Raw genomic sequence first — 57112 nt, forward strand, 5'->3', positions numbered from 1 at the left:
CCCGACTTCGGCGACGAGTTTAATCTCGAATTGCTTCAGATAACGCAATCCACCATGGACAAGTTTCGTCGATCGGCTCGATGTCCCTTCGGCGAAGTCCTGCATTTCGATCAAGCCTGTCCGCATGCCGCGACTTTGTGCGTCAAGCAGAATACCAGCTCCCGTGATACCGCCCCCGATGACGAGGACGTCTAGAAGTTCTTGTCCCATTTCTTCTAACCATGCTGTCCGTTCCGTACTTGAAAACATCTTGTCTTCCCCCTGTTCGTCTGAAATGGATAGTTAGTCTACTTCTATCCATGTACCCACTTTTGCACTCTTTTGAGCACGATCAATGATTTTCATGACGAGTTCAGCCTGTTTCGCAGAGACAGGTGGTGTGGTTCGCTTACGGATGGCTGGAGCGAGATCCGTATAATAATCCCCAAAATGACCGGAAACAAAAGGGAAGTCTTGCAGAGGTCCATTTGCTTCAGCCAATTGATAGGTCGTCCGTTTTGTATCGACTTCATCAACGAAGTAACTCGCCTGTGTTCCGTGCACCATCAGGGAGGGACCAACAGCTGGAACGATGGAACCGATATGCAAAATAGCGCGTCGCGTGCCAAAGGCTAAAATTAGATGTGTATAGTCATCAACGATCCCATCTTGTCGTTGAATCGTTTGATCACAAAAGACACGGTCTGGAATTTCATCGAAGGCGACGAGTGCTTGATCGATCAAGTGTGAACCAAGGTCGTACAATAGTCCGGCACCAGGAACGTCCTGTTCGCGCCAACGCTCCTGCACATCGGGACGGTAACGGTCATAATGCGCTTCGAACGTCTGGAGCGTACCGAGTCGTCCAGATTTCAATAAGGTCATCAGCGTCCGAAAGTCCTTCGTGTACCGCCGATTATGATAAACTGTCAGTAACCGACCGTATGTCCGTGCTAGTTCTGTCAACGTTTCGGCTTCTTCGAGCGTGACGGTGAACGGTTTCTCGACAAGTACATCACAGCCCGAGAGCAAGGCGAGACGCGCGAGTGGATAATGCAGATCATTTGCCGTCGCGATGACGACTAAATCGATTTGTTCCGCTTCAAGTAATGCTTCAAGTGTCGGATAGACAGGGAGCGTCGCGTCGTACGCAGCGACCGCTTCCGGGCGACTCGACTGAACAGCGACCAACTGATAATCAGGTGCGTGTAAATAAGGCGCATGCAAATGTTCACCGGCAAGACCAAAACCAACTAATGCGGTACGAATCATAGAAAACACATCCTTTTCAAGTTCATACCCTCAATCTACCATAAGGAGGAATACAAGATGATTACCGAGCAACACATCATCGAAAAGATGCGCCAAGCGATGCAACGTATTGACCAAACAACAGGAGCTGCGCAGAAAGAACAGATTGCAGCGATGAAGGTTTACTGTGAACTACTGCTCGAATCCGATTCGACGTCGAGTTCGACAATATCGCTTCCTACGTCAACGCCTCAGGCAACCCCAGCGGTCGATCCGATGTTAGCGCGTTTCATGGGTGTTTCGCAGGAAAAAGAAGAAAAAGGCACTTCATTGCTCGATTTTTGAATGAAATGACGCAATTCAGGGAATAACCATCACAGTTAAAATGAGAAAGGGAGATACGTCATGAAAACAGTCATCGTCATTGGAGCAGGACCAGGAAACGGATATGAAATCAGTAAACGATTCGGGCAAGAAGGGTTTCAAGTCGTTTGTGCGGCGCGGACACAAGAAACGCTTGCAGCCGTCATCACGGAACTAAAAGAAGAAGGTGTAGAGGCGGTGGGGGTAGAATGTGATGCTTCTCGAAAAGCCGATATCGCATCACTCATCGAATGGACAGAGGAGCAGTATGGACAAATCGATGTCTTAGTCTATAATGCTTCGATTTTACATCAAGCATCTGTCCTTGAAGTCTCGGCAGAACAGATTACGAAAGAGTTCGAGATCGATGTTCTCGGTGCACTGCATGCCGCACAACTCGTTGCTCCTTCGATGCAGGAACGAAAAGACGGCGCCATCCTGATTACAGGAGGTGGCGCTGCGATGCAAGCAATCAAATCGTTACCAGGGCTTTCGATTGGCAAGGCAGGCGTTCGTCAAGTGACGCACATGCTCCATGATACGTTGAAGGAAGACGGTGTCTACGTCGGAACCGTCACGATTGCCGGAGAAGTGAAGCGTGGAACGGCACTTGATCCGAAAAACGTAGCGGAAGCGTTCTATACACTCTATACAAACCGTAACGAAGTAGAGACAGTTCTATCAGCAGACTAACTTATGAACAAGGTGACGTATGCGGGTTCGGACATTGACCGAATCCGTATTTTCATGGAAAGGAGAGAAATAGAAATGAGACGATCTGTATTCATAAGTCTACTTTTTTTATTCGTCCTCATCGGTTGTGCACCAGAAGAAACCGATCTGCTTGGCATCAAGCAACCAGACGATGAAAAGATTACGAAAGCGACGGTGCAACGCGTCATCGATGGGGATACATTAAAAGTGAGGCTAGCAGACGGGAAAACGGAGGATGTTCGTTTGTTGCTCGTCGATACACCGGAAACTGTTAAACCGGATACGCCGGTTCAACCTTATGGAACGGAAGCTTCAGCGTTTACAAAAGAGACATTACCGAGCGGGACAGCTATTCGGTTAGAGCGTGATCATTCCCGGGCTGACCGATACGGACGACTGCTCGCATATGTCTGGTACGGCGATAAAATGTTGAATCAAGAGTTACTCCGAAAAGGTCTTGCGCGTGTGGCGTTCGTCTATGAACCAGACACACGTTATGTCGATGTGTTTGAACAGATCGAACAGGAAGCCAAGCAGGCAAAGAAGAAAATCTGGAAGCACGATGGCTACGTCACGAATCGCGGATTCAATGTTCAAGCGATTACAGAAACGAAATCCTGCGATATCAAAGGTAATATCAATCGGTCAGGTAAAAAAATTTACCATGTCCCGGGTGGTCAGTCTTACAATGAAGTGAAGCCGGAGCAACGGTTCTGTACGGAGAAAGAAGCACAAGAAGCCGGATTCGTCCGAGCAACACGCTGATAAACGCAAAAAAAGCCATCGCTAGCGATGGCTTTTATCTATCATACAGGTGGTGGCGGTGGTTGATACTGCTGTACGTTATCATCTTCATCAAAGGAGATCGTGACATCGGTGATTCCTTTAAGGATGCGAATTTGCAATTCGAGTCGATCTTTAATGTCGTCCGCTTGCGCAATTGTCAAGTTGGGATCAACTTCAATCTCCGTTTCGACATGGAAGTGATCTCCTTCCTTGATGACTTCAAGTTTTTCGATGTCCCGAACCGCTTCATCACGTAACAAGATTTCACCGATTTTGGCTGTCAGTACTTCATCAACCTCACCGAGCGCACCGGCAGCATTTTGAATAAAGACGTTGTAGACGACATAAAACATCATGAGTCCAATCAAGATGGATGCAATGCCTTCTGCTTGATAAAACGATGTATAATGCGAAATCAGGACAGCGATAATGGCGATGACGCCACCAAGAGTTGCGACAAGATCTTCCATGAAGACAAGACGTGTCGCCGGTTTGGCTTGTCCAAGATGGGCGAAGCTTTGACCAACAAGTGTCAGTCCGCTCGATTTGAGTCCCGTCTCATGCGCGATTTCTTTCATCGCTTTATAGAACACCCCGACTTCCAGTACAACACCAATGCTAAGTGCCGTCAGGATGATCCACAAACCACTTGTCTTTTCTCCAGGACCGTGCGTGATATGCAAGATGCCTTCCCGAATCGTCTCGTAAGCAAGGAGAGCGACGACAATGATTGCAGCAAGTAAGACGAGATTAACGAGCCGACCAAAACCGTTCGGAAACCGTTTCGTTGGTGCTTTTTTACTGAGAGCAGAACCGATGTAGACGAAGAACTGGTTCGCTGCGTCACCGATCGTATGCATCATTTCAGCGAACATCGCTACATTCCCAGTTAAGATATAGGCGACGAACTTGATCGCGGCAATGATCGTATTGACGATGGCGGCAGCAAGGGCTGACTTATTTCCGCGACGGATCAATGAGAAAAAAGTGGTCATGAGCGGTCCTCTCCTTGTCTACTCAAAATAGGTTAACCGCGTCCTGCTTGGAAAGAAGGATAAAGTGTCATGCCGCCGTCCGCAAAGAGCGTGATCCCTGTAACATAACTTGCTTCATCCGACGCAAGCCATGCAGCAACGGCAGAAATCTCTTCTGGTTTCCCGATGTTGCCCATTGGAATCATACTCTCGACTTCTTTGCGTTGTTCTGGATCTTCGAATTTTTCAGCGTTGATCGGCGTATTGATTGCACCAGGTCCAATTGCATTAACCCGGATTCCTTTCGGTGCATACTCCATCGCAAGGGTTTGTGTCATCAATTTGACGCCACCTTTACTCGCGGCGTAGTGGACGAATGTCGGCCATGGAATGATTTCATGCACACTCGACAGATTGATGATACTACCTTTGACATCATGTTCGACGAAGTACTTCAGTGCTTCTCGTGCCCCGAGGAAAGCTCCTGTCAAGTTGACATCAATGACTTTTTGCCAGTCTTCGAGCGACATCTCATGGGAGGCTGACGGCATCTCGATTCCCGCATTATTGACGAAAACGTCTAATTGACCAAAGCGATCGACAGTCTCTTTCACAAGGTTGATCATGTCGTCTTCCTTCGAGACATCTCCTTGGATCGTAATAGCTTCGCCACCCTTATCTTGAATCGATTCGGCAATTTTTTTTGCTTCTTCCGGGTGACTGCGATAGTTAATGACGACACGCATGCCTTCTTCTGCATAACGGCGAATGATTGCTTCACCGATTCCCATTGATCCACCTGTTACGATGGCAACTTTTCCTTTTAAACTTTCATACATGATGCTTCACTCCTTCATTTATTGTTTCGTAAATCCAATCATGATTCCACCAGCAACGACTAAAATACAACCGATGATGACGAAGGTCATCTCTTTCTTCGTTTTCGTTTCTTTCAGTAAGAGGACGCCACCGATGGTTGAGATGACGACACCTGTTTGAGAAAGGGAGAAGCTTGTTGCGACCCCGACTTTTGCCGTAGCAAACAGTAAAGCGACGTTCCCGACAGCCCACATGAGTCCGCCGATGGTATTGCCAGCTGTTTTCTTTGTGAAGAGGTCTCCTTCTCGTAAAGAAAGAAGAATTGCGCTAACGACCATCCCGATCGCTTGCGGTAATACGGCTTCCCAGCCATTAATATCGAACCAGCGGGCGATGACGACATATCCGACATATCCGACAGTCGAGATGAGGAGGAGCGTCAATCCTTTGCCGATATTCTCATCTTCTTTACTCTTATCTTCCTTATAAGACGTGAAAGCTGCTCCGGCAATGATCAATACAAGCGCACTGATTCCGAGAATCAAGGCAGTTGTCGTTGACCACTCGCCAAAAGCAAGAACACCGAACAACGATGTTCCGACGAGTTGCATCCCTGTTGAAATTGGCATCGTTTTTGAGACACCCATTTGACGAAATGCGGCAAATTGATTTTTTTGACCAAGTGCCCAAAAGGCACCAGAAAAGAATCCGGCAACCCAAGCGGTCGTCGACATCTCTGGGCTGACAAAAAAGAAGGTGACGATCGCGAAAAGTAACGCACCCAGAGTCGTACCGATGATTTGTTGCGCCGTTGAACCTCCGATTTTCGAAACGACAAGCGGCAACGATCCCCACATCAATGCGGGAACGATGGCAATTAGAATATCAATCAAGTGTTTCACCTCTCCTTACTATTATCTCTCTACTTGAAGCTGTACCCCGCAAGGCGATAGGAAAAACCTTATGGTGCGAAGATGAATTATTCTGAAATAAAAAACGTCCACCGAGGTGGACGTCTGCTCATGTGTTATTTAACGGAATGGTTCATCGGCGATCCGGACGATTTGTCGTCCGATCCGACGACCGTTCCATAAAGCGATGACAGCGATCGTCAAGGAAATGCCCATGACGTCGTACTGCGTAAAATAATAGCCGAGATAACTAAAAGGCAGGCTGATGATCCCGACGAGCGAACTCGTCCACTGTCGGATTTTGAGTGACTCGATGTTCGCAACACGAGAGAACTTTTGTTGCTCCATGATCCGCCAACGTGTCGGTTCGCTTAAGGCATCGTTAACAAGACGCGGGAAGGCGAGCAATCGCGCGCCGTAAGAACCAGCAATCTGTAGGTAACGGTTTTGATTTTTCCCTTCGTCATCGAGCCAGCGTCGAACCATTGGTTTAGCGAGTTCCAGCAGGTTGATTTGCGGTGAAAGAATCTGAAGGATTCCAAGAATCGTTGATGCGGCACGTCCAAAGAAAGCAAACTCAGCAGGAAGCTGGATCGGTTCATTTCGGACGAGCAATTCGATATCGGATAAGACCTTCTCGATCAGTTTTGTATCCACGTTTTCCATATCACTTTCGAGATAGAACGTGACTGCTTTTTCAATCGCTTGTCGGATATTTTGCTTATTCGCATTCGGCAACAAGAATCGTAGATCTTCTAGACCATCGACGATCGCATCATAATCCAATGTGACGAAGGACTGAAGAATCCGCTGGATCGCTCGCATATCATCGGGCGTCGTCGCTCCGATCATCCCAAAATCAAGCAAGACGATTTTGCCATCGGACTGGACGAGGACATTGCCTGGGTGCGGATCGGCGTGGAATTTCCCGCCGAACAATAATTGTTCTCCAGCGTTCAAAAATAAATTACGTGCTAGTTCTTCACGGTCAATCTGATGTTCGGCTAGATAATCCAGATCCGTGATGCGTGTTCCTTCAATCCATTCCATAACAAGCACCCGATTTGTACAATGTTCTTCATAATAGCTCGGGATATAAATGACAGGGTTCGTCTCATACATCTTTTTAAAGTAGAGACCGTTTTTTAATTCGGTCCGGTAATTCAATTCATCACCGATTACGAAGACCATTTGGCGATATAAGCTTTGCAAATCAGTCGATTTGTTTAACGACGTTCGGCGCAACATGGCAATGACGATACGCATGGCACGGAAATCGGTTTTGATGATTTGTTCGATATTTGGTCGCTGTACTTTGATCGCGACTTTTTTACAGTTTGATTTTAAGGTTCCGCTGTACACCTCACCAATCGAGGCAGAAGCGACAGGACGTGAACTGATATCCGAGATGATTTCTTCGATCGGCATACCCCAATCCTCTTCGATGATCTTTCGTGACTCTCCAAGTTTACTTGAAGGAACTTTATCGACCAGTTCGGTCAGTTCCATCAAGACGGACGGAGGAAACAGATCGGCTCGAATCGATAAGAACTGACCGAGCTTGATCAATAATCCTTCTAACCGTAATGCTTTTTTCTTATAGTCACGCGCAATTCGGATCATGATGCGCTCAAACTCTTCATTGTTCGTACCTGGCCGGTTTTTCCGGGTGAATCGATAGATCGTAAAGATGTAACGTGCGAACATCGTCACGATGACGACGATGCGATAAAGCGCCCAACGTTTCATACGGTCACCTAGCTTCCTGTACAGTTTGTTTCAGTATAGGTTACTTTACCTAAAAACGTCACTCGCAAACGGTCGAAACGGTGACAGAAAATTAATGCTTTACGGAAACTAAAAAGAGAGTATAGTAAGTATTGGAATTTCTTTGTAGAAAGGTGAAATGTGCGCATGTCCTGGGACTTATTGAATATCATCGGCACGGTCGCTTTTGCGATGAGTGGTGCGATCGTCGCGATGGAAGAAAAATATGATTTATTCGGCGTTTGGTTACTTGCTTTGATCACAGCATTTGGTGGTGGTGCCATTCGTAATCTATTGATTGGTGTACCAGTATCTGCTCTCTGGTCGCAAGGTGGTCTCTTTTTAGTCGCGATTCTCGTTGCGTTGTTGATTTTCATGTTACCCCAGTTATTCTTGCCGCACTGGACACGTTGGGGTGTCCTCGCGGATGCGCTCGGATTGTCTGCGTTTGCGATTCAAGGTGCCCTGATGGCGACAGCAAAAGGACTGCCGTTGTCAGCGACGATTTCAGCGGCTGTACTGACCGGTGTTGGTGGCGGAGTGATTCGCGATTTACTCGCTGGTCGGAAACCACTCGTCTTGCATAAAGAGATCTATGCGATGTGGGCTGTCATGGCAGCACTCGTGATTGATCGCTTCCAATTGACGAATCCTCTACATTTGTTCACATTGCTCGGACTCATCACCGTTTTACGTATGCTATCGTATTATTATGAATGGAATTTACCAGCACGACGGTTAGGGGGAGAATAACTATGAAAGTATTCATTATGATTGGCGCGATCTCGATGATGCTATCGGTCGCACTAGGTGCATTCGGTGCACACGCCTTAAAAGATATGTTGACGGAGCGGATGCTCGCGAACTGGCAGACAGGCGTACTTTACCAGATGGTACACTCGCTCGGCATCCTAGCACTCGGAGGACTCTTATTAAAGGCATCGATCCCACAATGGTCATTGGCTGCATGGCTGATGCTCGCCGGAATCGTCTTCTTCTCAGGTAGTCTGTACGTCATGGCATTGACGAATGTAACGAAACTGGGTGCCATCACACCGATCGGTGGCGTCTTGTTCATCGCGGCGTGGATCTTTGTCGCAATTGGTGCCTATAAAGGATTATGAGAACGGACCGTGTTTCTTCAGTCATGGAGAAAGACGGTCTTTTTCATATGAAAAACGCCTACTCATGATAGAGTAGGCGTAGGTATCAAAACGGATTCACCGCTTTGTGGTTTGTGTTTTGTTTAGCTTCGATAATGCTTGCTCATAGCGATCCAGTACACGATCTGCAACCGGTTTCAGCTCTTTTGAAAGCACAGCGAATTGCAATTCACGCGATCGTGTCGATCGGTTCATAGCATTCCCCATGGTAATTCCTCCTTACGTCATTCAACTTACTGTTTTATAGCCGCAAGGAGTATATTCCCATGAGATATTTCAATCAAACGTCATTCAACACATTAAAGTGCAAAATGAGTATTTAATTGTTCACTTTCGAGACGGTTACCGATGAAGAATTCACCGAACTCGCCATATTTCGCGCTGACTTCATCAAAACGCATTTCGTAGACGATTTTCTTGAACTGAAGAATGTCATCTGAGAAGAGCGTAACGCCCCATTCCCAATCGTCAAATCCAGTTGATCCACCGATGATTTGCTGAATCTTCCCAGCGTAACTCCGACCGATCATACCGTGACGATACATGAGCTCTTTTCGTTTCTCCATTGAGAGTGTATACCAGTTATCGCCATCGCGACGTGACTTGCTCATTGGATAGAAGCAGATGTGCTTCGCTTGTGGCAGGATCGGATAGAGGCGGTCACGCACATATGGATTCTCGTATGGGTTTCCTTCGCCTGAACCACGGTACGTACCAAGTTCGACGACAGAGACATAAGAATATGTTGGAACCAAATAATCATATAGATCGAGTTTCTGCATCTTGACTTCGACGTCTTGGATTTGTTCCATCGTAGGACGAAGAACCATCAAGACGAGATCTGCTTTTTGACCAATGATCGTATAAAGTGCGTGGCTTCCGTCTTTAGCTTCTTCCACACCAGAAAGCTCTGCGAGGAAGGCTTGGAACTCTTCAATCATGCGCGCGCGCTCTGTCGCGTCGACTTGTTTTAAGCGTGACCAATCGATCCGGCGAAAATCATGTAATGTATACCAGCCGTCGAGTGTTTCAGCGGCTTGTTGCGTAGCAGTCGGTTCAGATGTTTGGTGTTGCATGAGATGACCTCCTGAGTCTGAAATAAATTGTCTTTTTCCATATCCTATCTTATCACATTCTATTAAAAGGCTTCGTCTTAAAAGGTTTTGTCCATGAGATCGTAACACATGAAAAAAGCAGAGAGTGGGTAAAAGGGATAGGGGGTCCTGTTTTTCTCGAAAACGGCTTCTGTACTATTTTATAAAAAAGCTGTAGTAGTCGATGAATATGGCTTCAGTGCTTTTGTTAGATAACTTTTTTGCAAATTGTTTTAACAACGATTGAGAACTGTGTATAATAAACGGTGGAAAAGAAAATGGATCAAATCGACGTCGTCGTGTTTACCTAAAAAGGAGAGAAACTCATGCAATTATTCGATATGTTAGAACAAAAGATTAAAGCGCACCAACCGAAAATCGTCTTCCCAGAAGGAATTGACGCGCGTGTTCTCGGCGCAGCTGTCCGTTTGAAGAAAGACGGTCTTGTCACACCGGTCGTCATCGGACCGCGTGCACAAATTGAAGAAACAGCAACAGCGAACGGCATCGATGTAACTGGACTTGATACAATTGATCCTGCTTCTTACGCTGGCATTGATGAGCTCGTCGCATCGTTCGTTGAGCGTCGTAAAGGGAAAGCAACAGAAGAACAAGCACGTGCTGTCATCTTAAAAGATGTGAACACGTTCGGTACAATGCTTGTTCACACTGGACAAGCAGAAGGTCTCGTATCGGGTGCGATGCACGCGACAGGTGATACAGTTCGCCCGGCACTTCAAATCATCAAAATGCAAGAAGGCTATAAAAAAACATCTGGCGTCTTCATCATGGTTCGTGACGATGAGCAATACGTCTTCGCAGACTGCGCGATCAACATCGCACCGGATGCGAACGACCTAGCAGAAAACGCGATCGCATCTGCGAAAACAGCGAAAACATTCGGGATCGATCCGAAAGTCGCATTGCTCAGCTTCTCAACAAAAGGTTCAGCAAAATCACCAGAGACAGAGCGTGTCGTTGAAGCAACGCGTATCGCAAAAGAACGCGCACCAGAACTTGCGATCGATGGCGAACTTCAATTTGATGCTGCTTTCGTTCCAAGTGTCGCAAAATCAAAAGCACCAGAATCAGATGTCGCGGGTCAAGCGAACGTCTTCATCTTTCCAAGTCTTGAAGCTGGAAACATTGGCTACAAAATCGCACAACGTCTTGGTGGCTTCGAAGCAATCGGTCCGATCCTTCAAGGTTTGAACAAACCGGTCAACGATCTTTCACGCGGTTGTAACGAAGAAGATGTCTACAAACTCGCGATCATCACGGCGGCACAAGCGGTCGAAGAACGCCAAGCCTAAGCACAGTGTGAAAAAGTCTTTACTTTTTCGCTAAACCCCGTACAATGGTACACATCACGAAAATCACGAAACGTAAACGTATAGCAACGCTCGTATAATAGTGGGAATTGGCCCACGAGTCTCTACCGGATCGCCGTAACGATCCGACTACGGGTGGTGAGTTACTGCTCTCTTTTTTGGCGTACAGTGGCTGCCCCCGGGTAGCGGCTGTACGTTTTTTCGTTTTTTAAAGAGGAGAATGCATGTATGAAACGTCTACACGACATGATTAATCAAGAGGGAATCGTCTTATCGGATCAAGTATTGAAAGTGGATGCTTTTTTAAATCATCAGGTTGATCCGACGTTGATGTGGGAAATCGCCTATGAGTTCATGGAACGCTTTCAAGATGCTGGCATCACGCGGATTTTGACAATCGAAGCGGGAGGTATTGCCCCGGCAATGATGACAGCACTTCGTCTTGGCGTACCAATGGTCTATGCTCGTAAGACGAAATCGGTCACATTGAACGAAGGAACGATTTCAGCTGAAGTTTTCTCATTTACGAAACAACAGACGAATACAATCACGGTCGCAGAGAAATACCTGCAACCGGGTGAACGTGTTCTGATCATTGATGACTTCCTCGCAAACGGAGAAGCAGCATTTGGTCTCGCTCGTCTCGTTGAACAGGCAGGGGCAGAAGTCGCTGGATTTGGAATCGTCATTGAAAAGTCGTTCCAACCGGGACGTCAAAAACTGATCGAAGCTGGATTCCGTGTCGAGTCACTCGCGCGTGTCGAGTCATTGAAGGACGGAAAAGCGACATTCGTCGACTCGGTGACCGTATGAGACTATCAAACTTCAAAGCAGCCAGTCTCGGACTTCAGCATGTGCTTGCGATGTACACGGGAGCAGCTGTTGTTCCACTGATCGTCGGGAGTGCGATCGGATTGTCAGGAGAAGAACTTGCTTATTTAGTGGCGATTGATCTCTTCATGTGTGGCGTTGCGACCTTATTACAAGTACTCGTCACGAAATACACAGGTGTTGGTCTTCCCGTCGTACTTGGTTGTACCTTTACAGCAGTCGGTCCAATGATTGCGATTGGAAGTCTTCAAGGCATTACAGCGATTTACGGTGCTTTGATTGCCAGTGGGCTGATCATTCTTGTCATTTCAGGCTGGTTTAGTAAGATCGCGGTCCTGTTCCCACCGGTTGTCCTTGGTTCCGTCGTGACGATCATCGGGATTTCCTTAATTCCGGCTGCGATCAACGATATCGGAGGCGGACAGGGAGCGAAAGACTTTGGTGACTTACGTTACCTCGGACTCGCCGGATTAACGATCGTCTTGATTTTAATCTTGAATCGCTACGGCACGGTCTTCTCAAAAGCGGCAGCTGTCTTAATTGCTGTGATGATCAGTACACTCGTTGCATTTGGCATGGGAATGATCGACTTCAGTCCGGTGGCAGAAGCATCATGGTTCCAAATGGTGACACCATTTTACTTCGGTGTACCGACATTCAATGCAACTGCCATCTTGACAATGACGCTCGTTGGTCTCGTCTCGATGGTTGAATCGACAGGTGTGTTCTTGACACTTGGTGAAATTACGGACCGTCGTTTGACGGATAAGGATCTAGCGCGTGGTTACCGAGCAGAGGGTGTCGCGACGATCGTTGGTGGTATCTTCAATAGTTTCCCTTACACGACCTATAGCCAAAACGTCGGTCTAGTTCAGTTGACTGGCGTAAAGACACGCAAAGTCATTTTATTTGCGGGTGGATTTTTGATCTTGCTCGGTTTCTTACCAAAAGTGGCGACGTTTACGACATTGATTCCAAAACCTGTTCTTGGTGGAGCGATGTTGATCATGTTTGGAACGGTCGCAGCAAGCGGGATCCGTATCCTATCACGGGTCGATTTTTCGAAGAACGAGCACGTCATCACGGTGGCACTCGCGCTCGGGATTGGTCTAGGGATTAGCATGAATCCTGAAATCGTAGCAGGTCTCCCGTCACAAATTCGCGTTTTGACGGATAGCCCGATCGTCGCTGGTTCACTAACAGCATTGCTATTGAACGGGATCTTCCGATTGACCGGGAAGTCCGAAACAGCAGATGTGCCACTTGCTAAAGTTGAATAACAATTGTAACTTTCCGAAAGGAGCTATCCTGTATACTACATAGTAGCAGGTAGTTCCTTTTTTATACTGCTAACGTAATCAGAATATTCCGAGTATGTGGATTTAGTGAAAAATATACATTGAAAACGTTTACAAAATCGACACATCTTCTTTATACTGACAACGTAGCGGTACGGGGAACTGCTAAGAAACAAACAGAGACTGGAAGGACGTCGTAAAAATGAAACAACAGACAGAGTTGAATCGGGGACTGGAAGAACGTCACATTACACTCATGTCGCTGGGGGCGGCAATCGGTGTTGGACTCTTCCTCGGATCAGCGAAAGCGATCCAATTGGCAGGTCCAGGGATCTTACTTGGTTATCTTATCGGTGGTGTCATCATTTTCATTATCATGCGAGCACTTGGGGAGCTTGCAGTGCGGGAGCCGATCGCTGGTAGTTTTGCGGAATATGCCCGAAAGTATGTCAGTCCATTAGCTGGTTTTTTAACGGGTTGGAATTATTGGTTACTCTGGATTTTTACGTGTATGGCGGAAATCACAGCAGTCGGTATTTACATGAAAGTATGGTTCCCGGATTCCCAGGGGTGGGTATGGGCGCTAGCAGCACTTGTTTTGATGACGAGCATCAACTTCATTGCTGTTAAATTTTATGGTGAATTCGAATTTTGGTTTGCGTTGATTAAAATCGTCGCGATCGTCGCAATGATCATCTTAGGGACCTTGACGATCGTCATTGGTCTTGGAAACGGCGGCACACCGGTTGGGATTTCGAACCTGTGGTCACATGGAGGATTCTTGCCAAACGGTTTCACTGGTGTACTTCTTGCCATGCAGATGGTCATGTTTGCCTTCTTAGGGATTGAAGTGATTGGGGTCACAGCAGGGGAAGCGAAGAACCCGAAGAAAACGATTCGAAAAGCCGTCAATAACGTCTTCCTACGAATCTTAGTATTTTATATCGGAGCACTCTTCGTCATTTTATCGATTTATCCGTGGGATCAAGTCGGTGCGAACAACAGCAGTCCATTTGTTCTATTGTTTGAATCACTTGGTATTCCATCAGCAGCTGGTATTATCAACTTCGTTGTCTTAACGGCAGCACTATCATCATGTAATTCCGGTATCTTCTCGACAGCCCGGATGATGATGAACTTATCCGAGAACAGTGAAGCGCCACGTCGTTTCTCAAAAATCTCAAAAAACGGTGTTCCAGCACTTGCAACGATCTTGTCAGGTGTTGCCTTACTCGTTGGTGTCGCTTTGAACTACTTCTTACCGGAAGATGTTTTTGCGATTGTGACGAGTATCGCGACGTTCGGAGCCGTTTGGACATGGGCAATGATTTTGATCGCTCAGATGCGGGCGCGGAAAGTACACGGTTCAGCAGAATTTGGTGTTCCGTTCTTCCCGATTGCGAACTATATCGCCCTCGCGGCGCTTGCCGGTGTCATCGTCTTGATGGCATTTGACGCAAGTACACGGATCGCTCTGGTCGTTGGACCACTCTGGTACGTGATTCTGATTGCCGTCTATTATGCACGGGGAATGCATAAGGAGACACGTCAGTCGACGCGTCAGGCATCAGGAGAATAAGGGAACGAGCGGATCCGGAAACGGATCCGCTTTTTTGACGCTTCGTATCAAACCGTTTCGTTTTGTTTTAATGATAGATTTGCTACACTTACGACAGAACCATACAGGAGGTCATACGAGATGAAAACGATTCATGTAGATGAATTACAAGAGCGATTAGAGGCAGGTGAGGCGTTGCATGTCGTCGACGTCCGTGAGCAGGATGAATACGATGCAGGACATATTCCGAACGTCCGCCTCCTTCCGATGTCTGAGATCGGCGAACGCTATACGGAATTGCAAGAAGGCGAAACCTACTACTTGATCTGTAAAGCGGGTGCGCGGAGCGAAAACGTCGGTCGTTTCCTCGAGCAATATGGATACGACATCGTCAACGTCGAAGGCGGTATGATGAACTGGAAGGGCGATCAAGAAGCATAAGGGTAAGCGTTACCAAGGAAGACGACTCGAACTGAGTCGTCTTTTTTCATGTGAACTAGTACACGTTTATCGATTTTTCTATGAACATTTTTCGTTATTCTTCCGATAGAGAAGGTAGAATAGCGAGTCCTTGCACTCGAGAATGGAGTGACACATGGAACAAAAGATCAAACGAACAATGAGCATCAAACAAAAATTAATCGTGACATCGATTCTACTTTTGATGATTCCTGCATTAGTAATCGGCTTTGTCGCATATGACCTCGCGAAACAAAAGATGACGGAACAGATTCTTCAATCTGCTCATAGTGGAGTCGACCGGATGAATGATGAGATCCAAAACATCATTGATCCGATGCGGCGCGATGTCGCCTTTTTTGCGGACCGAATTGACGGAACGCTCTATCAAAAAGGAAAACAAAATGCTGCGTTAAAGGAAAAAATGACTGAATATCTCGATATGCATCCGCAAGCTGCGAACATCTATTTCGCGACGACGGACGGGGATATGAATATTTTCCCGGAACAGGTCATGCCAGATGATTATGATCCACGGGAACGCTCGTGGTATCAGTCGGCAGAAGCAGCAGGTGGCAAGGTCGTCATCACGGATCCGTATGTCGATGCCGCCTCGAACAAGATGATGGTCACGCTCTCGCAGACGACAGGTAACGGAAGAGGTGTCGTGGCGATTGATGTCGATGTCGACCGGATCGCGGAAATCGCGAAAAAGATCAAAATCGGAAAAGAAGGATACGTAATGATTCTTGATTCTACGAAAAAAATCGTTACGCATCCGACATTAAAACCAGGTGAGAAAGCGACAGGCAAATGGGTGTCATCACTTTACGCTAATCCAGCAGGGCAGTTTGGCTATGAGTTTGAAAACAAAGGCAAACAGATGGACTTCATGACGAACGACCTGACGAAGTGGAAGGTTGCCGGAACACTGTACGATCATGAAATCACGGATGCGACATCGAGTATTCTTTGGACGACGCTTGTTGTCATCGGCGGGATGTTGCTCGTCGCAGCCATCTTCATCTACTTCATTCTTCGCTCGATTCTTCGCCCACTCGGTCATTTAACACGTGGAGCAGAACGGATTCAATCTGGTGATTTGACGGAGCCCGTCATCGTTGAATCAAATGATGAGGTCGGTCAAGTCGCCCAAAGCTTTAACGTCATGGTTGACTCACTCCGTTCGATCATCATTAATCTCGATCAGTCGATTACACAAGTAGCTGGCTCTTCTCAGGAATTGATGGCGAACTCTGCCCAAACGACTTCCGCTTCTGAGCAAATCGCGGGATCGATTCAACAGGTCGCAGCAGGGGCGGATCAATCGAAACGTCAACTCGATGCGAATGCTGTTTCGCTCCAATCGATTACAGCAGGCATCATGCGAATCGCTGAGAGCTCAACCGATGTCTCGGAATTGTCACGTTCAACGGCAACAGAAGCCGAGAATGGAACAGTTGCTGTGCTGAAGAACGTTGAGCAGATGAAAGAAATCGATGCCTCCGTTCAAAACTTCGGTGGTGTCATCAGCTCACTCGCCCATCGTTCGAATGAAATCGGAAAAATCGTCGATGTCATCAACGGTATCGCTGAGCAAACCAATTTGTTAGCACTGAACGCAGCAATCGAAGCAGCACGCGCAGGCGAAAATGGAAAAGGATTCGCTGTCGTTGCGAGTGAAGTGCGTAAACTAGCAGAGCAATCACAGGATTCAACGAAACAGATTGCACAGCTGATTCAAAACATTAAACAGGAGACGGATCAGTCGGTCACGATGATGAAGGAAGTCTCAGGACAGACGAAAGCCGGTTTGTCGACGACAGAAGCATCAGCAGAGCGTTTCCAAAAGATTCTCGAACGAACGCAGGAAATGACGCCACGGATCGAAGACGTGACGGCGACGGTCGAAGAAATTGCAGCGAACGTCCAAGAAGTATCTGCGTCAGCGACGGAAATCGCACATATCGCGCAAGAGAATTCGTCCGCTTCGAAACAAGTCGCAGCGACGACGGAAGAACAGTTGAGTGCGATGGAAGAGATTTCGCAATCCGCCAAAGTATTATCCGATATGGCGGAAGAACTACAGGTACTCGTTGCCCGTTTCCGTGTTTAAATGATCAAATCAAAAAAAGGCAAGGAAGCCCGTCTTCCTTGCCTTTTTTTGTCTGTCAACATTCGGTGACAAACGGAACAAATAGCTTATAATCCCTGTGAATCTGGGCTTGAGACAGTGTTAAATCGGGAATTTAATTAGTATCTAACACTTCGAAGGAGGTGGGTACGGTGAAGCAGTTTCGTAAAATAAGAGAGTGGCAAGATGCAGGTCTTTTGGATGAAGCAACTGTTGAACGAATTCTGAACTATGAAAATCAACGTTCAACAAAACAACGTCTGCCTTTGTTATTAATCATTGGAGGTACCTTCGTCGTATTGGCTGTATTCAGCTTTTTGGCTGCTAATTGGCAAGCGATGCCAGTCGGCTGGAAAATCGGACTCGTCGTAGTACTCATGTGGAGCTGTTACATCGTGGCAGATCTTTCGGAACGTCGTCATATTCTTCATCCGATTGTCTTTCGAATCGGTGGAATCCTAGCATTTGGTGCCTCAATTCTCGTCGTGGTTCAAAGTTTTCATTTGCCGATGGAAGGATCATTACTCGGTTGGTGTGTGTTTGTCGCCGCGTTAGTACATTATGTACTTTGGCGTCATGAGGCATACGGTGTCGTCGCCTTTCTTTCCGGATGGACGATCTTCACGAGTCTTGGGGGATTTGGTCAGGAGCAGGCGAGTTATCTTGACTGGACGTCATTCGATCTAATGGTCTTGTTATCGTTCGGCTGGTTTTACTTCAGCCAACGTCTTCCGTCACTTCTGTTTAGTTGGTTGTTCCTTTTCTTTAGTGGTCTATCCTTATTTCTACTTGTGTCGTATAACGGATTCCTGTGGCCAGTCTGGACGCTGTTTTTGCTCGTTCCGGTGATCTGGCTTGTTCGTGAGGAATCCAATCGCCGTATCGTCGAGATGGTCTATCTGGTCGTCGCTGCTATCAGTTCGATCATCTATTTATCCGTTCGTGCGGAATCAAACATCGTATTACCCTCCGTGACAGAAGCGGTACTGTTAGCTATCGTCTCCACCGGTCTAGGAATCTTTCTCTATCAAAAACGTCGTGGATTGTTGTTCATCGTACCGCTTGGATTCGTCGGAGTACTCTGGATTGATGAACAGGCAATTCTACTTGCCATTCTCTTTGAATTATCCGCGCTACTGTATCTGTTATATCAAGAACGCCGTCATGCAGTCGTCTGGGCAGCCTTTCTCTATTTCATTCTCGTTCAAATTGCGATATATGTCATATATGCATGGGATCGTTTAAACATGTCCTTATTTTTCCTCATTGGTGCGCTACTCATCTTCTTATTGTCTGGTGTCTTATGGTGGTTACGCCGTAAAGGAGGTGTGGCGTCATGAAGCGTTATCTGATACCAATATTGCAGACATGCGCCGTCGGTCTGTTGATCGTCAGCTTTTTTGCGACCTCCTGGTTCGGGACATCGTACCGTTTTCGGGCAGAACCATTTGATCCGTTTGATCCCGTTTACGGCGAATACGTGATGCTTCAGTACCCAGATTTAAAACCTGGTCCGAGGATTCAAAACGGACGTGTCTATGTCAGCTTCAAGACGGATGCTTCCGGTTATGCTCAAATCGATCGGATTTCGAATGAACGATTCTTCGGAAGTATCGCCGGCGATTATTACGAGCAATATGTATCGATTCCGCAGTTGACGCAGTATTATGTCGAACAGGGAAGCGGAAAACAATACGAAAAAGCAAAAGCACTGGAAGTCCGAGCGGATGTGTCACCATGGGGAACGATCCGGACGACGAATTTAAAGATTTCTGAGTAAAAAACCTTGCGCCAGGAATAAAACGGTTGTACTATTAATTTAAATTTTCAGACAACTGAATCTGCATGTGTAGATGGGAAGAGTAAAGTGATTGGAAATCGATAGAGAGTCTCTGTTGCTGGAAATGAGACGATTTCGATACTTGAAGATGGTCCCGGAGCAGTCGGAAGAACGTGAACCGTGTTCATCAGTAGAACCGACCGGTAGGAAGGATACCGTTAGCATTCCATGGAGTCTCGTACTCCTAGAGGTGGCTGAGCGTGAGTTGAGTCATGAACGAAGGTGGTACCACGTGATCAGACATCACGTCCTGAGAAATAAGGGCGTGGTGTCTTTTTTTGTGGAGACGTTCCCGCAGGAGGAGGATGACGAGATGGCAGAAGCATTGGTATTGCAATCAGACTTTGGCGTGAGTGATGGGGCAGTGAGTGCGATGTATGGGGTGGCCCATAGCATCAATCCGGAGATTCGGATTTTTGATTTAACGCATGATATTCCACCGTTCCACATTTGGGAAGCTTCCTATCGGTTACTGCAGACGGTGCCGTACTGGACGGAGCAAACGGTGTTCGTTTCTGTCGTCGATCCGGGTGTCGGGTCGAGGCGAAAGAGTGTCGTCGCGCGAACACGGACCAATCAATACATCATTACACCGGATAATGGGACGTTGACGCATCTTTGGCAAGCCGGATACATTGCGGAAGTGAGACAACTCGATGATCGACGGCATCGTCTGCCTCGGATGGGTGAATCGTATACGTTTCACGGACGAGATATCTTTGCCTTCACGGGTGCGCGATTATCGAGTCACGTCATCACGTTCGAAGAGGTGGGACCGCTTTTACCTACTGAAGAACTCGTCTTACTCGACCGGACACCTGCCTCGTCGTCGGATATCGGTGTCACGGGTATCGTCGAGATTCTCGATGTCCGCTTCGGAAACGTCTGGACGAACATTCCCGTCGCACTCGTCCGTCAGACAGGTCTCGATATCGGGAGCCACGTCAAGGTAAGGGTTTCGTACCGAGACCGGATCGTCTACGAACAAACACTGCTCTTCGGTCATTCGTTCGCAGATGTGCCGGTCGGTTCAGGAGTTGTCTACATCAATTCGCTGGATCAGATTGCTCTTGCCTTGAATCAAGGTTCGTTTGCACATGCATTTGAAGTTGGAATCGGAAATGATTGGAGTGTTAGCGTACAACACATTAAAGGAGGAGATCGAACATGAAAGGATTTACGACAAAACAGATCGTCGCAACCGGGATCGGAGCAGCTGTATTCATCATTTTAAGTCGATTCGCTGCGATTCCGACGGGCGTACCGAACACGTCAATCGAGACAGCCTATGCGTTTCTCGCATTTATGGCGGTCTTGTTCGGACCGGTTACAGCCGGCTTGATCGGTCTGATCGGTCATGGCTTAAAAGATGCGATTTTATACGGTTCCCCGTGGTGGAGTTGGGTCATCGTCTCCGGGTTCGTCGGGTTTGGTATCGGATTGATTGCTAACCGAATTCGTTTAGAAGAAGGCGGATTGACGACACGTAAAATCGTCTTATTCAACGCCACACAAGCCATCGTGCAAGCGATTGGTTGGATCATCATCGCACCTGTACTCGATATTTTAATTTACACGGAGCCGGCGAATAAAGTCTTCGTTCAAGGTGCTGTCGCTGCGACATCAAACATCTTGACAGTCGGTGTCATCGGAACGTTATTGCTCGTCACGTATGCCAAAACAAGAAGTAAAGCAGGCAGCTTGAAACGCGAAGTTTGACCGAATGAGCTATGATCCTGTGCGAAGAAACGGCAGGGACATAGCTCATTTAGCTTGGGGGGAGAAAGACATGACAAACGTGATTGAATTTCAGGATTTTTCATTTACATATCGGAGTCAGTCGGAACCGACACTCCGGCAGATTCAGTTAACGATTCAAGCAGGCGAACGCATCTTAATTGTTGGACCGTCGGGTTCAGGAAAAAGTACGCTTGCTCAGTGCATCAATGGGTTGATTCCATTCTCGTACCCGGGAACGTGGGAAGGACAGGTTCTGATCAAAGGGCAGGATGCCCGGACGTTATCGTTATTTGATCGTTCGCTGCATATTGGTACGGTGTTACAGGATCCAGATGCGCAGTTCGTTGGTTTATCGGTTGGCGAAGACATTGCCTTTGCGCTCGAGAACAAACAGACAGGGCGACCGGAAATGCACGAGATCGTCGAACGCGTCGCACGGATGACGGACGTCGAGACGCTTTTGCAAGCGCGATTAAATGATTTATCAGGAGGTCAGCGACAACGGGCGGCATTGGCTGGAGTTCTCGTCGAAGATGCGGATATCTTATTGTTTGATGAACCACTCGCAAATCTCGATCCGGTAGCGGGTCAAGAAGCGATGATGTTAATGGATCGACTGCAACGCGATACGAACCGAACACTGATCGTCGTTGAACACCGAATCGAGGATGTACTGGTCATTCCATTTGATCGCATCATCGTCATGGTCGACGGAGAAATTATCGCCGATCATCATCCTGACGTCATCTTAAGTAACGGAAAACTGCAACAAGCAATATTGCGTGAACCCCTCTATGTCAGTGCCGCACGCTGGGCTGGCATGACCGTGGAGTCTGTGGATCAGCCGAGCCGCATCGATCCTTTTTTAGAGCAGTTCAACCAGAAAGACGTGTTAGAACGTTTAGAAGAAGCTCCTCAAAAAGAGGCTGCAATCTCTGATTCATTGCTTGAACTTGAGCAGTTGGCGTTTCATTATCATCAAGGAACGCCAGTGCTTGAAGATGTGACGGCGACTTTTCAAAAAGGAACACTGACAACGATCGTCGGTCAGAATGGTGCAGGGAAATCAACGCTTGCGAAAGTGTTGAGTGGTTATCAACGGTCAACGAGTGGCCGAATCCTACTTAACGGGACCGACATTACGCACCAACCGATCGCCGAGCGGGCAGGGTCAATCGGATTCGTCCTGCAAAATCCGAATCATATGATTTCGAAGCACCTCGTGCAGGAGGAAATTCGCTACGGGATGCAGACACTCGGATTGAGTGAAGCGGAAGAAAACGAGCGTCTCGAGCAGACGTTACGTCGCTGCGGATTATATCCGTTTCGCAATTGGCCGATCCAAGCACTAAGTTTTGGTCAGAAGAAACGGGTGACGATTGCTTCGATTCTCGTTCGACGACCGGATATCTTGATTCTCGATGAACCGACAGCTGGTCAAGATTACCGGCATTATTCGGATATGATGGGCTTTTTAGAAGGATTGAAACAAGAGGGGATGACGTTACTCATCATCACGCATGATATGCATCTCGTCTTAGAGTACAGCGATCAAGTCTGCCTGGTGCAAGCTGGACGCATCCGTTACGCCGGAACGTCATTTGGACTGCTAAATCAAGAACAGTTGCTGCATCATGCCCATTTAAAGCAAACATCGCTCTTTACGATAGCGAAACATCTCGACATCGATGCGGAACGATTCGTCGAGTCCGTGATTACGGCGGAGCGAAAGGAGCGGGAACAATGGCTGTAGAAATGCTTGGCTATATTGAAAAAGCGTCACCGATTCATCGATTGACGGGAACGACGAAACTGATCGGATTCTTGTTATTTACGACAGCAACGATGTTTACCTATGATACGCGTGTCTTACTTGTTCTTGGTTTAGTCAGCATCGTGTTATTCCGATTGTCACGTATTCAGTTTCGGGAAGTCCGATTCGTTTTGATCTTTACAGCAATATTTGTCCTGATTAATGCACTCGCCGTTTATCTATTCGAACCAGAGCAGGGCGTTGAAATCTACGGTTCGCGTCACGTTTTATTTGAAGGCGTTGGTCGCTTTACGATAACATCAGAACAATTGTTTTATCTGTTTAATCTCATCTTAAAATACAGTGTGATCGTTCCGATTGCTGTGTTGTTTCTCGTCACGACCCATCCGACAGAATTCGCGTCCTCGTTGAACCGGATTGGTGTACCGTATAAAATCGCCTTCGCTGTCTCATTAGCGCTCCGTTACATTCCAGACGTACAAGCGGACTTTCGGACGATTGCGAACGCTCAGGAAGCGCGGGGAATTGCCGTCTCGCATGGTTCGCTTTGGCAACGGGCGCGTAATAGCATCCAGATTTTACTTCCGTTGCTGTTTACGAGTCTCGAACGAATTGAAACCGTCAGCAATGCGATGGATCTCCGTGGATTTGGTGCGGGACGAAAGCGGACGTGGTACAACCAACAGACGATGACACGCATCGATTATGTCGCCATCAGTTGTGTAGTACTTTTGACAATTTTCTCGTTTGTCGTCACTTTCCATGACGGCAATCGATTTTATAATCCGTTCTAAGCATGAGATACGAAAAAGGCAGTGGATGCGTCCACTGCCTTTTATCATATAACTAATCCGCTCACGCAGAACGTTTTTGATTTTCCCAACGTGGTGAGTTCAATAGTTCAATCCATTTCTTGACGGCTGAGATCGTAATGACGATCGCGAGCAGTCCCATCGTTACGGATAAGACGGTATTCAAGACGCTAAATCCTGGAGAATCTGGATTTGCATAAACGTTTGCGACCATCCAGATATCAGCAAATGTTACTGTGATCAGGAGGTAGACGAGCGGGATGAACGTCGTCAGGGCATAGACTTTTTTATCGGCGATTTTCAAGATGATCGTCGTTCCGATGATCAAGCCGATTGAAGCCATCAGCTGATTTGATACCCCGAATAATGCCCAAATCGAACCGATGTCACCTGAGAACAGGAGATAGCCCCAGAAGAACGTACCGAGTGCTGAAGCAAAGATTGCACCTGGAATCCAGTCGACGCGTTTGAGTGGTTTATAGAATTCACCGAAGAAATCTTGAATCAAGTAACGGGCGACACGTGTTCCTGCGTCGATTGCAGTTAAAATGAAGACCGCTTCGAACAGAATGACGAATTGGAAGAAGAAACCGGCAATTTCTTTGAACCATGGGATGGCGCGGAAGATGAACGTCATACCGACGGCGAGTGAAACGGCACCACCCGTTCGACCTGCAAGGTCGAGTCCGATTTCACGAGATAAATCATCCAAGTAGACCGTGCTCATACCTAGAGTTGCGAATACTTCTGGTGTTGAGTTGATGGCAAAGTAATCACCGACTTCAAGAGATGTCGCAGCAATCAATGCCATGACGGCAACAAGACATTCAACAAGCATGGCACCAAAAGCAACCGGTTTGATGTCACTCCACCGATTGATCATCTTCGGTGTCGTACCAGAACCAACGAAAGCGTGGAAACCAGAGATTGCACCACAGGCAATCGTGATCGAGATGAATGGCCAGACTGGACCAGCGATGATTGGACCACCGCCATCAACGAACTTCGTGAATGCTGGGAATCGAATGTCCGGGTTGATGATGAAGACACCAACGATTAAGGCAAGGAAAACACCGATCTTCATGAAACTTGATAGATAGTCGCGTGGTGCGAGCAAGAGCCATACAGGCAGTGCCGCAGCGAAGAATGCATAAATCGGTAGAGCGATTGCGAGCTGACGAGAGGACAGGTCGAACCAGTCACCGATGAATGTTTCCGTCAACTGAGGACCAAAACCAATCGCAGCTAAGATGAGTAGAAAACCGACTGTTGAAGCAAGGGCTAGGTTACCACCTTTACGTAAGTAAATCCCAACGAGCATCGCGATCGGAATCGTCGAGAAGACAGCGAATGTGCCCCATGGATTATGTTCAAGCGCATGCAAGACGACCATCGATAGTCCCGCCATCGTAATCGTGATGATGAAGAGCATCGCAAGACCGGCACAAAAACCAGCGACGGGACCTAATTCTTTTTTAGCGACTTCGGACAACGATTGACCATCTTGACGCATCGAGGCAAACAGGACGACCATATCATGGACCGCTCCCCCGATGACGGCACCGATCAAGAGCCACAGTAAGCCGGGTAGGTAGCCGAACTGAGCAGCAAGGACAGGTCCTACGAGTGGACCAGCAGCAGCGATTGCCGCAAAATGGTGTCCGAATGAGACCCATTTGTTCGTTGGAACGTAATCTTTTCCGTCCGCTAGTTTATGAGCAGGCGTTTCGCGATCATCTTTGATTTTTAAGACTTTCGCAGCCATGAATGTACCGTAGAGACGATACGCGATTAATAAGATACAGATGACAGCAATGACGATGGGAGTAGCGCTCATCTAAAATTCCTCCTCTTGAATGAACTATGATGGATTTAGTATACAAGTTGTGGAAGCGCTTTCTTTAATTTTTAGATGAGTTGTCGATTTTGTACGACGAAAGGTTGAAAAAGGACCTTGAATCACAAAAAAGAAGCGCTCAAATACCGAGCGCTTCTTTCAATAGTTTGACATACGTCCGACTGACCGGCACATCGATTTGGTGAATCTTTAAGTTGTAAGCCCCGTTAAACCAAGGTTCGATCGCGTCAATCGCTGATAAGTTCACGAGATACGAGCGATGAACCCGTAAAAACCGATGATCTTGAAGCTTTCGTTCAAGTTCGAGTAAGGTCTCGTTTGAAGGATACGCTTCATGTTCCGTTACGATTTTCGTTTTCCCGTTTTCAGCGACGATGTAATCAATATCTTGCGGAGATAAGAGTTTGAGTCGATCTCCCGTTTCGACAGCTAAACGTTCAAGTCGAGGTGCTTTTTTCGGAAGCGGTCGTGCGACTTTTTCGATGGCGCGCACGATCCGTGCCGGATCATACGGTTTCAAGATGTAGTCATAGGCATTGAGTTCAAAGGCTTCAAGTGCATGAGCATCATATGCCGTTACAAACAAAAGAGCCGGAGGACGTGGCATCGACTTCAATCGTTTGGCGACTTCAAGACCGCTTCCGTCCGTCAGCTCGATATCAAGAAAGACTAAGTCGGGTTGAAGGGAGCGGACGAGTCGTTCCGCTTCTTCGACACTACCGGTTTCTCCGACGACTTCAAGACCGGCTGCGGTCACGTGATAACGGAGCTCGTCACGTGCGAGCGGTTCATCTTCAATCAACAAGGTGCGCATGCTGGTTCTCCTTTCTAACTTCAATGGGAAGGCGAATTGTAATCGTCGTTCCGTTTTGACCGTCACTCGTGATCGTAAACTGTCCTTTTTCACCGTACAGGCTTCGAATCCGTTCTGCCGTATTGAATAACGCGGTACCGGTACCAGAAGATGGAACGACTTCTCGACCGAGACGAGCAAGGCGAGAGGCTTCAATCCCGCGTCCGTTATCGACGACTTCGAGGTAAAGTTGATCTGCCTCACACCATGCCGTCACCCCGACATATCCCGTCTGCTCATTCAAAAAAGCATGAAGGAACGCATTCTCGATCAACGGTTGTAAGATAAACGGTGGAACGAGTAAAGACGTCGTCTCTTCCGCTAAATCGATATCGAGGAACGGTCGATTTGGAAAACGAGCAGCTTCAAGAGACGTATACGCCTCGATATGCTCGAGTTCCTTTTGGAGCGGAATTTTCGTCGAGCGTGCTCCTTGGAGGTTACTACGAAAAAACGTTGATAATTCGAGCAACAATGTCCGTGCCTGTTCGACATCCGTTCGGCACAGTGCATAAATCGTATTGATGGCATTGAACAGGAAGTGTGGATGAATTTGTGCTTCGAGTGCCCGGATCTCGGCATCCTTCAGTAAATCAGCTTGGCGCTGTGCGTTCCCGAGTGCCAGTTGTGTAGAAAACAGTTTTGCTAATCCTTCAATGAGTTCGACTTCCACGGCGTCGAGCAGTTCGGCATGCGGATAGTAGACTTTTAACGTCCCAATCGTCGTTTCCCCGACGATGAGCGGAGCGATGATGCCCGCTTGAAGTGGGCAATCCGTTACGGGACAGCCGATATCGAGTCGTTCCGTCACAAGACGAACTTGTCCATCCTGTAAAACATGTTCGGTTGGTTTTGTCGTCCAGTGACTACCTGCTTGATGGTGATCACTTCCGATACCGAGGTGAGCAAGGATAACGGATTGATCCGTCAAGGAGACGGCTTCGGCTCGTGTTTGCTGCAACAGAATTTCCGCGACAGCTTCTGCCGTATGGATATGTAGACCACGCGTCAGGTGCGGAAGCGTCAAATCGGCGATATGCAACGACCGTTCTGCTTCTCGTGCACGGACGGTTTCTTCTTCTCGCGCAGCAAGACGGATGATCGATAAAAATAACCAGACGCCAAGGACGTTGATGAGTGTCATCGGCAAGAAGATAAACTGGACGAGTTCAACAGCCGCGTCAAAGGGGCGGGCGAACAGTAAAATCAATGACATTTCAAATAGCATCAAAAAAGCGGTCAGACAAACAGGTAACAATGCTTGGCTGCCGAGTCGGTCACGCCAGTAAGGGCGAAGTAATCCACTGACACCACCGGCAATGACGGTCGAAAGCGTACAAGCAAATGCTGTGAACCCGCCGAGGGAATACCGATGAATCCCGACGATCAGTCCAGTCATCAATCCACCAAGCGGACCAGCGAGTAACCCACTGATGACAACGATCATCGTTCGTGTATTCGCGATTGCCGATGTTCCGTCGACCTCTTCGAGCCAAGCATGGGGCAAGAATTCTGCTAAGTCGACTTTGACCCCTGTATAGTTACTTAAGATCCCATACGTCGCAAAAAACAGGACGAGGACACGGAATTGCCAACCTGCTTCCGGTTGACGCAACAAGCGTCGCGTTGGTCCCCACTGGGCGAGGATGAACGCTAAGATGATCATGATACCAAGTCGCTCGAGTAAAAAAGGAATCAGTTCCAACATATGTATTCCTCCATTCGAGTTAAGTGTAAACGCTCGCAAAACGAAGGGCAATGCTGATAAACAAAAAAGCCGTACTCCCTCTAGTGGAGAGGAAGTACGGCGAGCTTGCTTATTGTGCGTCTTTATCGAACGTGATGCGTGCGATTGCATCATGTTGATGAATCGTTTCTTCGTTGCGACATTCGACGTAGAACGAAGCAATTGGATCCATTTCGTATAGGTCAGCAGCAATCAAGCGCACCATGTCTTCTACGAAACGTGGATTTTCGTATGCCATCTCTGTCACGCGTTTTTCATCCGGACGTTTGAGTACCGGGTGAAGTGGGGCAGAAGCATTTGATTCAGCCGCATCAAGCAATGATTGTTTCCAGTCAAAGTCTTCTGCTTCATCACGTAACGAAGCTTCCATCGTGACGTAGCCACGTTGGTTGTGGGCACTGTACTCGCTGATTTCTTTCGAACATGGGCAAAGTGTCGTGACGTTGATCGTCAAGCCGACAGATAATGTCGCTTCATTCGTTTCCGTGTTGACGCTGACCGTTTGCCATACTTCGGCATTCATCAACCCACTAAGTCCCGTTGCAGGTGCTTTACGTGTAAAGAACCATGGGTAACGGATCGTCAATTGACCTTCTGTTTGTTCCATACGGTCCGCTAAATCACGCGCGAATTGAATAAGTGATTCATTCGTGACTGTCCAACCTTCGTTGTGATATTGATCAAGTTGTTCCGTTAAGCGACTCATGTTGATCCCTTTACGGTCTTGTACGAGTGACGTCGACAACTCGAACGTTGCGACTGTCGCTTGTGTTTTGTCCCCGTCTTGGATGACGACAGGATGTTTAACGTTTGAGATTCCAACAGCGTCAAGTGCGAACAGGAAGTTCTTCGGTGTATTTTGCAAGTCGACCATTTTATCTTTTTCAGTCGGTTTTGTTCCTTTGATTGGTGGTACCGAACCGAACAGCTTATGGCGCTCTTCTTTCGTTGGTAACGTAATCGGGTAGGTAGACATATTTATGGGCCCCTTTGTCCTTTTGTAGTGTTTCAATAGTAATAACATGACAGGAATGCTAGAGACGAGCAAGTCTGATGATTCCGCAAATGTGTTTCATCGTTTCATTACTAGAAGTGTTGTCTTGAATTTTATCACGAACGTTCGATAAACGAAACTCGCACGACTTAAAATCGACACATTCCATAGCCGGAGGAATAACATGCTTGCAATCGGGTATATTATCCTATAGTATATGTTCAGGTGAACGTGTAATTATTGTTTTTGTCATAGTCATACAATGTATTTTTGATTTTACAGATAGTCAGAGAAAGGGATGACAGAGATGGATTGGCAGTTATTACTTCAATATGCTTGGGTCGTACTCGTCTTGATCGCGCTTGAAGGATTACTTTCGGCAGATAATGCACTCGTACTCGCGGTCATGGTTAAGCACTTACCAGGAGAACAACAAAAGAAAGCACTTTTTTATGGATTAGCTGGAGCATTCGTTTTACGGTTCGCGGCACTGTTCGCGATTTCATTCCTCGTCGATATTTGGCAAATCCAAGCACTTGGAGCAGCGTACTTGCTCATCATGGGATTACGGCATATTTATAAGACCGCTAAGGCAAGGAAACTTGGTGAGAATCATGGCGCCGAAAATGAACTCGATGCAGAGCCGAAGTCGGAAGAGCCAGTTTCTAAAGGTGAATTCTGGCGGACAGTCGCGAAGATTGAATTCGCTGACTTAGCATTTGCTGTCGATTCGATTCTTGCTGCAGTTGCTTTAGCAGTCGCACTTCCGAACTGGGGATCGGGCGAAATCGGTGGTTTGAACACCGGTCACTTCATCGTCATCTTAACGGGTGGTTTAATGGGTGTCGTTCTCATGCGTTTCGCGGCCCGTGTCTTCGTGAAATTACTTGCAGAACGTCCAGGTCTTGAAACAGCAGCCTTTGCAATCGTTGCCTGGGTCGGTGTGAAGCTAGCTGTTCTTGCGCTCGAACATCCGAAATACCATGCATCAATCGAAGGAACAGTCTTCGAAGCCTTAAAACTTCCGGAAGGATTTGCTCACAGTACACCGTGGCAGGCATTCTTCTGGACGGTCATGGTCGGTCTTGCCCTTTGGGGTTGGTTCTCTTCACCAAAAACGAAAGCAAATCCAGATGCGGAAAAGAAAGTTGATCAAAACTTATAAGAAGTGGAACGATCCGTCGATGACGGGTCGTTTTTTGGTGTTAGGTTTTCTTAAACAATGGGAATAAAACACAAGGTTAAGTACTTCAGTCGAGCTTTCATCTTTTTCTTTCCGATCGACCGGCATATAATGAATAGACTGAACAAAAAAGGGGATTCGTTAGTATGGATATTGGATTAATTACACAGTATGCGACCGTCGGGCTCGTACTGATTATTTTGCAAGGGTTATTATCTGCCGACAATGCGATGGTCATGGCTGTCCTAGTCCGACCGTTACCAGACGATCAGCGCAAAAAAGCACTTTTCTATGGTCTCGTCGGGGCACTCGTCTTACGTTTCGTCGCAATCTTCTTTGCCTCGTACCTAGCGACGATTTGGGAGCTTCAGGCACTCGGAGCGATATACCTCTTTTACGTGGCGTTTAAAGGAATCGTTGAGGCACGATCGAATAAACACCAAGTACCGGACTCGATTGCTTCACAAAAAGCCTCACCGAATTTTTGGTGGACGGTTGTTAAAGTCGAATTCTCTGATTTAGCGTTCGCTGTCGACTCGACACTTGCCGCTGTCGCCATGGCAACGACACTGCCGATGATCGGAGGAACGATTGGTGGTCTGAATACAGGTCAATTCTGGGTCGTCTTCTTCAGTGGGATCATTGGTCTCGTCATTATGCGTTACTTTGCGAGTTGGTTCGTTGTCTTGCTCCAAAAGCGACCAGGTATCGAAGAAGCAGCGTTTTGGCTTGTCGCTTGGGTTGGCGTAAAACTCGTCGTCATGACACTTGCGCATCCGTCAATCGACGTCTTGCCGCATGAGTTTCCAGAGAGTACACTATGGCAAACGATCTTCTGGGTCGTACTTGCCCTGATTTTAATCATTGGTTGGTTCCGTAGCGGAAGTAGTTCAACCAAATCAGCAAAATAATACAATGGCGGGCAGGGTACTCTCTGTCCGTCTTTCGTTAGGAGAGATTTTATGCAAAACGGTAATTTCATTCGGATGCTGACGCGGATGCAAAACGTTCCACGGTGGGATGAATATGCACCACGTTTTCCGGATAACGCAGCCAGTCATAGCTTTCGTGTTGCCTTATTCAGTTTGATGGCAAGCTATTTAGAAGAAGCAGACGGACAAACACCAGTCGACCGCCTGACATTGCTCGGAAAAGCCCTATTCCATGACATGAACGAGGTCATCACCGGACCAATCAAACACCGGACGAAAAAAGAGCCAACGCTACATGCACACATTCAGGCAATGGAACAACAGGCGAGTGAACAGCTCGTCGCCTTACTCTCGAAGTCGCTTCAACCAGCCTTTACGACGTATCTTGTTCATGCAGAAGATGATTCACCGGAAGGACGAATCGTTGAAGCCATCGATACGTTTGATGCGATGTTATATGCACGCCGGGAAGCACGGATGACAGAGTCCGTCTTTTTCGAACAAAAAGCAGCGGAATTACAGGCTGTTCTGGAACGACACCCACTCGTTTCAATCCGTCGCTTGACACAATCCGTCATGGAAGAGGACGAGATGTCTCATTTTATCGAAAACGTCTTGATGATGGATACGATTCGGCGCTGGAAAGGACGTTTTAATACGATTGATGATAACGACGCGACACATGCGTTTCGAGCAGCTTCGCTTGGTATCTTCAATGGATTGATTGAATCAGAAAAATACGGCGTCACGATCGACATTGAAGAAGTCGTCTCTCGTCTCTTGTGCCATGATCTCGTTGAAGGAACGACAGGAGATGTTCTTGGACCTGTCAAACATGCGACGCCGGTCACGGCAGCAGCCTTCGAAGCTTATGAACGGGCAGAAGGAGAGACGTTGATCAACAATTTACCAGAAGACATCCGAGCACCGTTCCGTCGATTCGTCGTTGAAGCAAAAGACGAGACGTACGAAGGGCAAATGGTCGATGTGATCGATAAACTCGATGCGTTGATCAAAATGAACATGGAACGAAAGTTAAATGGTGTCGAGTATGAGACCGGTTATCGGGCCCAACTCAAAAAGGTACAGATGACATATGAAAATCCATCGGTCGTCTTTTTCCTCGCTTATGTCTTGCATGATTTGGATTACGTGACGTCATGACAAAGACGACGATGACACCAGGCCGCTTGACGTTGATCTTGATCCTCGGTTCACTCGCTGCACTAGGACCGCTCTCGATCGACATGTATCTACCTGCTTTTCCGGATATGTCACGCTCGTTTGATGCGAGTGCGTCACTGATCCAATTGAGTTTGACGGCTTGTATGCTCGGAATGGCGCTCGGACAATTGATCGTTGGTCCGCTCAGTGATGTTCGTGGACGTAAGCGTCCGTTAATGATTGCTTTACTTGCGTATCTGCTCGCTTCTCTTGCGTGTGCGATGGCACCAACGATTGAAGTGTTGATTGCGCTGCGCTTCATCCAAGGGGCAGCCGGAGCGTCAGGAATTGTCATTTCCCGGGCAATCGTTCGTGATCTATTCGAAGGACCGGAATTAACGCGGTTCTTTGCTGCCTTGTCCCTCGTCAACGGAACGGCACCGATTCTAGCACCCGTCATCGGGGGACAGTTGCTTCGGTTCGGTGACTGGCATTTTGTCTTTTACTTGCTGGCGATTTTAAGTACGTTGATGTTGCTCGCTGTTGCACTGCGTTTGCCGGAAACACTTCCACTCGAAAGACGCGTTGAAGGGAATTTGACGACGACGTTGAAGACATTCGGACGTTTGTTGACGGACCGTGTCTTCATCGGCTATGCGTTTGCGCAAGCATTCGTCATGGGCGCGATGTTTGCCTACATCTCCGGTTCACCGTTCGTCTTACAAAATATTTATGGCGCTTCGCCGCAACAGTTCAGTTTTTTGTTCGGCTTAAACGGAATCGGAATCATTTTAGCGGCTCAAATCGCTGGACGTCTTGCTGGTCGAGTTGATTCAGAACGTCTGATGCGAATCAGCTTGACGGTTGTTGCGAGTGCAAGTATCTTTTTGTTCCTCGCTTTAACGTTAACGGACCAATTGATTTTCGTCATGATTCCACTTTTCTTCGTCGTCTCAAGCGTTGGTTTGATCTCAACGCTCGGTTTTACCTTAGCGATGCAAAACTACGGAGCAACGGCTGGAAGTGCCTCGGCACTTCTTGGTTTACTCCCGATGCTCGTCGGTTCGCTCGTGTCACCACTCGTCGGCATCATGGGGGAGCAATCGGCCGTTCCGATGGGGCTGATTATCATGACGCTTGATTGTTTGGCACTCGTCCTTTATTACGGACTAATCGTCCGACGTCCCGACCGCTCATAAATACTTGTTAGTCAAAAACGTTTGTCCTATTTATGGGACGAACGTTTTTTTATTTAATGAAAGGAAAAGAAATGGAATTCATTTTGAAACATTTTCTAGATGGTTTGCGTAGAAGAGGGAGAAAGCTAGTACTTCAGAAAGGAGTGGAGCGATGAAACAGGAGTTGCCGCGTGAACGAGAACCGTCGATTGAGGCAAGATTAGCACGTCATTTTGCCGCGCAAAAAAAATACTTACGTCGTCAAGAAGAGGCGATTGATCAGCGAGACAAAGAGTTGGCTCGTTTATTGTATGAAGAAAACCGGACTGCGTATCAGCGGGCTTATCACGAACTGTATGGTTCACATCCTTACATCGAGGTGAACGAAAATGGACGTTAGTACACTTTATTTATATGCGTTAGCGGCCGCTGCTTGTGGTGTGTTTGTGTCCATCCTATTCTCAGACGTCATTCCGGGTGTCGATCAAATTTTCCATCCTACGTTGATCTTATCTTTCGTCATCATCACGTCAGCGATCGGCTTCGGACTCGAACAACTGAGTCCGCTTGGTTCAATTTTGATTTTGATCATCAGCAGTGTCATCGCGTTGTTGGTGACGACGCTGATGCATATTTTTTTGTTCGTTCCGATGGCACAAGCCGAACAGTCGCTTGGATTTTCGGAACAGATGCTAGAAGGGCGTAGCGCAACCGTCATCGTGCCGATTCCGACTGAAGGATATGGTGAAATTTTACTTGATGACGTCTCAGGACGTGTATCGAAGTCAGCCGTCCTGTTTGAAGGTCCTGCCTTACCACAAGGAACAAAAGTACTTGTTATCGAGATTAAACAAGGCGTCGCGTCTGTCGTGACGTACCCCCAACAATGGAAAAAGGAGATGTTTACATGAATCCAGTGTTAATCGTATCGATCGTTGCAGTCGCATTGATCGTTGCATTGATTGTCCTATTCATCACGAAGTACCGAACGGTTGGTCCGGAAGAAGCATTAATCGTATCCGGTAGTTATCTTGGAGGACGCAATGTTAATACCGATGAGTCCGGCAACCGGGTGAAGATTATTCGCGGCGGTGGAACATTCGTGTTACCTGTCTTCCAACAAGCAACACCACTGAGTTTGTTATCGAGTAAACTCGAAGTCACAACACCAGAAGTGTACACGGAGCAGGGTGTACCGGTCATGGCTGATGGAACAGCGATCATCAAGATTGGCAGTTCGATTTCTGAGATTGCAACAGCAGCAGAGCAGTTCCTCGGAAAATCAAAAGAAGAGCGTGAAGGGGAAGCGCGTGAAGTTCTTGAAGGGCATTTGCGTTCGATCCTCGGTTCGATGACAGTCGAAGAAATTTATAAGAACCGCGATAAGTTCTCGCAAGAAGTCCAGCGGGTCGCATCACAAGACCTGGCGAAGATGGGGCTCGTCATCGTTTCGTTTACGATCAAAGACGTCCGAGATAAAAATGGATACTTAGAATCACTCGGGAAACCACGGATTGCACAGGTGCGCCGGGATGCGGACATCGCAACGGCAGACGCGGAAAAAGAGACACGCATCAAACGAGCGGAAGCTTCAAAGGATGCGAAAAAAGCAGAACTCGAACGTGCAACGGAAATCGCTGAAGCAGAAAAAGAAAATCAGTTGAAGATGGCAGACTACCGCCGCGAACAAGATATCGCGAAGGCGAAAGCCGACCAAGCGTATGATCTTGAGAATGCACGTGCACAACAAGAAGTCACCGAGCAACAGATGCAAATCAAAATCATTGAGCGTCAAAAACAAATCGAGCTCGAAGAACGAGAAATCCTCCGTCGTGAGAAACAATATGATGCGGAAGTCAAAAAACGTGCCGATGCCGATCGTTACTCGATTGAGCAAGCTGCCCAAGCGGACCGTGCGAAGCAATATGCGGAAGCAGATGCAACGAAATACCGGATTGAAGCATCGGCAAAAGCGGATGCAGAACGAATTCGTCTGGATGGTCTTGCGAAAGCGGACGCTGAGCGAGCACAAGGGGAAACAGAAGCAGACATCATTCGTTTGAAAGGTCTTGCCGAAGCGGAAGCGAAAGAAAAAATCGCGCAGGCGTTCGAACAATTCGGACAAGCAGCAATCCTTGACATGGTCATTCGGATGATGCCAGAGTACGCGAAAGAGATTGCAGCACCACTCGGTAACATCGATAAGATCACGGTCGTTGATACAGGTAGTGGTGAAGGTGGTGGTGCGAACCGTGTCACAGGTTACGCGACAGATTTGATGGCGTCACTGCAAGAGACATTAAAGGCGTCGTCAGGATTAGATGTTAAAGAGTTGATCGAGAACTTCTCTGGCAAAGGAACAGCAAAGCCGTTGACGGTCAACTTGAATTCTCATGATGCGGTGGCAGCTTCAAAAACAGAAGACTGATATCATTACTATGTACTAGTAGAAGTAGTTTCTGAAAGGATATCTCATCATGGATGGTTTAGCGTTACTGCAAGAGCGTTGGATGTTGTTGCTCCCGTTCGTTGTCGTCTTCTTGATCAACGTCGGGTTATTGACAGCCCTTCTAAAGAAACGACGTGATTTACCGAAGCTGTTAGTCTTCGGAATGGGTGGGATGGCGATCGTATTCATCGTCTCCTCGCTCGGCTTAAGCGTAGCACTGCTATTCTTCGGCTATAATTCCTAAAAAACGGGACAGACTCGATTAAGAGTCTGTCCCGTTTTAAATAAAGTAAGAATGAATGCTGTTAACGTGGAAGGTCGTAACCAATGACGACGAGTCCCGGTCCTGTATGTGAACCAATGGCTGCACCAGCGATCGTCAAGATGACTTCGCTTGGTGAGAAATGTGCTTCAATCAATTGTTTTAACTGTTCTGCCCGTTCGATCGAATCCCCATGACCAATCATGATTCGGTGTCCGTCAATTGATGGACGTGCTTCTTCCATCCACTCGACGATCCGATTCATGACCTTTTTCTGACCTCGGATTTTTTCTTTCGGAATCAACTTTCCGTCTTCAACGGTCAACAGTGGCAAGATCGATAAGAGACCACCAATGAAGGCGCTAGCTCGCGAAACGCGTCCACCGCGCATCAAATATTCGAGTGATTCGACTGTAAACAGATGACGAATCGTATTGACCTTGGCTTCAGCGTAAACCACTGTTTCTTCAAACGAATGCGTTTGTGCATACTCTGCAACGTCGAGAACGAATAGTCCTTGTCCCGTTGAAGCGGTTTTCGTATCGAGCACGAGATAGGGGACGTTCGGATATTTTTCGGCGAGTTCATCTGCGAGCATCTTCGCGGTTTGGTATGTTCCAGATAACTCACTTGAAAAAGCGAGATAGAGGAAGGGATCACCTTGTTCGAAGTGACGCGTGAACACCTCGACCATCCGGCTGACTTCTACTTGGAATGTCTTTGGTGCTGCGCCATCGCGCATCTTATCATACAGTTGTTTTGGAGATATCGATTCTCCGTCGAAGAACGTGTCTTCGTCGATCAATACGCCGAACGGCATGATCGTAAAATCATAAGCATCTAACATGTCTTTTGGTGCATCAGCACCACTGTCTGTGATCAATCGGATCATCACGTTCTCTCCTTTCTTAACCTAGGGCTTTTTCATTTCGATCAAGCATCCGGCTTAAATTGACACCGAACCGCTCGTTCTCGAGTTCCGTCAAAGTCGCTGGTGTCAAATCAGCGCCGAACGCAAGTAATGCCTCATAGGCACGGCGTAAGCAGTCTTCGACCGTCAATGAGGTACCGAGTAATTCTTCAAGCGAAGCCATCGTTTCCGGGACAATGGTTGGATAGACGAATTTCGTCGTCTCGCCTTGAAGCGCTGCCGCGTAAAAGTCGCGGACTAAAGCGGCGCGCTGACTCCCGCTTCCGTTAACACAGAGGTAGATTTGAACGGCAACGCCACCGCGGACACGACGTTGTGAGATACCGGCGAACTTTTTACCGGCGATCGACAGGTCGTAAGAACCGGGACAATACGATCCAACGACTTCACCGGCGACGATCGCGTCTGTTTCTTGCGCGAACATGCCACGGACGAGCGCAAGCATCGCTTCGTAACCACTGTCGATATCGATGCCGCCACGTTCCGGTAAGACTAGCGAAATATTCAAGACACCGGCGTCAAGGACGACAGCAAGACCGCCTGAATTACGGACGACGGGCGAGAAACCATGTTCGTGCAAAACAGCTACGCCGTCAGCAAGGTGAGGAAGGCGGGCATCCTGGATGCCGAGGACGACAGTTTCGTGGTGAATCCAAGAGCGGAGTGCAGCTCCTTCTGTTGCAACGGAAGCGCATAATGTGTCGTCCATCGCAAACGATTGTGTCGCATGAAAAGCAGTTCCGAGTGACGTTTGATCAAAAATACGATAATGTTCTTGTTTTAAGAGTTCGATTCCCATAGGCTCGTTCCTTTATTGTAGATTTGCGACATCATTATAGCACAGGGTGTATAAAGTTTCTGTGCGAAGCGCCGCAGGAGACAGGAATCCTTGGAGACAAAACCGAACAACAACGACATAGACACGATTTAAAGGAGAGAAACATATGTATCAATCATTAGGTCAATTAAAGGAAACGAAGGTCTTTAAAGACCCTGTTCATCGGTATATCTATGTCAGTGATCAGTTGATTTGGCAATTGATCGGTACACGTGAGTTTCAACGACTACGTCGAATCAAACAACTGGGAACATCCTTTTTGACGTTTCATGGGGCGGAACACACGCGATTCCATCATTCACTCGGCGTCTATGAGATCACGCGCCAACTGATCGACGTCTTCAATGGTCGCGCCGATTGGGATGATCAGTACCGAGAGTTGACGCTGGCTGCGGCACTCTTACACGATGTCGGTCATGGTCCGTTTTCGCACGCATTCGAGAATGTTTTTGGTGTCAATCATGAAACATGGACAGAGCGAATCATCCTCGGGAATACGGAAATCAAGAAAGTTCTCGACCAAGTGGGAGAGGGATTCGCGGAAGAAGTGGCGTCGATCATCAATAAAACGCACCCGAATCAACTGCTCGTCACGATGATCAGCTCTCAACTCGACGTTGATCGAATGGATTATTTATTACGCGATGCGCACTTTGCTGGCGTCAGCTACGGAAAATTTGATCTTGAGCGAATGCTTCGGGTATTGCGTCCGGCGCCGAATCAAATGGTCGTCAAGCAGTCCGGGATGCATTCGATTGAAGACTATATCATGCGTCGGTATCAGATGTATTGGCAAGTCTATCTGCATCCGGTGACACGATCGAGTGATTACCTATTAAAAGCCATTCTCGAACGAGCACAGGAGCTATACCTTTCCGGTTATCCGTTTGTGATTGCACCGATTCATTTAATGCCGCTGTTTGATCAGAAGATGGAGTTGCGTGATTTCCTTGGACTCGATGAGACGATCGTCTACTTCTATTTTCAGCAGTGGGCGAACGAACAGGATCCGATCCTTTCTGATCTATCAGAAAGATTCGTTGACCGAAAGTTGTTCAAGTATGTTGATTACCCTGCTGAAAAACGTGAACTCGTCCATGAAAAATTATGCGAGCTGTTTGACGCGATCGGCTTGAATCCGACGTATTATCTGCTAGAAGATAAACTCAGTCGTCTTCCTTACGATTTATATGGAGATAATGGTGAAATCAGCAAACAACCGATCATGCTACAGATGAAGGGTGGGCAGATGAAAGAGATTTCGCAAGTTTCACCGCTCGTTCAAGCCATCGCGACGTCACGCCAAACGGATGAGAAGCTGTTCTTCCCGCAAGAAATTTTGCACGACTTGCGCGAACATGCGAATGAGAAGATGCAAATCGACCAGTTATTGATTGGTAATGTGACATCATGATATCGTCCGTTGTCCTTACGAAAATCTTGCAACAGCTTGGACAGGAGGGAGGAGAGGTCGAAGTCTTAAAAGGCGCGACATCCTCCCTTGTTTTTCGGGTCGGTGAGGGAATTCTTCGCGTCTATACGAATCAGGACTGGCTACATGAGGAGCCTGATCTTGTCTTGCACGAGGTGTTTGCGTTACGAGCAGCAGGTGACTTAGCACCAGATGTGTTGGACTATCAAACAGATGTTAGGGACGAAATACCGCCTTGGTTATATATGACGCGTTCACCGGGAGAGATCCGGCTTGATCAGGTGGATGAGCAATATGTCGAACGACTAGCACAGATGCTTGCGGCAATCCATACGCTGCCCGTACCAGAATCTCTTTATGTCTATCAGCCGTATGCGACGGAACGTTACGTTCCGACGTGGACGCAGCATCCGGAGAGATGGCGTCAGCTACTGGCGGTCGAACCGATCGAAAGTCAAACAATCCGATTTATTCATCGGGATTTCCATCCGGTCAATGTGTTATACGAAATGGACAGAACGTGTCATACGATTGATTGGATTAATGCATGTGTAGGTCCCATTGAAGTCGACCTTGCGCATTGTCGTTTGAATCTTGCCTTGCTCGAATCCGTCGAGATGGCGGATCATTTTTTAAAAAGTTACCTTAAACAGACGAACCGTTTGTACGATCACGCGTGGGATATTCGGGCTGTTTTTGATTTTGGACCTGAAACAATTGACGTCTATTCGGGGTGGAAAGCATATGGAAGGCAAAACCTTAGTCAGGACAATGTTCGGGAACGCTTGGAAAAGTTTGTCTTGAAAGTCTATGAAAATAACGAAAGCGGTTACTAAATGAACTTTTTCTCTTGTAGTTCTTCGAAATATTGATTATTCTATTACTTGGAAAGAGATTAAACGTCAGACATCGTACGAATGTACAACTGATAAACAACTAATAGATAGAGGGGTACTTCATGAAATATCTTATCGCACTACTCGGACTGGCTATCGTTTTCGGCTTGGCACTCCTTGTCAGCAGCAATCGTAAAGGCATCAAATTGAAACCGCTTGCGGTCATGCTAGTTCTTCAGCTCGTACTTGGGTTCATTTTACTCAATACATCGTTCGGATATATCGTCATTCGTGGCGTCGCGAAAGTCTTTGAAAAACTGCTGAGTTATGCGGCAATCGGGATTGATTTCGTCTTTGGTGGACTAGCGAACGAAGGTGCACAACCGTTCTTCATTAACGTCTTGCTACCAATCGTTTTCATCTCTGCCTTGATCGGAATTTTGCAATTCACAAAGATTTTACCGATCTTGATGCGCGGGATTGGTTTCGTCTTGTCGAAAATCAACGGGATGGGGCGTCTCGAGTCTTACAACGCGGTTGCTTCAGCTGCGATCGGACAATCAGAAGTATTCATCACAGTAAAAAAACAAATTGGTCAATTACCAGCAAACCGTCTTTACACATTGTGTGCATCAGCAATGTCGACGGTTTCGATGTCAATCGTCGGTGCGTACATGACGATGGTAGAACCAAAATATGTCGTTACAGCAATCGTCTTGAACTTGTTCGGTGGTTTCATGATCGTCTCAATCATCAACCCATACACGGTTGACCCGGAAGAAGATATTCTTGAAATCGTCGAAGAGAAGCAAACGTTCTTCGAAATGCTCGGCGAATACATCATGGATGGATTCAAAGTCGCAATCATCGTTGGTGCGATGTTGATCGGTTATAATGCTTTGATCGGAATGGTCAACGATATCTTCCTGATGGTTCTCGATATCTCGTTCCAAGAAATTCTCGGATACATCTTTGCACCATTCGCATTCATCATGGGTGTTCCATGGGCGGAAGCCGTCAGTGCCGGTAGTGTCATGGCCACGAAATTGATCACGAATGAATTTGTCGCGATGTTAAGCCTTCCTGAGTACACGAAAGAGTTCTCGGAACGTACACTCGGAATCGTTTCTGTCTTCTTGATCTCGTTCGCGAACTTCTCGTCGATCGGAATCATCGCTGGTGCGGTTAAAGGATTGAATGATCGCCAAGGAAGCGTTGCAGCTAGTTTTGGTTTGAAATTACTGTATGGTGCAACTCTCGTCAGCGTCTTGACGTCAATCGTCGTCAGCGTCTTGCTGTAATCGTTACACATGTAAAAGAGCAATGGATCAGCAGATCCATTGCTCTTTTTGTCTATTATTTCGTTTCACCGTGCGAAGCAATTCCGACACGGACGCGATGGTGGGTTCCGTCACGGTAGACTTCGTAAGCGAACTGCGCAACGTTCTCCCGGGGAACCGGTCCTGTCGATGCAGTGAAGCGTGTCGTCTCAATCAACAAGTCGTCAGCATCAAGTGCTTTATCTTCCGTCAATTGTGTTGGGCAGATGACGGTGAAGTCGACGTCTGCATCTTTTAAAGTTAAATAAGCTTTCAGGTGATCCTCTGCTGCGATTGTCGAGCGGCGACGGGATTCACTCGATTGGAAACGATACTTTCCAGGTTCTTCTGACGCATCGAGAATGCCTGCTGTACCAATGAAGACGATCCGTTCGATGCCTGCTTCCTTCATCTTGGTGACGAGATGTGGAATTGCTGTCGAGAGAACCTGCTGTTGATCGGTACCGAGACAACTGAAGACAGCGGTACTTCCTGCGAGTGCTTGTTCAAGATCGTCCGGGTTTGTGGCGTCTCCCGTCAGGATATGAAGGCGATCGTGAACTGGTAAGTCCGATGACGCGGAACGCACGAGTGCTTGGACATCGTAGTCATCTTTTAATAAACGATCGATTAGAGGGCGACCCGTTCGACCGGTCGCACCAAGTACAGTAACAGTAGTCATAAGAATTCCTCCTTGGAGATCAAGTAGATGGGAAAAAGAGACGTGCGGTAACGACCGGACGTCTCTTGTTGATTATTTATCTGCAAACATGACGCCAGCTTGACCATAATCTGTTTTTTCCATCTCTTCGATGAAGACCGTGATGTTTTCTTTTGGAGCATTTGTCGTTTCCGATACCGCTTCCGTGACTTTTTCAATCAAGGCGCGTTTTTGTTCGACTGTACGACCCGATAACATTTTAACCGTGACATATGGCATGACTTCATTTCCCCCTCTAGCATGATGACGATACGCCATCAGTATAGCGCATTCGATAGGGGATTCGTCAATTCGAACATCGTTTTCGAAAAAGAAGGGTATAAGGTAGGAGCTATTCTTGTCGGAAGCGAAGGTAGTCATACACATACGGCAGAAAAGGAGAGACATAATGGACGCGATCATACGAAAAAAAATTCATACGCTACTGATTTTTGATCGGACGTTACCAGAAGATACAGCTTATCCATTGTCTGGCCCTAAAGGACTCGAGGTTGCAGATATCGTCTTTGAACAGAACATCCCGTTCGGTCGACTCGTAACGGATAAAAAACTCGCTCAACTGCTGAATCAAAAAGAAGCGAAGCGATACGGGATGCTGACATTGCTTGAGGACGATGTACGTTTCAAACCGTTGTTTCAAAATCGAAAACCGACAGCCGACATGGAAGAAGAGGTTGAGGCAAAGGTGCGAGAACTGGCGCATCAGTTACGTGCGATTCGGTCGCAGTGTTCTTCGCTGGAACGTCTCTTTTTATTCGGTCGTGCAGCGCAAACCCTGTTTGATCGTGCTTTGCTTCATCTCGAAGAGGTCAATCCCCCAGCCCACGAGGAGATTGCATCCATGACGTGTTATCGTCTCCCGACGATTCGCCGAGCGACAGAGGATCAATTACAGTTACTCCGTTACGAGTGACTGGTTGCAGACACCTCGGAATGCGGTATGATAGAAGCAACAGGAATAAAAGGGGACAAAACACGATGGAAAAAAAGATTAACTTCAATATCATTTCAGATAACTCTACAGACGGTCACGGAGGATTCGGTGTCGGAACACTCAGTTTAAATAGTATGTCACCAGTCATCATTTCTCCGGAAGACGGTGAAGCTTACATCGATATGGGTGCGATGCACGCAAAAGCAGCAATCGAGAAACGCGTCAAATTCACGACGGATAAAGCCGATACACCGAACGGTAAATTGTACTGGATCGTCTGGGTGACAGTCGGCCGTAAGCCAGAAGGCTTCTATTACGGTGGTGTCGCTGCGTGCGATCTGTTAGTCGATGCGGAAGCGCGTCGCGGATTCAAGATTCTTGCCGACCACGTCAATAAGATGGATAAATCCCTTAAAGGACGGATCGTCGTCGATCACATGGATGAGCGTTCAAAGGAATTGTTACGTGATTTCTTACAGACTCATAAACCTGAGATGTGGGAAAATGCTGACACTGCTTTACATGAAGCGTTGGTCTAAACAAAAGAACGTGTGCCGCGGCACACGTTCTTTTTTCATGGTCGTTTCAGCGTCAAGACGACGAGTTCTGGATGATTGAACAGACGAAACGGAAACAGGCTGTTCCCGAGACCACGACTGACGATCAGTTCAGTCTGCTGTTCCTGATAGCGGCCTGCCGTCACGGTTGGAAAGAATCCTTGACCAGGCGCATACAGACCTTCCGTAAAAGGTAAGCGGATCTGTCCGCCGTGGGCGTGACCGGATAAGACGAGATCAACGGAACGCTCTGCATACAAGGATTTATATTCCGGACGATGCGCAAGCAGGAGCTGGAACGCATCAGGCGATACGTCTTGCAGTGCTTGATTGAGACTTTGACGAATCCCATCCGGTTCTGATAGTCCTTCGCGCCAACGTGTCGTCGTCGGATCATCGATACCCAGTAACGAAATTGATTGTCCTTTATACTCGATGACACGCGTTTCATTCCGAAGAACGGTGACACCGAGCTGCTCAAGTTTCGGTAAAATCGTTAAATTTCGTCGGACTTCATGATTCCCGGTGACGAAGTAGACAGTGTATCGATCGACGAGCGCTTTCATAAGTGTAAGGGCAGCTTCTTCTCCGTTTCGCCTCGAGTCAATCAAATCGCCAGTCATGACGACGAGATCTGGTGATTTACGACTAATTTTTTTCAATAGTCGTTGTTGATCCGATCCGAACGCTTTGCCATGTAAGTCGGCGATTTGAACGACGCGATAGCCATCAAATGATTTTGGCAAGCGACCCGACGTCACTGTGATCTCTGAGACGTCGATGACGTTATTTTCACGATATAAAAACCAACTACCTAGGGCGAGAATCCCAAGGGATACGAGCCAACGTGTACGTTTTCGCATGAGTCACCTCATTTCTTTCTGTTCAGCATAATTCAGGATAACAAAAAAGACCTCCTTCCGTATGCGACGGAAGGAGGAGTTCAAAACAATTTAAGCATCTTGCTTCAAATCAGTTACTTCTTTTTGGGCATCAGGTTCATCTGATAACTCCTTAAATAGAGCGATAATCATCATACCGACGACGAAGATGAACGGAAAGGCGGCAAGAACTGAAGCAGCCTGCAAGGCGCTCAATCCTCCGGCATAAAGTAAGACAGCGGCAATCGAAGACTGGAGAACACCCCAAGCGAGCTTAATGCGTAAGCTTGGCATGAGACTACCACCAGACGAAAGCATCCCGAGAACATATGTCGCGGAGTCAGCCGAAGTAATGAAGAACGTCGTGATCAAGAAGACAGCGACGATACTGAGGAATGTGCCTAATCCACCGAATGTCTCAAACAGAGCGAACATGCCGGTTTCGACTCCTTTATCGTTAATCGTCGTGATCAAATTGACGTTTTGGAACAGTTCATTCCAAATTGCTGATCCGCCAAAAACAGAGAACCAAAGCAATCCGAAAATCGTTGGGACGAGCATGATTCCGATGACGAACTCACGAATCGTTCGTCCCTTCGAGACACGAGCAATAAACGTACCGACGAATGGTGACCATGAAATCCACCACGCCCAGTAGAAGATCGTCCAATCGTTGATCCAGCCGCGTTCATCTGGATTAAAAGCAGATGCGCGGAAGCTCATGACTGGTAAATTTTGCAGATAAGCTCCTGTTGTTTGGACGAAGAGGTCCATGATGAAACTAAACGGTCCGAGGAAAAGGACGGCGACCATCAGTAGAACAGCAAGAACAATGTTGGCGTTACTGAGACGAACGATTCCTTTATCAAGACCAGATGCGGCACTCATCATATAAAGGACCGAGACGATCACGATAATGATCATTTGTGTAGCAAATGAGTTCGGAATACTACTTGTCAAGAAGTTCAGTCCACCTGAGATTTGTTGCGCACCGAGACCAAGTGACGTCGCGACACCGAACGCCGTTGCGACGATGGCGAGTACTTCGACGGTACCTTTACCGGCTGAAGCGAACTGAGGCTTCATCAATGAAGCGACCGTGTCGCCAATCGTAGCAGGACGTCCTTTTCGGAATGTCGAGTACGCGATGGCAAGTCCGACGATCGCATACAAGGCCCACGGATGTAATCCCCAGTGGAAGAACGAATAGCGCATCGCGAGTCGTGCCGCTTCCGTCGGATCATCCGTTGCGACCGGCGGTGTATGGAAATGCGTCAAAGGCTCTGAGACACCCCAGAAGACAAGACCGATCCCCATACCGGCACTAAAGAGCATGGCAAACCAAGAAATGAGACCATATTCAGGTCGGTCCGAATCCTTACCGAGTCGGATGGAACCGAAGCGGGAAAAGATTAAAAAGATAGCAATGATTAAAAAAGCACTCATGCCGAGAAGATAAAGCCAGCCAAATCCGTCAGAGACAAAGGATTGTGCTTGAGCTGTGACATTTCCGAGACTAGCTGCACCGATTAGGGATTCCGGTAAGATTCCCCATATGGTAAAGAGCACACAGAAAATGACGGATACCATAAAGACTTTTGTAATCTTACTTTTTCGATTATTTTCCATCGTGTTCCACACCTTCTTTCGAATTTTACATGGTTGTTCTGTATCAATTGATGACAACGACATTATCATTACCCCGTGCATCCGATAACAAAACCTAATCACGCAGGGTACTACCGTAACAAACATTTTGGTAAAAAAGCAAATTAACCGGGAAATGAAAACAAAGAAACCATTAGTTTACAGGAAGGGATTCTAAAAAAAGGCGGTGTTTAAACGCTCTTAAAAAAATTAGAAATAAAGAAAGAGAAAACGTTAATCTGTTATTTCCCGTTTCGTCTTAAATCTAACGTGAAGCTTGATCTGAGCAAATCAGAGGCGGTCCGAAATTGGATTTGATATAACAAAAGCAGTCATCATTTTAAAGGAGGCATTTCTTATGGAAAAACAACAACAAAAACAAGCGATTCTCGAAGCATTTCAATCTCGTCATGCCACAAAGGCATTTAACGGTCAAATGATCCCAGAAGAGGATTTCCGTTTTATCTTGGAAACGGCGCGTCTGTCACCAAGCTCGTTCGGTTATGAGCCATGGAACATGCTCGTCATTCAAAATCCAGAAATCCGTGAAGCGCTTAAAGAAATTTCTTGGGGCGCACAAGGACAATTACCGACAGCGAGTCATTTTGTCTTGTTCCTCGCTCGGACAGGAGAACAAATGCAGATAGATGGACCGCATGTTACGCAGATGATGGATTTCCTTGGTCTATCTGAAGAAGCGAAAGTCGGACGGACGAAGCGATACGGTCTGTTTTTAAAGGAGGATTTCGCGATCGGTCATAACCCGAAAGCGATGGAAGACTGGGCAGCGAAACAAGCCTATATTGCACTCGGAAACATGATGTCGACAGCAGCACAAATCGGGATTGACTCCTGTCCAATCGAAGGGTTTGACCAACAAGCAGTCGAGCAATTACTCGTCGGTCGTGGACTGCTCGATCGTTCTGTTTTTACGGTTCCGGTCATGGTCGCATTTGGTTACCGGGCAGACGAACCGAAACGTGATAAGCAACGTCGCCCGCTTGATGAAATCGTAACGTTCGTCGAATAAACACGGAAGACAAAAATTTTCAAATTATATAGAAGTTTCTTTCGAAATTCGGTATACTCGCATTTGTATGATTAAGAAGCGCCGTAAACGCCACTCGCATACGAACAACTTTTGTCTTGATGAAAGAAAGGGGTTCTATCGCAAATGGAACAAAAATTAAAGTTATGGTTCACGGAACACCAAACGGAAGATTACGGTATCACATTCCGTGTCAACCACGTTTATGAGAGCGAACAAACGGAGTTTCAACGCCTAGAGATGGTTGAAACGGACGAGTTCGGTACGATGTTGTTACTTGACGGAATGGTCATGACGACAGATAAGGACGAGTTCGTTTACCACGAGATGGTCGCGCACGTCCCATTGTTCACACACCCGAATCCAAAATCGGTTCTGGTCGTTGGTGGAGGAGACGGCGGAGTCATCCGTGAAGTCTTGAAACACCCGTCCGTCGAAAAAGCTGTTTTGGTTGAAATCGACGGAAAAGTCATCGAGTATTCGAAAAAATACCTCCCGAACATCGCAGGTGGATTGGACGATGCACGCGTCGAAGTCATCGTTGGGGATGGATTCATGCATATCGCAGAAGCAGAAAACGAGTATGATGTCATCATGGTCGATTCGACAGAACCAGTTGGTCCAGCGGTCAACTTGTTCACGAAAGGCTTCTACTCTGGTATTTCAAAAGCATTAAAAGAAGACGGTATTTTCGTCGCACAATCGGATAACCCATGGTTCACACCAGACTTGATCCGTGATGTTCAACGCGACGTCAAAGAAATCTTCCCGATCACGAAGCTCTACATCGCTAACGTTCCGACATATCCAAGTGGTCTTTGGACGTTTACGATCGGATCAAAGAAACACGATCCGCTTGCTGTCGCACCAGAGCGTTTCCACGAGATCGATACGAAGTATTACACGCCTGAGCTTCACACGGCAGCTTTCGCGCTTCCGAAGTTCGTTAAAGATTTGACGAACGGCTGAGTTCAGTCACTATAGCACACATGAACAGAGCGGTTTCGATCTTCGAAATCGCTCTGTTGTCAGGTAAAGAGGCGTTTGCAGCAGCAAACGACCAATGAACAGGGGGAATGGATCATGCGTTTTGATGAAGCATATTCAGGAAAAGTCTTTATCGCGAGTCAACCGACTCACGAGGATGCAAAAGGAATTTTATACGGCATGCCGATGGACTGGACGGTCAGTTTCCGTCCCGGTTCACGATTCGGTCCGGCACGTATCCGTGAAGTCTCACTTGGTTTAGAAGAATATAGCCCGTACTTAGATGGCGACATCGCCGACGCGAAGTTGTTTGACGCGGGAGATATCCCGTTACCATTCGGGAATGCACAAAAATCACTTGATATGATTGAAGAATACGTCGATTCATTACTGGCAGCAGGCAAGTTCCCGCTCGGTATGGGTGGCGAACATTTAGTCACGTGGCCAGTCGTCAAAGCGTTCGATAAACACTATGATGATTTTGTTGTGCTTCACTTTGATGCGCATACGGACTTGCGTGACGAGTACGAAGGTGAGCCGTTGTCACACTCGACGCCACTCAAGAAAATCGCGAACTTGATCGGACCGGAGAACTGCTATTCGTTCGGAATCCGTTCGGGGATGAAAGAAGAGTTCGAATGGGCGAAGACGTCAGGCTACAACCTTTTCAAATACGAGATCGTCGAGCCACTTCGTCAAGTTCTTCCAACACTTGCCGGGAAAAAGGTCTACGTCACGATCGACATCGATGTCCTTGATCCGTCAGCAGCACCAGGAACAGGGACACAAGAAATCGGTGGGGTGACGACGAAGGAACTACTCGAAGTCGTTCACATGATTGCACGAGCAGACGTCGACGTCATCGGAGCTGATTTGGTAGAAGTATGCCCAGCGTATGATCAATCGGATATGACAGCGATCGCAGCAGCAAAAGTGTTGCGCGAGATGATGATTGGATTCATTAAATAAATAGACAAAGGAGACCAGACGTGATGTCGGTCTCTTTTGTTTTGTTCAGAAGAAGAACTGAACGACTCCGAATGCACCGAATCCGATGATCAGACTGACAGATGTCTATTGGACGACGCGTAGAACGGACGTCGCAATCTGGTGTTTAAGCAGGTGTGTGATGTTTGCCAGGATGCTCCCCCAGGTGGCAGAACCAAGAAAAATACCGATTAGAAACAAAACGGCATCCTGTCCGCTCGTCATCGGATTCAAGAACGTCAGAAGTAAAACGGACAGGTAGGCACTTAACCGTGACGAGGCTGTATCATAACTAACCTTTTTTTCAATTGATTTGTTATGTATTTTATTTCGAAAACAAAAAGAAGGTCAGTGTGTTTTCAAAACAAGTTCATAGCACACTGAAATCTTTACACATATACGGAAGTATCTTAAGTTTAAGATGTCACCACGACGGAAATATTCTGAAGTGTAAGAACATTGGTTTGAGAGCGATGTACATTTGACAATCAGAAAGGTGGAAAAAAGATGAAGAAACTCTTATCGTTTGTGACTGCTACGTTACTGTTTGCACTATTCGTGCTTCCGGTAGGCGCAGCAGATGACGCAATGGTTCGTGTCATTCATGCTTCACCAGATGCTCCGGCAGTCGATATCGCGGTCGATGGCAAAAAAGCCGTATCAGGAGCAAAATTCAAAGATGTCACAGATTACCTCACACTACCAGCTGGCGAACATAAAGTAGAAGTATTCGCTGCAGGAACAACAAAAGATCCTGTGCTCTCTCAAACACTCAATGTGGAAGCTGGTAAATTCTATTCTGTCGCAGCAATCGGTAAACTTGCTGATATTAAACTTGCTGTCATGGAAGACAACGGCAAAGGCGAAGACGGCAAATCAATGGTCCGTGTCGCACACTTTGCACCAGATGCACCTGCTGTTGATGTCGCACCAAAAGGTGGAGACCCACTCTTTAGCAACCTTGAATTCTCAAAAGTCTCTGACTACGGTACACTCGATGCAGGTACGTATGACCTTGAAGTCCGCCCTGCAGGCGCAACGGATGTCGTCAAAGCACTTGATGGCGTCAAACTCGACAGTGGCAAAAACTATACAGCTCTCGCAATCGGTTTACTAGAAGGCGAGCCAGCGTTTGATGTTCTCTTAATTCCAGATGGCGGTGAAATGGCATCAATGCCAGATACAGGACTTGGTGGTTCTGCTGATACGACTTCTGCTACACCATGGGCAGTCGCAGCAGCAGCTGCCTTGTTAGTAGGAACAGCGTATGTCGTCCGTCGTAAACAAAACGCTTAAGAGTAGTCTGCTTCTCTTACTCGTATTAGCCGGATGCCAATCGGGATCACCTCCAGGTACTACAAAGCCGGAAAAACCAAAACAAACTGAAACGACGTCTTCTTCGTCCACTTCATCCGAAATGGTGGACGAAGAAGCATTCATTCCAACGCGTATTATGATTCCGACGCTCGATGTGAAAGCAAACATCGAAGTCGTCGGGAAGGATAAGCAAGGACGGATGGATGTGCCAAAAAAAACGGATCAAGTCGCGTGGTATAAATACGGTGCGAAAGCCGGTCAAACCGGAAATGTCGTATTAGCAGGACATCTAGACGATGAAAAGGGACCTGCTGTCTTTTATGATTTAGCCAAGATGAAAAAAGGGCAACGGATTGAAGTGACAGGGAAAACAGGACAACAGGTGTCATACGTGGTGACGAACGTCATGTCCTATCCTGTCGATGAAGCACCAGTCGGATCAATCTTTGGTGCGACCGTCATGAACAAACTGACGCTCATTTCATGCATTGGTACGTTTACAAACTCAAAAGGGTACGATCAACGTCTTGTCGTCACGGCAGAACAAGACAATTAAAAATGAAACAGGTCTCTCACTTCGGCTATGACCGAAAAAGAGAGACCTGTTTTTTAGTGTGTTTCTGAAGCTGCGACAAGATCCGTCGTCAGTGTCGTCAAGCCTTGCGTCGTTTTACTGAGACCTTGGATCGTCTCGACGATTTGTCCAAGGTTTTCTTTATTACGACCAAACAACGTCAGTGAGTTTTCCATTTCACTCTTAACGGTTTGGATTCCTTGTTTGACTTGTTGTAATTCTTGCTGAGATGCAGTGTTGGCGCGTGTGATGTCTTCCATCTGAGAAACCAGTTGTGTAATGTTGCCATTGTTCTTTTGAATCAGACCATTGATGCTGCTACTTAATGACTTGGCATTTTCAGCAAGGTTCCGGACTTCCGTCGCTACGACAGCGAATCCTTTACCGTGTTCACCGGCGCGGGCTGCTTCAATCGAAGCATTTAACGCGAGTAAGTTCGTTTGATTGGCGATCGCTTCGATGCTTTGTGTCATCTGGACGATCTCATCCGACGTCGTTTTCAATTCGTGGATGCTTTCAAGCGAAGTACCAACTTGTTGTGTTGATTGAGCGAATTGTTGCTCCATCTGTTGCATCTGTCGTTCGTTAGCAATCGTCATTTGGACGAGTTGCTGGCTCGTCTGCTCCGTCTGATCTGTTTCTGCCAACACTTGTGAAGCACGTCGGCTCGTTTCGATGATGGCATGATCCGTATGTTCGACGGAGCTTGCGACTTCTTGACTGACACGAACGACGTCTGTCAGCAGTTGACGGCGCGACTCGTTCGCTGCCGTTACTTCATGAAGACGAGAATCGACGTACTGACTCGTTACGATTTGAGCATCTAAGTTCATCGCGTGAGTCAATGCAAGCACGGCTGTCGTCAGTTGCGCTGGGTCATGCTGATAATGTTCGACGATTTTAGGAATCAACAACGTCTGAAACGCAGCATATGAAGCGATGAACCAAGTGACGGGAACGAAGTTGTGTTTATGCGTCTGTCCCATCCGTGTCCGCATCGCAAGGAAGGATTCATCCATGTTTCCTGTCAGAAGACTCGTGAAGTAGTCCGCAAAGACTTTTTTCAATCGTTCGCGTGTCGATGATTGTTTCGCGATCGTTGCCATCTCTGGATTCAATAATAGATGGTCAAGCACTTGCTCGAGGACCTCATCTAAGATGCCTTGAACGACAGGTGCCATCGATTTAAGTGTCTGTAGCTGTTCTTCTGTATACCCCATGTATACGAGACGAGATGTAAGATCAGGATCTGCCGTCTTCGTGATGAGATGAGAATCAGGAAAGCCGATTGTAGCTTGATAAACCGAAGTAGTCTTACTTTTAAAAGGATTGCGCACGTAGTTGCCTCCAATACTCAAGATGTGAATAAAATGATGTCTGTTTCTTATCGGTTCATCTTGACGAAGCGATACTGGTTTTCGAAAAAAAGACGAGAATATTGAAAAACATTGACCGGAAACAAAAAAACTCATGGCAAGTGCCATGAGGAGAATGAAAAAAGACAGGATTAGACCGGTTGATCTTCCTGGAATGCTTTTTTGGCGTCCACGATCGAGCGCATTCGTTGAACGCAGGTCTGAACGAATTGAATATCGATGGAGGTGAAACGGGTGACAGGTCCACGAGCTGACTCGGCACTGAATGTGAAGGTTCCGAGATTCCAAAGTTCGATTTTGAATCGTTTTCCTTTGTTGTCGTCGAAGTGTTCTACGAATTCGATTTGCGGTACCATACGAACCCCTCCTTACTCCGTATATTCCCGCTTTTCAAAAAATAAAAAAGCCAAACTGCGTGTTAGAAGCAGTTTGGCATGGATGTTTAAGCAGTCGGCACATCATAGCCGATCTCTTCGATTGCATCGACGAGGCGCTCACGAGGAACGTCTTCATGCTGTACCGTCACTTGGTTTTGTTCCAGTGAGACAGTAGCATGTTGTACACCTTCGACTTCAGATAAAGCTGATTCGACACTCGCTTTACAGTGATTGCATGTCATACCGATAACAGATAACGTTGTTTCTTTCATGATGAAGTTCCTCCTTCAGATAGTGGGGTACGTTTTAATCGTAACGCATTCGTCACGACAGAGACAGAACTGAATGCCATGGCGGCGCCCGCAAGCCATGGAGCAAGCAGACCAAGAAAAGCAACAGGGATGCCGATCGTATTGTAGCCGAGTGCGAAAACGAGATTTTGACGAATGTTTTTCATTGTCTGCTCACTTAGTTCGATCGCAAGTAAAACTTGTTTTAAATCGTGTCCAAGCAACGTCACGTCGGCTGCTTCGAGGGCGACATCCGTGCCGCTGCCGAGCGCGATGCCGACGTCCGCCGTTACAAGAGCGGGAGCATCATTGATACCGTCTCCGACCATCGCGACACGTTTCGTTTGTTGAAGTGACTGAATGACATCTGCCTTTTCAACAGGTAAGACGTCAGCAAAGACGAACGCTCGATCGAGTCCGAGTTCTTCCGCTAGATGATCAGCAACTTCACGACGATCACCGGTCAAGAGATACACGTCCTTAGTCTCTCGCAACCGCTGGATTGTTTCTTTCGCTGAATCTTTTAACGCGTCACGGATGGCATATCCGGCAGCGACTTCTCCATCGACGGCGACATACACGAGTGTCGCTCCGAGTGACGTCCAGTCAGGAAGGGCGATGTTTCGTTCCTGGATCATTCGCGCTGAACCAACGATCAAATCATGTCCCATGATTTGTCCCGTGATCCCACGTCCTGATTCGACATGGAACTGTTCGATATCAAACACGACATCCCGCTCTGCTGTGATGGCACGGGCAAGAGGATGTTCGGATTGACGTTCGAGCGCGGCAGCGAAATCGAGAGCTGTCTCCGTGCCAAACGTCTCGACGACGACAGGGCGACCGACTGTCAATGTTCCAGTCTTATCAAAGACGACAGCATCGACATGTTGGAGGTTCTCCAGTTGAGCACCGCCTTTAAAGAGAATCCCTCGTTCCGCGCCTTTTCCGGTTCCGACCATGATTGAAGTTGGTGTCGCAAGCCCGAGTGCACACGGACAGGCGATAACGAGAACCGCGATGGCAGGACGAATCGCTTCTGCAAAGGAACCGGTGAACATCCACCAAGCGGCTAACGTCAGAAGCGCAATGGCAACGACGATCGGTACGAACACACCAGAAATCCGATCGGCTTGGCGCTGAATCGGCGCTTTTTCGGTCTGCGCTTGCTCGACGACGCGAATGATTTGTGCGAGAACCGTTGCTTGCCCGATCTTTGTCGCCTCGATTTGTAAGGAACCGTTCGTATTCAGAGTACCACCAATGACGGATGCGCCAACAGTCTTATGAACAGGAACGGATTCACCGGTCAACATCGACTCATCGAGATACGCATCACCTGCGCGAACAATACCGTCTGTCGGAATTTTATTTCCGGGTTTTACGAGCAACACCATCCCGGCTTGGATCGCCTCAATTGAAACGATCCGTTCCTGCCCATCTTCCAAAACGATGGCTTCTTTCGCTTGTAAGGAAAGCAGACTTTTAATCGCTCCTGTCGTCTGTTGTTTCGCACGGTCTTCGAGAACCTTCCCAAGCAAGACGAGTGTAATCAGAATCGCACTTGTCTCAAAGTAGAGGTGTGGCATATCAGAGACGAACAGCATTTCAGCAACGGAATAGAAGTAGGCTGCCGATGTCCCGAGCGCGACAAGGACATCCATGTTAGCACTCCCGCTCCGTAAGCTTTTATAAGCCCCGATATAAAAGGGCGCACCGATGATGAATTGAACCGGTGTCGCTAAAGCAAATTGTAGCCACGGGTTCATCAAAAATGGAAGATGGAATGGACTATTCGGAATATGTGTCAGCATGCTCGCGAGCAAAGGGAGCGAAAGAACGGCTGCGATGACGAAGCGATACAGCATCCGACGATTCGATTTTGTTGCTTGTGGTGCTTGTTTGACCGTGGCCTCGTAGCCGATTTTGCGAATTTTTTCGATAATCGCTTGATCATCATAGGCATCAGAAATCGAGACACGAGCCGTCTCGAGTGGTAAGTTGACCGTTGCTTCGACGCCGTCCATCCGGTTCAGGACTTTTTCAATCCGAGCGGAACAGGCGGCACATGTCATCCCTTCAATATCAAACTCAATCGTTTTTGACATCAGAAAACCCTCCTTACTTTTTCAGACGGGCAATGACTGCCATCAACTCATCGACGTAAGCGTCCGTACTGTCTTGACGAGTCGCGACCTCATGCATGCACATTTTGACGTGGCGTTCGATGATTTGTAGTTCGACCTGTCGAAGTGCTGCTTGAATCGATGCGGTTTGCGTCAAAATGTCGATACAATACCGGTCTTCAGAAACCATGTTGGCAATCCCGCGGACTTGTCCTTCGATACGCTTTAATCGTTTCATTAAAGCGTCTTGTTCTTCATGTGTTCGTGGGACGACAGGGTGATCGTGTGCCATAGTCGTGCCTCCTTTAGTAATCTTGTTGTTATCTTTACTCTAACATATAGGTATGGGGGGTACCAGTATATAGCTCAAACAATAAAAAAAGCAGTCGCGAGAGGCGACTGCTTTTGCACTTATTGATTGGAGACTTGCGGTTTGACGATCGTTTCGTTCAATGAGCGTTGATCGCTAATGATGTCTTCAGCTTGTGTCGCCCGTTTAATGAAGAAGGCGAGGACGAATGCTAGACCAGCAATGAACGTCGAGATGAAGAACGCATAGTTGATTCCGTCAAGCGTCGCTTGCATCGTAATCTGCTGTTTTAAAGCAGAAGCTGCTTCAGCTGTCGGTTGACTTGTCATGTTCTTCGCCGCTTCGGCCGCGAGCTCTGTGCCACGAGTCTTAGCATGCGTTGACATGATCGTAACAAGCAACGCCGTTCCGATTGCACCAGATACTTGTTGCAACGTATTGTTCATCGCTGTGCCGTGTGGATAATAGCGTGTTGGTAACTGATTCAAACCGTTCGTTGAGACCGGCATCATGACCATTGACATCCCGAACATCCGTAACGAATACAGGATGATCAGATGGGTATACGTCGTATCCATCTCAAGTTGACTGAAGTAATAACTCGTGACGACTGTGATGAACAAACCAGTCAATGCAAGAGGACGACCACCAATCTTATCAAACAGCTTCCCGTTGATCGGTGACATGACGGCCATCAAGATGGCACCCGGTAACAGCATGAGACCCGCATCAAGTGGTGAAATACCGCGAATCGTCTGGACATAGATCGGAAGCAATAACATGCCCGAGAACATCGCCATCGTGACGACCATCGAGATCGCAGAAGACAAGGCGAACATCGGGTAACGATAAATCTTGAAGTTGAGCATCGGACGTTCCATATGCAGCTGACGATAAATGAATGTCACGAGTGCAATGACCCCGACAATCAAAGCTCCATAGACGTGGAAACTATCCCAACCTTTAGAGCCGGCAGAACTGAATCCGTACAATAAGCCACCGAAACCAAGTGACGAAAGTGCAACGGAAGCCAGATCGATCCGAGCGGCAGACCGTTCCTTGACGTCACGAAGTAAGAAGAAACCAGCGACGAGAACGATTAAGGCGATTGGTGTGATGAAGTGGAACAGCATCCGCCAATCATAGTGCTCGATGATCCAACCGGATAACGTTGGTCCGATCGCTGGAGCCCCCATCATAATCAATCCGAAGAAGCCCATCGCAGTCCCGCGTTTTTCAATCGGGAAACTGACGAGCATGACGTTCATCAGTAGCGGCATCATGATGGCAGAACCCGACGCTTGAATCATCCGTCCTGCGAGCAACACAGGGAAGACGTCTGCGAATCCGGCAAGAATCGTTCCGGTCGAGAAGAGGGTCATCGCGAGTAAGAACAAGCGACGAAC

59 protein-coding genes and 1 riboswitch (2 of these 60 running past the window's edge) are annotated in these 57112 nt (G+C 47.4%); of the genes, 35 read left to right on the forward strand and 24 right to left on the reverse strand.

Translation table 11 applies throughout. The features are described 5' to 3' along the window. Positions 1-249 carry the 5' end (the start) of a glycerol-3-phosphate dehydrogenase/oxidase gene (locus ACY2IG_RS01480; RefSeq protein ID WP_462618261.1) on the reverse strand. Its footprint begins 1413 nt before the window's first position, so 249 of the gene's 1662 nt are visible here — the first part of the coding sequence; the start codon lies at positions 247-249; its stop codon lies beyond the left edge, outside the window. A gap of 33 nt (positions 250-282) precedes the next feature. Continuing rightward, on the reverse strand, positions 283-1251 hold the full coding sequence (locus tag ACY2IG_RS01485; RefSeq protein WP_035411475.1) for a Gfo/Idh/MocA family oxidoreductase: 969 nt from the start codon (positions 1249-1251) through the stop codon (positions 283-285). 57 nt (positions 1252-1308) lie between these two features. On the opposite strand from ACY2IG_RS01485, the gene ACY2IG_RS01490 reads away from it, so the two are divergent. From ACY2IG_RS01490 to ACY2IG_RS01500, 3 genes are all read left to right on the forward strand, one after another. Continuing rightward, entirely contained in the window at positions 1309-1575 is a 267-nt protein-coding gene (locus ACY2IG_RS01490; RefSeq protein ID WP_035411472.1) for a DUF5327 family protein, read from the forward strand. 60 nt (positions 1576-1635) lie between these two features. Beyond that, positions 1636-2286: an SDR family NAD(P)-dependent oxidoreductase gene (locus tag ACY2IG_RS01495; protein ID WP_035411468.1), complete on the forward strand. Its 651-nt coding sequence runs from the start codon at positions 1636-1638 to the stop codon at positions 2284-2286. A gap of 75 nt (positions 2287-2361) precedes the next feature. Beyond that, complete coding sequence (locus tag ACY2IG_RS01500) at positions 2362-3072, forward strand: thermonuclease family protein (protein WP_214856257.1); 711 nt, start codon at positions 2362-2364, stop codon at positions 3070-3072. A 41-nt stretch (positions 3073-3113) separates the two neighbouring features. Here the strand turns inward: ACY2IG_RS01500 and ACY2IG_RS01505 are convergent, their stop codons facing one another. The 4 genes from ACY2IG_RS01505 to ACY2IG_RS01520 form a co-directional block, all read right to left on the reverse strand. Further along, positions 3114-4088: a cation diffusion facilitator family transporter gene (locus tag ACY2IG_RS01505; protein WP_329469811.1), complete on the reverse strand. Its 975-nt coding sequence runs from the start codon at positions 4086-4088 to the stop codon at positions 3114-3116. Between the two features lie 32 nt (positions 4089-4120). Next, positions 4121-4906, reverse strand: a complete 786-nt coding sequence (locus tag ACY2IG_RS01510) for an SDR family oxidoreductase (protein ID WP_308102239.1) — start codon at positions 4904-4906, stop codon at positions 4121-4123. An 18-nt stretch (positions 4907-4924) separates the two neighbouring features. Beyond that, positions 4925-5776: a GRP family sugar transporter gene (locus tag ACY2IG_RS01515; RefSeq protein WP_197026242.1), complete on the reverse strand. Its 852-nt coding sequence runs from the start codon at positions 5774-5776 to the stop codon at positions 4925-4927. Between the two features lie 141 nt (positions 5777-5917). Continuing rightward, positions 5918-7546, reverse strand: coding sequence for an ABC1 kinase family protein (locus ACY2IG_RS01520; protein ID WP_462618262.1), 1629 nt, complete (start codon positions 7544-7546; stop codon positions 5918-5920). A gap of 165 nt (positions 7547-7711) precedes the next feature. Here ACY2IG_RS01520 and ACY2IG_RS01525 point away from each other — a divergent pair, with 165 nt between their 5' ends. Together ACY2IG_RS01525 and ACY2IG_RS01530 are read left to right on the forward strand one after the other, a co-directional pair. Next, positions 7712-8317: a trimeric intracellular cation channel family protein gene (locus ACY2IG_RS01525; RefSeq protein ID WP_023466752.1), complete on the forward strand. Its 606-nt coding sequence runs from the start codon at positions 7712-7714 to the stop codon at positions 8315-8317. Between the two features lie 2 nt (positions 8318-8319). Continuing rightward, the gene (locus ACY2IG_RS01530) at positions 8320-8688 is read left to right on the forward strand and encodes a DUF423 domain-containing protein (protein WP_023466753.1); all 369 of its coding nucleotides are present in this window, start codon (positions 8320-8322) and stop codon (positions 8686-8688) included. A gap of 96 nt (positions 8689-8784) precedes the next feature. Here the strand turns inward: ACY2IG_RS01530 and ACY2IG_RS01535 are convergent, their stop codons facing one another. Beyond that, entirely contained in the window at positions 8785-8934 is a 150-nt protein-coding gene (locus ACY2IG_RS01535; RefSeq protein WP_023466754.1) for a hypothetical protein, read from the reverse strand. 92 nt (positions 8935-9026) lie between these two features. Next, positions 9027-9803 carry a hydrogen peroxide-dependent heme synthase gene (gene hemQ / locus ACY2IG_RS01540; protein WP_035411450.1) on the reverse strand — a complete coding sequence of 259 codons (777 nt, stop codon included), beginning with the start codon at positions 9801-9803 and terminating at the stop codon, positions 9027-9029. Between the two features lie 344 nt (positions 9804-10147). On the opposite strand from hemQ, the gene pta reads away from it, so the two are divergent. The 12 genes from pta to ACY2IG_RS01600 all read left to right on the forward strand — a co-directional run bounded on the left by pta (position 10148) and on the right by ACY2IG_RS01600 (position 23580). After that, a complete protein-coding gene (gene pta / locus ACY2IG_RS01545) occupies positions 10148-11134 on the forward strand; it encodes a phosphate acetyltransferase (protein WP_056064431.1) in 987 nt (328 codons plus the stop codon). A gap of 70 nt (positions 11135-11204) precedes the next feature. After that, positions 11205-11304, forward strand: a riboswitch (purine riboswitch). A 76-nt stretch (positions 11305-11380) separates the two neighbouring features. Further along, the gene (locus ACY2IG_RS01550) at positions 11381-11965 is read left to right on the forward strand and encodes a xanthine phosphoribosyltransferase (protein WP_035411444.1); all 585 of its coding nucleotides are present in this window, start codon (positions 11381-11383) and stop codon (positions 11963-11965) included. Continuing rightward, a complete protein-coding gene (locus tag ACY2IG_RS01555) occupies positions 11962-13263 on the forward strand; it encodes a nucleobase:cation symporter-2 family protein (RefSeq protein WP_056064425.1) in 1302 nt (433 codons plus the stop codon). The genes ACY2IG_RS01550 and ACY2IG_RS01555 overlap by 4 nt, the downstream gene beginning before the upstream one ends. A gap of 220 nt (positions 13264-13483) precedes the next feature. Next, the gene (locus tag ACY2IG_RS01560) at positions 13484-14860 is read left to right on the forward strand and encodes an amino acid permease (RefSeq protein ID WP_462618263.1); all 1377 of its coding nucleotides are present in this window, start codon (positions 13484-13486) and stop codon (positions 14858-14860) included. Positions 14861-14980: 120 nt separating this feature from the next. After that, positions 14981-15280 (forward strand): rhodanese-like domain-containing protein, encoded by a 300-nt coding sequence (locus tag ACY2IG_RS01565; protein ID WP_035411426.1) that lies wholly within the window; start codon positions 14981-14983, stop codon positions 15278-15280. Positions 15281-15434: 154 nt separating this feature from the next. Continuing rightward, the gene (locus tag ACY2IG_RS01570; RefSeq protein WP_290785929.1) at positions 15435-17414 is read left to right on the forward strand and encodes a methyl-accepting chemotaxis protein; all 1980 of its coding nucleotides are present in this window, start codon (positions 15435-15437) and stop codon (positions 17412-17414) included. A gap of 170 nt (positions 17415-17584) precedes the next feature. Beyond that, positions 17585-18772: a DUF2157 domain-containing protein gene (locus ACY2IG_RS01575; RefSeq protein WP_462618264.1), complete on the forward strand. Its 1188-nt coding sequence runs from the start codon at positions 17585-17587 to the stop codon at positions 18770-18772. After that, positions 18769-19212, forward strand: a complete 444-nt coding sequence (locus ACY2IG_RS01580) for a GDYXXLXY domain-containing protein (protein WP_462618265.1) — start codon at positions 18769-18771, stop codon at positions 19210-19212. The genes ACY2IG_RS01575 and ACY2IG_RS01580 overlap by 4 nt, the downstream gene beginning before the upstream one ends. Positions 19213-19585: 373 nt before the next feature. Next, positions 19586-20443, forward strand: a complete 858-nt coding sequence (locus tag ACY2IG_RS01585; protein WP_462618266.1) for an SAM hydrolase/SAM-dependent halogenase family protein — start codon at positions 19586-19588, stop codon at positions 20441-20443. After that, entirely contained in the window at positions 20440-20991 is a 552-nt protein-coding gene (locus ACY2IG_RS01590) for an ECF-type riboflavin transporter substrate-binding protein (protein WP_056064409.1), read from the forward strand. Before ACY2IG_RS01585 ends, ACY2IG_RS01590 begins: the two co-directional genes overlap by 4 nt. Before the next feature lie 70 nt (positions 20992-21061). Further along, on the forward strand, positions 21062-22765 hold the full coding sequence (locus tag ACY2IG_RS01595) for an energy-coupling factor transporter ATPase (RefSeq protein WP_462618267.1): 1704 nt from the start codon (positions 21062-21064) through the stop codon (positions 22763-22765). Further along, positions 22756-23580 carry an energy-coupling factor transporter transmembrane component T family protein gene (locus ACY2IG_RS01600; RefSeq protein WP_056064403.1) on the forward strand — a complete coding sequence of 275 codons (825 nt, stop codon included), beginning with the start codon at positions 22756-22758 and terminating at the stop codon, positions 23578-23580. Before ACY2IG_RS01595 ends, ACY2IG_RS01600 begins: the two co-directional genes overlap by 10 nt. A 61-nt stretch (positions 23581-23641) precedes the next feature. Here the strand turns inward: ACY2IG_RS01600 and ACY2IG_RS01605 are convergent, their stop codons facing one another. The 4 genes from ACY2IG_RS01605 to folE2 all read right to left on the reverse strand — a co-directional run bounded on the left by ACY2IG_RS01605 (position 23642) and on the right by folE2 (position 29032). Beyond that, the gene (locus ACY2IG_RS01605) at positions 23642-25435 is read right to left on the reverse strand and encodes a carbon starvation CstA family protein (protein WP_035411402.1); all 1794 of its coding nucleotides are present in this window, start codon (positions 25433-25435) and stop codon (positions 23642-23644) included. Positions 25436-25574: 139 nt separating this feature from the next. Next, positions 25575-26270: a LytR/AlgR family response regulator transcription factor gene (locus tag ACY2IG_RS01610; protein WP_035411399.1), complete on the reverse strand. Its 696-nt coding sequence runs from the start codon at positions 26268-26270 to the stop codon at positions 25575-25577. Next, a complete protein-coding gene (locus ACY2IG_RS01615; protein ID WP_290748314.1) occupies positions 26251-28017 on the reverse strand; it encodes a LytS/YhcK type 5TM receptor domain-containing protein in 1767 nt (588 codons plus the stop codon). The genes ACY2IG_RS01610 and ACY2IG_RS01615 overlap by 20 nt, the downstream gene beginning before the upstream one ends. A 109-nt stretch (positions 28018-28126) precedes the next feature. Beyond that, entirely contained in the window at positions 28127-29032 is a 906-nt protein-coding gene (folE2, locus tag ACY2IG_RS01620; protein ID WP_035411393.1) for a GTP cyclohydrolase FolE2, read from the reverse strand. A 325-nt stretch (positions 29033-29357) separates the two neighbouring features. On the opposite strand from folE2, the gene ACY2IG_RS01625 reads away from it, so the two are divergent. The 8 genes from ACY2IG_RS01625 (at position 29358) to ACY2IG_RS01660 (ending at position 36200) form a co-directional block, all read left to right on the forward strand. Next, the gene (locus tag ACY2IG_RS01625) at positions 29358-30215 is read left to right on the forward strand and encodes a TerC family protein (RefSeq protein ID WP_035411391.1); all 858 of its coding nucleotides are present in this window, start codon (positions 29358-29360) and stop codon (positions 30213-30215) included. Between the two features lie 164 nt (positions 30216-30379). Continuing rightward, a complete protein-coding gene (locus tag ACY2IG_RS01630; RefSeq protein ID WP_035411388.1) occupies positions 30380-31144 on the forward strand; it encodes a TerC family protein in 765 nt (254 codons plus the stop codon). A 51-nt stretch (positions 31145-31195) separates the two neighbouring features. Next, on the forward strand, positions 31196-32329 hold the full coding sequence (locus ACY2IG_RS01635) for a YfbR-like 5'-deoxynucleotidase (RefSeq protein ID WP_308102233.1): 1134 nt from the start codon (positions 31196-31198) through the stop codon (positions 32327-32329). Continuing rightward, positions 32326-33528, forward strand: a complete 1203-nt coding sequence (locus ACY2IG_RS01640) for a multidrug effflux MFS transporter (protein WP_035411382.1) — start codon at positions 32326-32328, stop codon at positions 33526-33528. The genes ACY2IG_RS01635 and ACY2IG_RS01640 overlap by 4 nt, the downstream gene beginning before the upstream one ends. A gap of 151 nt (positions 33529-33679) precedes the next feature. After that, complete coding sequence (locus ACY2IG_RS01645) at positions 33680-33907, forward strand: hypothetical protein (RefSeq protein WP_035411379.1); 228 nt, start codon at positions 33680-33682, stop codon at positions 33905-33907. Beyond that, positions 33897-34418, forward strand: coding sequence for a hypothetical protein (locus tag ACY2IG_RS01650; protein ID WP_035411376.1), 522 nt, complete (start codon positions 33897-33899; stop codon positions 34416-34418). The genes ACY2IG_RS01645 and ACY2IG_RS01650 overlap by 11 nt, the downstream gene beginning before the upstream one ends. After that, complete coding sequence (locus ACY2IG_RS01655; protein ID WP_029343201.1) at positions 34415-35935, forward strand: flotillin family protein; 1521 nt, start codon at positions 34415-34417, stop codon at positions 35933-35935. Before ACY2IG_RS01650 ends, ACY2IG_RS01655 begins: the two co-directional genes overlap by 4 nt. Before the next feature lie 49 nt (positions 35936-35984). Next, the gene (locus ACY2IG_RS01660) at positions 35985-36200 is read left to right on the forward strand and encodes a hypothetical protein (protein ID WP_462618268.1); all 216 of its coding nucleotides are present in this window, start codon (positions 35985-35987) and stop codon (positions 36198-36200) included. A gap of 61 nt (positions 36201-36261) precedes the next feature. On the opposite strand, the gene ACY2IG_RS01665 is transcribed toward ACY2IG_RS01660, so the two are convergent. Then, a complete protein-coding gene (locus ACY2IG_RS01665) occupies positions 36262-37110 on the reverse strand; it encodes a DegV family protein (protein ID WP_462618269.1) in 849 nt (282 codons plus the stop codon). Positions 37111-37126: 16 nt separating this feature from the next. Next, a complete protein-coding gene (locus ACY2IG_RS01670) occupies positions 37127-37948 on the reverse strand; it encodes a lipoate--protein ligase family protein (RefSeq protein WP_462618270.1) in 822 nt (273 codons plus the stop codon). A gap of 145 nt (positions 37949-38093) precedes the next feature. Between ACY2IG_RS01670 and ACY2IG_RS01675 the strand changes: the two genes are divergently transcribed. The 3 genes from ACY2IG_RS01675 to ACY2IG_RS01685 all read left to right on the forward strand — a co-directional run bounded on the left by ACY2IG_RS01675 (position 38094) and on the right by ACY2IG_RS01685 (position 41556). Continuing rightward, positions 38094-39401: an HD domain-containing protein gene (locus tag ACY2IG_RS01675; RefSeq protein ID WP_312085088.1), complete on the forward strand. Its 1308-nt coding sequence runs from the start codon at positions 38094-38096 to the stop codon at positions 39399-39401. Then, positions 39398-40255: a phosphotransferase family protein gene (locus ACY2IG_RS01680; RefSeq protein WP_462618271.1), complete on the forward strand. Its 858-nt coding sequence runs from the start codon at positions 39398-39400 to the stop codon at positions 40253-40255. Before ACY2IG_RS01675 ends, ACY2IG_RS01680 begins: the two co-directional genes overlap by 4 nt. Positions 40256-40377: 122 nt before the next feature. Further along, positions 40378-41556, forward strand: coding sequence for a NupC/NupG family nucleoside CNT transporter (locus tag ACY2IG_RS01685; RefSeq protein ID WP_035411361.1), 1179 nt, complete (start codon positions 40378-40380; stop codon positions 41554-41556). Between the two features lie 55 nt (positions 41557-41611). Here the strand turns inward: ACY2IG_RS01685 and ACY2IG_RS01690 are convergent, their stop codons facing one another. Both ACY2IG_RS01690 and ACY2IG_RS01695 read right to left on the reverse strand, forming a co-directional pair. Continuing rightward, entirely contained in the window at positions 41612-42256 is a 645-nt protein-coding gene (locus ACY2IG_RS01690) for an NAD(P)-dependent oxidoreductase (RefSeq protein WP_462618272.1), read from the reverse strand. Between the two features lie 72 nt (positions 42257-42328). After that, positions 42329-42514, reverse strand: a complete 186-nt coding sequence (locus tag ACY2IG_RS01695; protein WP_023466792.1) for a 2-hydroxymuconate tautomerase — start codon at positions 42512-42514, stop codon at positions 42329-42331. Between the two features lie 169 nt (positions 42515-42683). Here ACY2IG_RS01695 and ACY2IG_RS01700 point away from each other — a divergent pair, with 169 nt between their 5' ends. After that, the gene (locus ACY2IG_RS01700; protein ID WP_056064062.1) at positions 42684-43208 is read left to right on the forward strand and encodes a hypothetical protein; all 525 of its coding nucleotides are present in this window, start codon (positions 42684-42686) and stop codon (positions 43206-43208) included. Positions 43209-43273: 65 nt separating this feature from the next. Next, entirely contained in the window at positions 43274-43768 is a 495-nt protein-coding gene (locus ACY2IG_RS01705; RefSeq protein WP_308102229.1) for a YwhD family protein, read from the forward strand. A gap of 35 nt (positions 43769-43803) precedes the next feature. On the opposite strand, the gene ACY2IG_RS01710 is transcribed toward ACY2IG_RS01705, so the two are convergent. Together ACY2IG_RS01710 and ACY2IG_RS01715 are read right to left on the reverse strand one after the other, a co-directional pair. Continuing rightward, positions 43804-44649 (reverse strand): metallophosphoesterase, encoded by an 846-nt coding sequence (locus tag ACY2IG_RS01710; protein ID WP_462618273.1) that lies wholly within the window; start codon positions 44647-44649, stop codon positions 43804-43806. A gap of 90 nt (positions 44650-44739) precedes the next feature. Continuing rightward, positions 44740-46296 carry a BCCT family transporter gene (locus ACY2IG_RS01715; RefSeq protein WP_462618274.1) on the reverse strand — a complete coding sequence of 519 codons (1557 nt, stop codon included), beginning with the start codon at positions 46294-46296 and terminating at the stop codon, positions 44740-44742. A gap of 376 nt (positions 46297-46672) precedes the next feature. Here ACY2IG_RS01715 and ACY2IG_RS01720 point away from each other — a divergent pair, with 376 nt between their 5' ends. From ACY2IG_RS01720 to ACY2IG_RS01740, 5 genes are all read left to right on the forward strand, one after another. Then, on the forward strand, positions 46673-47344 hold the full coding sequence (locus ACY2IG_RS01720) for an NAD(P)H-dependent oxidoreductase (RefSeq protein ID WP_462618275.1): 672 nt from the start codon (positions 46673-46675) through the stop codon (positions 47342-47344). 144 nt (positions 47345-47488) lie between these two features. After that, positions 47489-48331, forward strand: coding sequence for a polyamine aminopropyltransferase (gene speE, locus ACY2IG_RS01725; RefSeq protein WP_023466799.1), 843 nt, complete (start codon positions 47489-47491; stop codon positions 48329-48331). A gap of 114 nt (positions 48332-48445) precedes the next feature. Continuing rightward, positions 48446-49318 carry an agmatinase gene (speB, locus tag ACY2IG_RS01730; RefSeq protein WP_290773770.1) on the forward strand — a complete coding sequence of 291 codons (873 nt, stop codon included), beginning with the start codon at positions 48446-48448 and terminating at the stop codon, positions 49316-49318. 525 nt (positions 49319-49843) lie between these two features. After that, positions 49844-50632, forward strand: a complete 789-nt coding sequence (locus ACY2IG_RS01735; protein WP_035411338.1) for a DUF4397 domain-containing protein — start codon at positions 49844-49846, stop codon at positions 50630-50632. Continuing rightward, complete coding sequence (locus ACY2IG_RS01740) at positions 50604-51209, forward strand: class F sortase (RefSeq protein WP_056064053.1); 606 nt, start codon at positions 50604-50606, stop codon at positions 51207-51209. Before ACY2IG_RS01735 ends, ACY2IG_RS01740 begins: the two co-directional genes overlap by 29 nt. A 53-nt stretch (positions 51210-51262) precedes the next feature. On the opposite strand, the gene ACY2IG_RS01745 is transcribed toward ACY2IG_RS01740, so the two are convergent. The 6 genes from ACY2IG_RS01745 to ACY2IG_RS01770 form a co-directional block, all read right to left on the reverse strand. Further along, positions 51263-52564, reverse strand: coding sequence for a globin-coupled sensor protein (locus ACY2IG_RS01745; RefSeq protein WP_056064050.1), 1302 nt, complete (start codon positions 52562-52564; stop codon positions 51263-51265). A gap of 170 nt (positions 52565-52734) precedes the next feature. Continuing rightward, entirely contained in the window at positions 52735-52959 is a 225-nt protein-coding gene (locus ACY2IG_RS01750; RefSeq protein WP_035411332.1) for a hypothetical protein, read from the reverse strand. An 86-nt stretch (positions 52960-53045) separates the two neighbouring features. Further along, positions 53046-53252, reverse strand: a complete 207-nt coding sequence (locus ACY2IG_RS01755; RefSeq protein ID WP_023466808.1) for a heavy-metal-associated domain-containing protein — start codon at positions 53250-53252, stop codon at positions 53046-53048. Next, positions 53249-55378 (reverse strand): heavy metal translocating P-type ATPase, encoded by a 2130-nt coding sequence (locus tag ACY2IG_RS01760; RefSeq protein WP_462618276.1) that lies wholly within the window; start codon positions 55376-55378, stop codon positions 53249-53251. The genes ACY2IG_RS01755 and ACY2IG_RS01760 overlap by 4 nt, the downstream gene beginning before the upstream one ends. A gap of 13 nt (positions 55379-55391) precedes the next feature. Next, entirely contained in the window at positions 55392-55688 is a 297-nt protein-coding gene (locus ACY2IG_RS01765; protein ID WP_035411326.1) for a metal-sensitive transcriptional regulator, read from the reverse strand. A gap of 119 nt (positions 55689-55807) precedes the next feature. Continuing rightward, positions 55808-57112, reverse strand: the 3' portion of a protein-coding gene (locus tag ACY2IG_RS01770) for a DHA2 family efflux MFS transporter permease subunit (RefSeq protein ID WP_035411324.1). 231 nt of this gene lie beyond the right edge of the window; only the last 1305 of its 1536 coding nucleotides appear in the window; its start codon lies off the right edge, out of view; its stop codon occupies positions 55808-55810.

It is taken from the genome of Exiguobacterium sp. EF_C8, assembly GCF_054956715.1.

What these genes read in the sequence shown, in the direction of transcription:
- ACY2IG_RS01485 (WP_035411475.1), bottom strand. Translation starts at nt 1,251, where the DNA reads ATGATTCGTACCGCATTAGTTGGTTTTGGTCTTGCCGGTGAACATTTG.
- ACY2IG_RS01490 (WP_035411472.1), top strand. Translation starts at nt 1,309, where the DNA reads ATGATTACCGAGCAACACATCATCGAAAAGATGCGCCAAGCGATGCAA.
- ACY2IG_RS01495 (WP_035411468.1), top strand. Translation starts at nt 1,636, where the DNA reads ATGAAAACAGTCATCGTCATTGGAGCAGGACCAGGAAACGGATATGAA.
- ACY2IG_RS01500 (WP_214856257.1), top strand. Translation starts at nt 2,362, where the DNA reads ATGAGACGATCTGTATTCATAAGTCTACTTTTTTTATTCGTCCTCATC.
- ACY2IG_RS01505 (WP_329469811.1), bottom strand. Translation starts at nt 4,088, where the DNA reads ATGACCACTTTTTTCTCATTGATCCGTCGCGGAAATAAGTCAGCCCTT.
- ACY2IG_RS01510 (WP_308102239.1), bottom strand. Translation starts at nt 4,906, where the DNA reads ATGTATGAAAGTTTAAAAGGAAAAGTTGCCATCGTAACAGGTGGATCA.
- ACY2IG_RS01520 (WP_462618262.1), bottom strand. Translation starts at nt 7,546, where the DNA reads ATGAAACGTTGGGCGCTTTATCGCATCGTCGTCATCGTGACGATGTTC.
- ACY2IG_RS01525 (WP_023466752.1), top strand. Translation starts at nt 7,712, where the DNA reads ATGTCCTGGGACTTATTGAATATCATCGGCACGGTCGCTTTTGCGATG.
- ACY2IG_RS01530 (WP_023466753.1), top strand. Translation starts at nt 8,320, where the DNA reads ATGAAAGTATTCATTATGATTGGCGCGATCTCGATGATGCTATCGGTC.
- ACY2IG_RS01535 (WP_023466754.1), bottom strand. Translation starts at nt 8,934, where the DNA reads ATGGGGAATGCTATGAACCGATCGACACGATCGCGTGAATTGCAATTC.
- hemQ (WP_035411450.1), bottom strand. Translation starts at nt 9,803, where the DNA reads ATGCAACACCAAACATCTGAACCGACTGCTACGCAACAAGCCGCTGAA.
- pta (WP_056064431.1), top strand. Translation starts at nt 10,148, where the DNA reads ATGCAATTATTCGATATGTTAGAACAAAAGATTAAAGCGCACCAACCG.
- ACY2IG_RS01550 (WP_035411444.1), top strand. Translation starts at nt 11,381, where the DNA reads ATGAAACGTCTACACGACATGATTAATCAAGAGGGAATCGTCTTATCG.
- ACY2IG_RS01555 (WP_056064425.1), top strand. Translation starts at nt 11,962, where the DNA reads ATGAGACTATCAAACTTCAAAGCAGCCAGTCTCGGACTTCAGCATGTG.
- ACY2IG_RS01560 (WP_462618263.1), top strand. Translation starts at nt 13,484, where the DNA reads ATGAAACAACAGACAGAGTTGAATCGGGGACTGGAAGAACGTCACATT.
- ACY2IG_RS01565 (WP_035411426.1), top strand. Translation starts at nt 14,981, where the DNA reads ATGAAAACGATTCATGTAGATGAATTACAAGAGCGATTAGAGGCAGGT.
- ACY2IG_RS01570 (WP_290785929.1), top strand. Translation starts at nt 15,435, where the DNA reads ATGGAACAAAAGATCAAACGAACAATGAGCATCAAACAAAAATTAATC.
- ACY2IG_RS01580 (WP_462618265.1), top strand. Translation starts at nt 18,769, where the DNA reads ATGAAGCGTTATCTGATACCAATATTGCAGACATGCGCCGTCGGTCTG.
- ACY2IG_RS01585 (WP_462618266.1), top strand. Translation starts at nt 19,586, where the DNA reads ATGGCAGAAGCATTGGTATTGCAATCAGACTTTGGCGTGAGTGATGGG.
- ACY2IG_RS01590 (WP_056064409.1), top strand. Translation starts at nt 20,440, where the DNA reads ATGAAAGGATTTACGACAAAACAGATCGTCGCAACCGGGATCGGAGCA.
- ACY2IG_RS01595 (WP_462618267.1), top strand. Translation starts at nt 21,062, where the DNA reads ATGACAAACGTGATTGAATTTCAGGATTTTTCATTTACATATCGGAGT.
- ACY2IG_RS01600 (WP_056064403.1), top strand. Translation starts at nt 22,756, where the DNA reads ATGGCTGTAGAAATGCTTGGCTATATTGAAAAAGCGTCACCGATTCAT.
- ACY2IG_RS01605 (WP_035411402.1), bottom strand. Translation starts at nt 25,435, where the DNA reads ATGAGCGCTACTCCCATCGTCATTGCTGTCATCTGTATCTTATTAATC.
- ACY2IG_RS01610 (WP_035411399.1), bottom strand. Translation starts at nt 26,270, where the DNA reads ATGCGCACCTTGTTGATTGAAGATGAACCGCTCGCACGTGACGAGCTC.
- ACY2IG_RS01615 (WP_290748314.1), bottom strand. Translation starts at nt 28,017, where the DNA reads ATGTTGGAACTGATTCCTTTTTTACTCGAGCGACTTGGTATCATGATC.
- folE2 (WP_035411393.1), bottom strand. Translation starts at nt 29,032, where the DNA reads ATGTCTACCTACCCGATTACGTTACCAACGAAAGAAGAGCGCCATAAG.
- ACY2IG_RS01625 (WP_035411391.1), top strand. Translation starts at nt 29,358, where the DNA reads ATGGATTGGCAGTTATTACTTCAATATGCTTGGGTCGTACTCGTCTTG.
- ACY2IG_RS01630 (WP_035411388.1), top strand. Translation starts at nt 30,380, where the DNA reads ATGGATATTGGATTAATTACACAGTATGCGACCGTCGGGCTCGTACTG.
- ACY2IG_RS01635 (WP_308102233.1), top strand. Translation starts at nt 31,196, where the DNA reads ATGCAAAACGGTAATTTCATTCGGATGCTGACGCGGATGCAAAACGTT.
- ACY2IG_RS01640 (WP_035411382.1), top strand. Translation starts at nt 32,326, where the DNA reads ATGACAAAGACGACGATGACACCAGGCCGCTTGACGTTGATCTTGATC.
- ACY2IG_RS01645 (WP_035411379.1), top strand. Translation starts at nt 33,680, where the DNA reads ATGAAACAGGAGTTGCCGCGTGAACGAGAACCGTCGATTGAGGCAAGA.
- ACY2IG_RS01650 (WP_035411376.1), top strand. Translation starts at nt 33,897, where the DNA reads ATGGACGTTAGTACACTTTATTTATATGCGTTAGCGGCCGCTGCTTGT.
- ACY2IG_RS01655 (WP_029343201.1), top strand. Translation starts at nt 34,415, where the DNA reads ATGAATCCAGTGTTAATCGTATCGATCGTTGCAGTCGCATTGATCGTT.
- ACY2IG_RS01660 (WP_462618268.1), top strand. Translation starts at nt 35,985, where the DNA reads ATGGATGGTTTAGCGTTACTGCAAGAGCGTTGGATGTTGTTGCTCCCG.
- ACY2IG_RS01665 (WP_462618269.1), bottom strand. Translation starts at nt 37,110, where the DNA reads ATGATCCGATTGATCACAGACAGTGGTGCTGATGCACCAAAAGACATG.
- ACY2IG_RS01670 (WP_462618270.1), bottom strand. Translation starts at nt 37,948, where the DNA reads ATGGGAATCGAACTCTTAAAACAAGAACATTATCGTATTTTTGATCAA.
- ACY2IG_RS01675 (WP_312085088.1), top strand. Translation starts at nt 38,094, where the DNA reads ATGTATCAATCATTAGGTCAATTAAAGGAAACGAAGGTCTTTAAAGAC.
- ACY2IG_RS01680 (WP_462618271.1), top strand. Translation starts at nt 39,398, where the DNA reads ATGATATCGTCCGTTGTCCTTACGAAAATCTTGCAACAGCTTGGACAG.
- ACY2IG_RS01685 (WP_035411361.1), top strand. Translation starts at nt 40,378, where the DNA reads ATGAAATATCTTATCGCACTACTCGGACTGGCTATCGTTTTCGGCTTG.
- ACY2IG_RS01690 (WP_462618272.1), bottom strand. Translation starts at nt 42,256, where the DNA reads ATGACTACTGTTACTGTACTTGGTGCGACCGGTCGAACGGGTCGCCCT.
- ACY2IG_RS01695 (WP_023466792.1), bottom strand. Translation starts at nt 42,514, where the DNA reads ATGCCATATGTCACGGTTAAAATGTTATCGGGTCGTACAGTCGAACAA.
- ACY2IG_RS01700 (WP_056064062.1), top strand. Translation starts at nt 42,684, where the DNA reads ATGGACGCGATCATACGAAAAAAAATTCATACGCTACTGATTTTTGAT.
- ACY2IG_RS01705 (WP_308102229.1), top strand. Translation starts at nt 43,274, where the DNA reads ATGGAAAAAAAGATTAACTTCAATATCATTTCAGATAACTCTACAGAC.
- ACY2IG_RS01710 (WP_462618273.1), bottom strand. Translation starts at nt 44,649, where the DNA reads ATGCGAAAACGTACACGTTGGCTCGTATCCCTTGGGATTCTCGCCCTA.
- ACY2IG_RS01715 (WP_462618274.1), bottom strand. Translation starts at nt 46,296, where the DNA reads ATGGAAAATAATCGAAAAAGTAAGATTACAAAAGTCTTTATGGTATCC.
- ACY2IG_RS01720 (WP_462618275.1), top strand. Translation starts at nt 46,673, where the DNA reads ATGGAAAAACAACAACAAAAACAAGCGATTCTCGAAGCATTTCAATCT.
- speE (WP_023466799.1), top strand. Translation starts at nt 47,489, where the DNA reads ATGGAACAAAAATTAAAGTTATGGTTCACGGAACACCAAACGGAAGAT.
- speB (WP_290773770.1), top strand. Translation starts at nt 48,446, where the DNA reads ATGCGTTTTGATGAAGCATATTCAGGAAAAGTCTTTATCGCGAGTCAA.
- ACY2IG_RS01735 (WP_035411338.1), top strand. Translation starts at nt 49,844, where the DNA reads ATGAAGAAACTCTTATCGTTTGTGACTGCTACGTTACTGTTTGCACTA.
- ACY2IG_RS01740 (WP_056064053.1), top strand. Translation starts at nt 50,604, where the DNA reads ATGTCGTCCGTCGTAAACAAAACGCTTAAGAGTAGTCTGCTTCTCTTA.
- ACY2IG_RS01750 (WP_035411332.1), bottom strand. Translation starts at nt 52,959, where the DNA reads ATGGTACCGCAAATCGAATTCGTAGAACACTTCGACGACAACAAAGGA.
- ACY2IG_RS01755 (WP_023466808.1), bottom strand. Translation starts at nt 53,252, where the DNA reads ATGAAAGAAACAACGTTATCTGTTATCGGTATGACATGCAATCACTGT.
- ACY2IG_RS01760 (WP_462618276.1), bottom strand. Translation starts at nt 55,378, where the DNA reads ATGTCAAAAACGATTGAGTTTGATATTGAAGGGATGACATGTGCCGCC.
- ACY2IG_RS01765 (WP_035411326.1), bottom strand. Translation starts at nt 55,688, where the DNA reads ATGGCACACGATCACCCTGTCGTCCCACGAACACATGAAGAACAAGAC.